The following is a 57,671-nucleotide window of genomic DNA, read 5'->3' on the forward strand; positions in this document are numbered from 1 at the left end:
CGGCGTGCTGCGCGCCCACCAGAAAGTCATTACCCCCGCCGGTGACGGTGAAATCACCAGCGGCACCTTCAGCCCCTCGCTGTCGCAATCGATTGCGTTCGCGCGCCTGCCGCTGGGCGTGAACGTGGGCGACACCGTGCAGGTGGAGATCCGCGACCGCAAACTCAACGCGACTGTGGTTAAACTGCCGTTTGTGCGTCATGGCAAGGCACTCGTGAGCTAAGGGAAAGCCCCGCTCACCCAACGGTCGCCCTCGCCTGCCGGCGCGTCATGCAATTCGCGCCGGGCAGGCATCACCCAACAAGAAACAGATCTGAATCCGGAGAACCTTCATGAATTTCCCCGCTGACCTCAAGTACACCGAGTCGCATGAGTGGGTGCGCGTCGAAGCTGACGGCACGCTCACCATCGGCATCACCGACCACGCCCAGGATGCGCTGGGCGACATCGTCTTCCTGGAACTGCCTGAAGTGGGCAAGTCGGTCGGTGCCGGCGACGCGCTGGCCGTGGTGGAATCGGTGAAGGCGGCGTCCGACATCTACGCCCCGGTGGCCGGTGAAGTGATCGCCGTCAACGAGGCCGCCACGGCCGCGCCGGAAAGCGTCAACGCCAACGCCTTCGACGCGTGGCTGTTCAAGCTCAAGCCGGCCAATGGCGACGACGTCAACGGCCTGATGTCTGCCGACGCCTACAAGGCCAGCGTCGGCGCCTGATCGCCCGCCGGTCCCGCGCCAGGGATCGGCACACCGCATTCGCGGCGCCGCGGCACGGCTGACCACCTGCCGCTGCGCCCACCACGAGGTTCTTGCCCATGAACGCCCCGCTGCCCATGAACGCCGCCCAAGCAACCCGGCCCACGCTGGCCGAACTGGAGGCGCGCGACGCCTTCGCCGCCCGCCATATCGGCCCCGATACCCCCGAGCAGCAGCACATGCTGAAGGCGCTCGGCTATGACAGCCGCGCCGCGCTGATCGACGCCGTGATCCCCGCCGCCATCCGCCGCCGCGACGGCATGCCGATGGGCGAGTTCACCGAGCCGCTGAGCGAAGAGGCGGCGCTGGCAAAGCTGCGCACCCTCGCCGGCAAGAACAAGGTACTGAAGAGCTTTATTGGCCAGGGCTACTTCAACACCATCACGCCCGGCGTCATCCTGCGCAATATCTTCGAGAACCCGGCCTGGTACACCGCCTACACGCCCTACCAGCCCGAGATCTCGCAGGGTCGCCTGGAGGCGATGCTGAACTTCCAGCAGATGGTCACCGACCTGACCGGCCTGGACATCGCCAATGCGTCGATGCTGGACGAAGGCACCGCAGCGGCCGAGGCCATGACGCTGCTGCAGCGCGTGAACAAGCACGACTCGAACACCTTCTTCGTCGCCGACGACGTGCTGCCGCAGACGCTGGAAGTGGTGCGCACGCGCGCGCTGCCGCTGGGCATCGAAGTCAAGGTCGGGCCCGCCGCCGATGCCGCCGCCGCGGGCGCCTTTGGCGTGCTGCTGCAATACCCGGGCGTGAACGGTGACATCAACGACTACCGCGCCATTGCCGAGGCCGTGCACGCCGCCGGCGGCCTGGTGGTGGCCGCCGCCGACCTGCTGGCGCTGACCCTGATTGCCGCCCCCGGCGAATGGGGTGCCGACGTGGCCGTGGGCAATTCGCAGCGCTTCGGCGTGCCGCTGGGCTTTGGCGGCCCGCACGCCGGCTACATGGCGGTGAAGGACGCGTTCAAGCGCTCGATGCCGGGCCGGCTGGTGGGCGTGACCATCGATGCGCAAGGCAACAAGGCCTACCGCCTGGCACTGCAGACGCGCGAGCAGCATATCCGCCGCGAGAAAGCGACCTCCAACATCTGTACCGCGCAGGTGCTGCTGGCGGTGATGGCGTCGATGTACGCCGTCTACCATGGCCCGCAGGGCCTGAAGCGCATCGCGCAACGCGTGCATCGCCTGACCGCGACCCTGGCCGCGGGCCTGGAAGCGCTCGGCTTCGCGCGCACCAACGCCAGCTTCTTCGACACGCTGACGCTGGAAACCGGCTTCAACACCGATGCGATCCATGCCGCCGCCACCGCGCGCGGCATCAACCTGCGCCATGCCGGCGCCACGCGCGTCGGCATCTCGCTGGACGAGACCGCCACCCGCGCCGACGTGATCGCATTGTGGGAGATCTTTACGCAAGGCAAGCCGCTGCCGGCCGAGGTGGACTTCGACAAGCTCGAGGCCGCCGCGGACGATGCCTTCCCGCCCGCGCTGGCGCGCACCAGTGCCTACCTGACGCACCCGGTCTTCAACACGCACCACGCCGAGCATGAAATGCTGCGCTACCTGCGCATGCTGGCCGACAAGGACCTGGCGCTGGACCGCACCATGATCCCGCTGGGCTCGTGCACGATGAAGCTGAACGCCACCAGCGAGATGATCCCGGTGACCTGGCCCGAGTTCAGCCAGATCCACCCGTTCGCGCCGCTGGACCAGACCGTGGGCTACCGCGAGATGATCGACCAGCTCGAGGCCATGCTGTGCGCCGCCACCGGCTATGCCGCGGTCAGCCTGCAGCCCAACGCCGGCTCGCAGGGCGAGTACGCGGGGCTGCTGATCATCCATGCGTATCACGCCAGCCGCGGCGAAAGCCATCGCGACATCTGCCTGATCCCGTCGTCGGCGCACGGCACCAACCCGGCGTCGGCGCAGATGGCCGGCATGAAGGTGGTGGTGGTGGCCTGCGACGAGAACGGCAACGTCGACCTGGACGACCTGGCGAAGAAGGCCGGGCAGCACAGCCAGAACCTGGCGGCGATCATGATCACCTACCCGTCCACGCACGGCGTGTTCGAGCCGGGCGTGCAGCAGATCTGCGAGATCGTGCATCAGCACGGCGGCCAGGTGTACGTCGACGGCGCCAACATGAACGCGATGGTCGGCACCGCCGCGCCGGGGCAGTTCGGCGGCGACGTGTCGCACCTGAACCTGCACAAGACCTTCTGCATCCCGCACGGCGGCGGCGGCCCGGGCGTGGGCCCGGTCGCGGTCGGGGCGCACCTGGCGGACTTCCTGCCCAACCAGGACAGCGTCGGCTACCGCCGCGACGAGCGCGGCATCGGCGGCGTGTCGGCGGCGCCGTTCGGCTCGGCCAGCATCCTGCCGATCTCGTGGATGTATATCGCGATGATGGGCTCGGCCGGCCTGACCGCCGCCACCGAGAACGCGATCCTCGCGGCCAACTACGTCGCCAAGCGCCTGGCGCCGTACTACCCGGTGCTGTACACCGGCCAGCATGACCTGGTCGCGCACGAGTGCATCCTGGACCTGCGTCCGCTGCAGAAGGAAACCGGCATCAGCAATGAAGACGTGGCCAAGCGCCTGATGGACTACGGCTTCCACGCGCCCACCATGAGCTTCCCGGTGCCGGGCACACTGATGATCGAGCCGACAGAGTCCGAAGCGCTGCACGAGCTGGACCGCTTCATCGACGCCATGATCGCGATTCGCCAGGAGATCGGCCGCGTCGCCGACGGCACCTTCGACCGCGACGACAACCCGCTCAAGCACGCGCCCCACACCGCAGCGGTGGTGACCACCAACGAGTGGACCCACCAGTACACGCGCGAGGAAGCCGCCTACCCGGTGGCGTCGCTGCGCACGCAGAAGTACTGGCCGCCGGTCGGCCGTGCCGACAACGTGTATGGCGACCGCAATCTGTTCTGCGCCTGCGTGCCGGTCAGCGACTACGTGGTGGACTGAGCCGGCACCCCGGCCAGAAGCTAAGCTGTACTCAGGGCGCCGCGCAAGGCGGCGCCCGCCGGTTTGCCGGCGTTAACCTGGAGCCGTCCGTGGCAGTCAGCGTTTTCGATCTGTTCAAGGTGGGCATCGGCCCGTCGAGCTCGCACACCGTGGGGCCGATGCGCGCGGCCCTGATGTTCGCGCAAGGGCTGGAGCGCGACGGGCTGCTGCCGCAAGTTGGCAGCGTGCGGGTGGAGCTGTACGGCTCGCTCGGCGCCACCGGCAAGGGCCACGGCACCGACAAGGGTGTGATCCTGGGCCTGATGGGCGAGGCGCCCGACACCATCGATCCGGATGCCATCGACACGCGCCTGGCGGCCTTGCGCAAGACGCGCGAGCTGTCTTTGCTGGGCCGCCACGTGGTCCCCTTCATCGAGAAGGAGCACATCGCCTTCTACCGGCGCGAGGCCATGGCCGAGCATCCCAACGGCATGAAGTTCCACGCCTTCGATGGCGGCGGCGCCACGCTGCGCGAGGCGCGCTACCTGTCGGTCGGCGGCGGCTTCGTGGTCACCGCCGGCGCGCCCAATACGCAGGTGCTCAATGCCGCGCAGCAGTTGCCGCACCCGTTCCGCAGCGGCAAGGAACTGCTGGAGATGACCCGCGCCAGCGGCAAGAGCATCGCCCGGCTGATGCTGGAAAACGAGCTGACCTGGCGCAGCGAGGAAGCGGTCGTCAGCGGCCTGCTGCATATCTGGGACGTGATGCAGGCATGCGTCGCGCGCGGCTGCCGCACCGACGGCGAACTGCCGGGGCCGTTCAAGGTGAAGCGGCGCGCGCCCGAGCTCTACCGCAGCCTGACCGAGCGTGCCGAGCGCACGCTGTCGGATCCGCTCTCGGTGATGGACTGGGTCAACCTGTACGCGATCGCCGTCAATGAAGAGAACGCCGCCGGCGGGCGCGTGGTGACGGCGCCGACCAATGGCGCGGCCGGCATCATCCCGGCGGTGCTGCACTACTATGACCGCTTCGTGCCCGGCGCAAACCGCGAGGGGGTGGTCGACTTCCTGCTGACCGCCGGCGCGATCGGGCTGCTGTACAAGCTCAACGCGTCGATCTCCGGCGCCGAGGTCGGCTGCCAGGGCGAAGTCGGCGTGGCCTGCTCGATGGCTGCCGGCGCACTCGCCGCAGTCACGGGCGGCAGCCCGGAACAAGTGGAAAACGCCGCCGAGATCGGCATGGAGCACAACCTGGGCCTGACCTGCGATCCGGTCGGCGGGCTGGTGCAGATCCCGTGCATCGAGCGCAACGCGATGGCCTCGGTCAAGGCGGTCAACGCGGCGCGCATGGCGCTGCGCGGCGACGGTACGCATTACGTCTCGCTCGATTCGGTGATCAAGACCATGCGCGAGACCGGCGCCGACATGAAGACCAAGTACAAGGAAACGGCACGCGGCGGGCTGGCGGTAAATATCGTGGAATGCTAGGCAAGGTGCGGCGTATCATGGCGGCGTTCCCGGGGCAAACAACAAGAGCACGGCCATGCAGACCTTCCACCAGTTGTTCGACGAGACCTCGTCCACCTTCACCTACCTGCTGATCGACGCCGCTACCGGGGATGCGCTGCTGATCGATCCGGTCGACCATCAGCTCGAGCGCGACCTGGCGCTGCTGCAACAGACCGGAGCGCGCCTGGCATGGGTGATCGAAACCCACGCCCATGCCGACCACATCACCTCGGCCGGCCACCTGGCCTTGCAGACCGGCGCGCATACCGCGGCGCCATCGGGCTGCGACATCAAGCCGGCGCAGAAGCAGCTGATCGACGGCGACACGGTTGCCTTCGGCAAGCAGGTGCTGCGCGCCATCCATACCCCGGGGCACACCGCCGGCAGCATGAGCTACCTGTGGGAAGAAGCCACCGCCGATGGCATCGTGCGCCGCGTCTTCACCGGCGATGCGCTGCTGATCGATGGCTGCGGCCGCACCGATTTCCAGTCCGGCGACGCCGGCACGCTTTACGACAGCCTGACCCGCAAGCTGTTCGCGCTGCCCGACGATACGCTGGTCTATCCGGCGCACGACTACAAGGGCCGCACCGTCTCCAGCATCGGCCATGAACGCGCGCACAACAGCCGCGTCGCCGGCCGCACGCGCGAGCAGTTCGTCGAGATGATGCGCAACCTGAACCTGCCGCGCCCGAAACTGATCGATGTCGCCGTGCCGGCCAACCAGCGTCTGGGCCTGCGCGACGGCGAAAGCGTGCCGCACGGCGCCTGAAGTCTTTTCCGGCCTCGGGCCTTTCCCCATCTCAGGAGTCCCTGCATGTCCACCTATACCGCTGAAGTCCTGTGGCAACGCGACGGACAGGATTTCGCCGGCAACCGCTACAGCCGCCGGCATGTGCTGCGCTTCGACGGCGGCGCCGAAGTCCCGGGCTCGTCGTCGCCCCACGTGGTGCCGCTGCCGATGTCCGATGCCAGCGCGGTCGATCCCGAAGAAATGTTCATCGCGTCGCTGTCCAGCTGCCACATGCTGTGGTTCCTGTCGCTGGCGGCAAAGCAGCGCTTCGTCGTCGACCGCTACCTGGACGCCGCCACCGGTGTGATGGAAAAGAACGCCGACGGGCGCATGGCGATGACGGTGGTGACGCTGCGCCCGCAGGTCACGTTTGGCGGCGAGCGCGAGCCCGCGCGCGAACAGCTCGACGCCCTGCACCACGCCGCGCACGAGGCCTGCTTTATCGCCAACTCGGTCCGGACCGAGGTGCGCTGCGAACCGGTGTACGCCGGCGCCTAGCCGCGCTCGGGCACACGGCCATGCCTGCCGGCGCGCTGGCTGCCGCAACGCCATCGACGGCGCGGCCACGGACGGCGTGGACGCGTTGGCCGGGCTGGCTGGCCGCGGCTTTGCTGGGGATTGCCGTGATGGCCATGCTGCAGGACCACTTTCTCTATTTCCCCGAACGCGCCCCGGTCGACGACATGGTCTCGGCCGGTTTGCGCGCCTGGCCGGGTCCGGATGATTTCCGCGGCCTGGTGGCCGAGCCGCCCGGGCCAGTGCGGGCCACCGCGATGGTGTTTCACGGCAACGCCGGGCATGCGGGGCATCGCCACTACTACGCCAGGGCCCTGGCGCCGCTTGGCATCCGCGTGATCCTGGCCGAGTATCCGGCGTACGGGCCGCGCGCGGGCACGCTGGGCGAGCGCAGCTTCGTCGCCGATGCGGAGCAATCGATCGCGCTGGCGCGACGCCAGTTCGACGGCCCGCTGCTGCTGATCGGCGAATCGCTGGGGGCGGGCGTGGCGGCGGCCGCCGCGGCGCGCCAGCGCGACAACGTAGCCGGTGTCCTGCTGATCACACCCTGGGACACGCTGGCACATCTGGCCGCGCACCACTATCCCTGGCTGCCGGCCGGCTGGTTGCTGCGCGACCGCTACGACAGCGTGGCCAACCTGGCAGGCTTCGGCCGCCCGGTGATGGTGGCCGTGGCCGAACGCGACACCATCGTGCCGGCACGCTTCGGCGAGGCGCTGCATGCGTCGCTGGGCGAACCGCGGCGGCTGGCGGTGATCCCCGGCGCCGGCCACAACGACTGGACCGGGCATGTCGACGCCGGCTGGTGGCGCGACGCGCTGGCCTTCCTGCTGCCGCGGCCAGACTGACTACTGGCTCAGGCGGCCCAGCGGTCGCACGCCTTGCGCACGGTCTCGCGCTGGCTGCGCGCCTCAGCGTCGACCTGGCGCAGCCAGCGGGCATCGCCATCGCGGCGCCCGGCCAGCGCGCGGATATTGGCCAGCGCCTCCAGCGAGCCGAGCGCCTCGGCATGCGGCACCAGCGCGTCGCAGATCGACAGGATATGGTCCGCGATCGGCATGCGGGTCAGCTCGTTCGGGTGCACGTACTCGCCCTCGAGCCCGAAGCGGCAGGCCTGGAAGCGGTTGAAGGTGTACACCAGGTAGTCGTCTTCCTGCGGCATGAACGGCCGCGACAGCAGCAGGTAGCGCGCCAGCATCTGGATATACGCGGCGATATCGCAGGCGCGCTGCACCGTCAGCGGCGTGTCCATCACGCGGACCTCGATGGTGCCGAACTCCGGCTTGGGCCGGATATCCCAGTAGAAGTCCTTCATGCTTTCGATCACGCCGGTATTGCGCATCTTCTCGAAGTACGCGGTGAAGGTGTCCCACGTCAGCAGGAACGGCGCGCGCCCGCTCATCGGGAAGGCCGCGACCGAATTCAGCCGCGCCGAGGCAAAGCCGGTATCGACGCCCTGCACATAGGGTGAGGACGCTGCCAGCGCGACGAAGTGCGGCACATAGCGGCCGATCGCATGCAGCAGGAACAGCGATTCGTCGGCGCTGGGGCAGCCGATATGCACATGCTGGCCGAACACGGTGAACTGCTTGGCCAGGTAGCCGTACAGCTCGGAGATGTACTGGTAGCGCGGCGAATCGGAGATGGTGCGATCGGCCCATTGCTGGAACGGATGCGTGCCGCCGCCGGCGATGCCCAGGTTCAGCGAGTGCGACGCCGCCACCATCAGGTCGCGCATCACTGTCAACTCCTGCAGCGCCTGCTGGTAGCTGTGGCAGATGCCGGTGCTGATCTCGATCATCGACGGGCTGATCTCGGGCTTGATGTCGCCGGCATGCTCGGCGCCCTTGAGGGCGCGCAGCAGGTCGGGGGCGAACGGCGCCAGGTCATAGTCATGCCGGTTGACCAGCTGCAGCTCCAGTTCGACGCCGAAGGTCAGCGCCTCGGATTGCTTGAACGGTTCGAGCGACATCAGCGCCCTCCTCCATTGGCCCGGATATCGACGCGGACTTCGCCTGCATAGCGCAGCGCCCAGGCCGCGATCACAGGGCCGAAAAGTTGTTCGATGGCCAGCGCGCACAGGATGATGGCGGCCAGCGGCTGACCGGTGCCCGGGTAGAGGCGCGCCACATCGTGCATCAGCAGGTAGGCCAGGCCCGACATCGGCGCCAGCGCCAGCCCCAGCGCCATGCACTGGCGCAGGCTCAGGCCCGAGAACGATCCCAGCGAGACTACGCCGGCCAGCTTGGCGACGTGGCGCAGCACCACCAGCGCAATGGCGTAGACGCCGCCCACCGCCCAGTCCTGCGCCGTCAGCGGCAGGCCCAGCGACACCACCATCACGATGATCAGCAGGCTGCCGGCGCTGCCGAAATGCGGCGGCCACACGTGCGGGTGGTTGTCCTGGTGCTTGAACACCACCCCGGCCAGCATCAGCGTCAGCGGCATCGACAATTTTAGTACCCGGGTCAGCGCCAGCGTGAACAGCACCAGGCCCACCAGCACCAGGAAGCTGTAGTGGTCGTCGGCCGACATGCGGTCGTAGATGGCATGGCCGAGCTTGCCCACCACCCAGGCCAGCAGGCACGAGCCCACCAGCAGGTACAGCGGATGCAGCAGCGCGGCACCCAGGTTGCCATATTCCGAATGCAGCCAGCCGGTGGCGACCTGCACGATGGCGGCGGCATAGATGCTGTTGAGCGCGGCCATGGCCATCAGCCGCTCGGTGACCTGCCCGTCCGCGCGCAGTTCGTTCTTGAGCTGCAGCACGATGGTGGGCGAAGTGCTGACGGCGATCCCTCCGGCCAGGATCGCCACGCCGGGCGAGGCGCCGATCCACTGCAGCACCGCCGCCACCAGCCCCCAGGTCAGCAGGCTTTCAAAGGCGCTGGTGAGCAGCAGCCAGCGGTTGGCGCGCAGCCAGGTCAGCGAAAGGCGGTGGCCGAGTTCGAACAAGGCCAGGGCCAGCGCCATATCGATCAGGATACGGGTCTGGTTGATCATGTTCTCGTCGACGATGCTGCGGCCCAGCATGCCGGCGCACAGCCCCGCCGCGGCGTATCCGACGATGCGCGGACAGCGCAGCCAGCGCCGGCTCACTTCGCCGGCCAGGCCGGCACCCACCAGGGCCAGTCCGACCCAGAACAGGCCGCCGGGCGCGAGCGGGAGGCTTGGAAAAAGTTGGCTCAGTCCATTCATGGCGACATGGTAATGTAAGCACTTCACAATCCATGTCAGTGATTGTCCGACACCGCACCAAACGCGCGCCTTATTTCGGTCATCTGCACGTAAAAAACGCCATCTGCAGATGGCGTTTTTTACACTCCTTACATCGTCAGCCGATTCCCTAGCCGCGAGAGACGTTTCAGACGCCCCACATCTTCCACACCGGACGGGTCGCCTTCAATGCCGCCTCGACCTGCCCATACAGCGTGCGCGTGGCGCCCTGCGCCGCGCCACGCGCACGCGCCTTGTCGAAGTAGCCAAGCGCGGCTTCGCGCTGCCCCTGCCCGAGTGCGGACTGCACCGCGCGCAGGTACACCTCGGCGTCCCAGTCGTCACGCGCGGCGAAGGCGGCGACGAAGTCCGCCAGCGCGGCATCGTGGCGGCGCGCGGCGTTGTGCACCAGGCCCCGCTGCACGCGCGGGCCGGCCTGGTCCAGCGGATCGCCCTCGGTCAGCGCCACGGCCTGCTCGAACAGCGGCAGCCCGCGCTCGGGCTCGCCCAGGTCGCGCCAGACCTGGCCAAAGCGGTTGTACAGCCACGCATCTTCCACCAGCAGCGCGCGACGCTGCTGGGCCTCGATTTCGGCCAGCGCATCGGTGCGGTCGTGCTCGTCCATGCCGGCCATCTGTGCCTGCAGCAGTGCGGCGTAGTGCGCGCGCGCATGCGCCATCGGGTGCGCGGCCTCGCTGCGGGCTTCCACCGGCAGCGCGTCCAGGCGCGCATCCATGTGCGCCATCGCGGCCCGCGCCGCCTCGCGCGGCTCGGCGCCGCCGATGGACTTCCAGGCGGCGATCATGCGGCTGAAGGCCCACGTCACGTCGGCCGGGTTGCGCTCGAGCGGGTAGCGATTGAGCACCTCTCCGGCCAGCTCGGCCACCTGCTGGTGCTGGCCGGCATCGGCGTGGCAATCCAGCAGGTCGATCCAGTGTTCGATGAACTCGCTGGCGGCCATGCCCTGGCGGTGCAGCGCAATGCGCTCGTCCGCATGCGCGGCGTCGGCCGGCAGGCTGCGCGCCAGCAGCCGGCACAGCAGCGAATAGACATGGGGGTCGGCATTGCCGCCATGGCCGGCGGCATCGCCCTGGCCGGTGGCAAAGTACTGGTCGAAGCGCGCCACGCCCGCGCGCCCGGCCTGCACCAGCAGCGGGCGCAGCGCGGCCTCGGCGGCCGGCACGTCGTCGATAAATTCGCCCAGCGCCATCGCGGCGCGGTAGTAGCGGGCGCCGTCGTCGGACTGGTCGGTCAGCGTAAAGCGCAGCCACGGTTCGCGATCGACGGCGGCGGTGGCGTCACCGCGCTGCGCCAGCTGGTGGCGCCAGGCCAGTTCGCGTACCTGGCTCTGCGGGTCGGGGACCTGGCGCAGGTAGACGCCGAGATCGTCGAGCGCGCCCTGCACGTCACCGACGCCATGGCGCAGCGGCGCCCGCAGCCGGCGCGCCTCGGGGTGGTCGGGATGCTCGGCCAGCACGCGCGCGGCCTGGTCGGCAGCGACGGCATCGCCAGCTTCGGCATCGAGCTGGAGCAGATGCGGGTTGTCCAGCGCGACGCGGCCCAGGCAGACGCGCAGCAGCGGCTCCGCCGGCACGCCGGCGGCCTCGGTGCGGGCGATGTAGTCCGTCACCAGTGGCGCGATGTCGTCGGCGCCCAGGTCGGGGTTGCGCACCATCAGGTCGTACCAGTAGCGCGCCGCTGCGGCCATGTCGCCCAGCCGCAGCGCGGCCAGGCCGGCGTGGAAATGCGCAGCCCATTCGCCGGTCAGCAGCCCGCTGCGCTGCGCGGCCTCATGCAGCCACGGGCGGGCTTCGGCATCGCGGCCCAGGCTCATCAGCATGGCGCCGTAGCGGTGCGCGATCACCCCGCGCGAGACCCAACGGTGCGGCGGCTGCAGCGGCAGCGTGTCGAGCCGCGCCAGCGCCTCGTCCAGCACCGCGAGCGCGGCGTTGGCGTCGCCGTTGTCAAAGTGCAGCCGCGCCCGCAGCATGACGAAATCCACCACTTCGGGGCGCGCCAGCGACAACTGGTCGGCAATCTGCAGCGCTTCGGCGAAGCGCCCCTGGTTGGCTAGCCCGATGGCGTGGTCGTAGCTGGCTTCCTGCTCGGACACGTACTGCTCCTATGGATTAAAAAAAGTGCGAGTGCGGGATTATGCGCCAATGGCACGCATGGGCGTCAGCATCGATGGCGATGCGTCAGGTCTCACCCAATCTCCAACGTGGCGTCGTGCCTACCTCTGGGCTCGGAAGACGCGCCACTACGCTCGGAATACTCAGCCGGAATTCAGGAATTCGGCCACGGAAACCCGGTATTGCCGCAACTACGGTCAAAGGCAAGTGCTGACGCACTGTCGTTCGCGAGCCGCCATGCACGGGTGCTCGCGTTCCGTATTGTTCCAATGACCAAGACCGCAATGAAATCTTACCTCTGCCTGCGACCGTCGCATTTTGCTTTCGCGGCCGCTCTGCTACTGGAGACGCCCGCACATGCCCAATGGCAACGCCCACCGACGGTACCCATGCAAGTGGGAGCCAATCCTGTCAGTGTTGCCGATATTGTGGGACGAGACCCGGATAGGAGCGGCCTCGGAGGGAGCGGTCATATGGGAATCTGGACCGGAAACCCCGGTATCGAAGCACCGAACACCAGTGGCGATGACACCGACCTGAATGCGGACGAGAAATCAGATCAATTATGGAAAATCTTTGACAGCCATGTTCGAGAGCCGGAGATCGCACGCTATCTGCTGGATTCGATGCAATTCATCAAGCCAGCGAACAAGGCGCGTGTCATCGAACGCATTGAAGCAGCATTGCCTCATGCCGCCCATGACGATGGCGTGAAGCGTGCGCTGATCAATCTTCTTTCCGCGCAATTCGAACACGATGCATCGGTTACCGCGGCTGCAGAATGCCACCTGCCCGGCAACGCCATGGTGCTCGCATCGCTTCGTAAAGCGGCAAACTCCAGTGACCAGGCAATCGCCCACCAAGCGGTTTTGCAGTACTCACGACTTGGTGAAGTGCAGGATAGCCTCGCTCGGTTGGGCACAGCGAGGTCAAATGGCACAATTAGTACCAATGAATATGTGAGGGAAATCAGCTTCCACCTTCCTCTCATTGCCGATCCCGTCCAACAGCAACAATTGCTGGAGGTCATGGAGGATGCCGGCCTTTCTGGCCAGGAACTGGCAGAACTGCTGGCGACGACGACCCAGCTACCTTATGCGCTTTCGGGCCTGGCACCGTCTTCACTGCACACCATCCACCGTATTCTCGCCGCCAACCCGCCGACCTTTGCCGGCGATTTGCTGGACATAGACGTCCTCGCGCTGGCCCGGTACAACCGATGGGCCGGCGCAAGCAGCGCAATTACGCATGCCCTGTCCGGTGAACCGGTACCAAGCCTTCTTGCCGCGATGGTCATGCTTCCGGATGCGGATCCTCGCGCCCTCGTAGCCGTAGCGGCTTCACCGATGGCAGAACCCGTGATGCAAGTCCTGACTGAACGCGGCTTGGCGAGCGACGCGCTTCAGCGATTAGACCGGTTTGCATCCGCGACCGGGGATACTGCCGTGGCGAGCGGCATCGTTGCGGATATCCGCGCAAAACTGACCAAGCGCTCACTTACGCCAGCCCCATGACCCCCGGTCAGGTGCTTCCCATCAGCCGTGTCTGCCAAAAAAAACGCCATCCCAGCAGGATGGCGTTTTTTCTTGCAGGCAGAACGGCCAGACCGATGGCTTACTTCCCGCCCACCGTCTCAAGCACCGTCCACTTGCCGCCCACCACCTTGTAGACGGTGATGCCGCCATCCTTCAGGTCGCCGCGCGCATCATACGCCAGCGTCTTGGTGGTCACGCCCTGCATATTGGTCGCGGCCAGCACCGGCAGGTAGCGTGCCGGATCGGTCGAGCCGGCCTTGACCATGGCCGTCATCATCGCGGTGGCGCCGTCGTAGGCGTACGGCGAGTAGGTCTGCACCTTCGAGCCGAAGCGCTTCTCGTACTTTTTCTCGTAGTTGGCGCCGCCGGGCATCTGGTCCAGCGGCAGGCCGGCCAGCGACACCACGGTGCCTTCGGCGGCCGGGCCGGCGAGCTTCAGGAAGTTGTCGGTCTTGGACATTTCGCCCGATACCAGCGGGGCCTTCATGCCCAGTTCCTTGACCTGCTTGGCCATCGGCGCGGACTGGGTCTCGGCGCCGCCGTAGAAGATGATGTCCGGGTTGCTGCGCTTGATGTTGGTCAGCACGGCCTTGAAGTCCACCGCCTTGTCGTTGGTGAACTCGCGGCGCACGATCTTGCCGCCGGCGGCCTTGGCGGCCTTTTCGAACTCGTCGGCCAGGCCCTGGCCGTAGGCGGTGCGGTCATCGACGATGGCGATGTTCTTCGCGCCCAGCTTCTTCACCACGAAGGCGCCGATCACCGAACCCTGCTGGGTGTCGGAAGTCATCATGCGGAAGGTGGTCTTGAAACCCTGCTTGGTGTATTCCGGCGCGGTCGCCATGGCGATCTGCGGGATGCCGGCGCGGTTGTAGACCATCGACGCCGGGATCGTGGTGCCGGAATTGAAATGGCCCAGCATGCCCTGGATGCCGTTATCCACCAGCTTCTGCGCCACCACCGAGCCGGTCTTGGGATCGGCCTGGTCGTCTTCGGAAACCAGCACGAACTTGACTTCCTTGCCGCCGATCTTGGGCTTGGTGGCGTTCATGTCCTCGATCGCGAGGACGATGCCGTTCTGCATGTCCTTGCCGTACTGCGCCTGGCCGCCGGTCATCGGGCCGGCAAAGCCCAGCTTGATTTCCTGGGCCTGCGCGAACGCGGCGGAGGCGGCGGTCAGGCCGGCCAGGGTCAGGGCAACGGTCATTGCCGTCTTGTGGAATGTCGAGCTCATCAGATCTCCTTGGGTCCCAAATGGTGCCGATGTGGTGCCGTTGCCGGCAGTGGTATCGCGGCGCGGCCTGGCAGTGCCGCGCCATGCTTTATCTGCGCAGCGGGGCGGGATCGCCGCCGCCGCCGCGCGCTTCGACATGACGCCGTCCGAGGGTTGCCTCAGCCGATCGTCATCAAACTGGCATTGCCGCCCGCGGCCGCGGTGTTGACCGAGAGCGAGCGCTCGATCAGCAGGCGGTCGAGCGCGATATTGCGCTCCCCCTGCGCCAGGCCCTGCACGCCGATGATCGGACCGGGGCGCGCCGCGACCTGTTCGCAAACCGTGCGCAGCTGGTCCGAATCGCCGTGGTGCAGCACCGCATCGATGGCCGTGTCCGCCGCGGTCCAGTCGGCCACCATGCGGACGCGCGATTGTACGCCCTGAGGCAGGCGCGCAAACAGCCCCCGCGCGACAGGGTTTTCCAGCCATACCGCCTCGGCGCCGACGGTCAGCACGGCGCCCAGCTGCAGGGCCAGGTCCGACTCCTGCGCGGCCAGGCACAGCACCCGTTCGCGCGGCAGCAGGGTGTAGGTGTTGCGCTCGCCGGTCGGGCCAGCCAGCGTCACCGCCAGGCCCGAGGCCGAGGCCTCGGCGAAGCGCTCGCATGCGGCCGCGACTTCCGGCAACTCGGTGCGGGCCCAGTCCCTGAACGCTTCCGTGGCCCGCATGGCTTCGTCGTCCGGCCCCACGGTCTGGGCCCCGCCCGCGCCGGCATTGACGTCGGCCGCGCGCACGCTGCGCGCCACGGCATCCTGCGGGCAGACCGACAGCAGCCGGTGCAGGTACAGCGGGCCGCCCGCCTTGGGGCCGGTGCCCGACAGCGCCTCGCCGCCGAACGGCTGCACGCCCACCACCGCGCCGACGATATTGCGATTCACATACAGGTTACCCACCCGGGCCCGGCTGACGATGAACGAGATGGTCTCGTCGATGCGGGTATGGATGCCCAGCGTCAGGCCGTAGCCGGTGCCATTGATCTGGCTCACCATGGTGTCGAGCGCGGTGCGCGGGAAGCGCACCACATGCAGCACCGGGCCGAACACCTCGCGCTTGAGTTCCTCGATGCTGTCCAGCTCGATCAGCGTCGGCGGCACGAAGGTGCCATGGCGGCAGCTGGCACCCTGCGCGGCGTTGGGGTCGGCCTGATAAACCCGGCGGCCCTTGGCGCGCATCGCATCGATATGGCGCACGATGCCGGCGCGCGCCTCTTCGTCGATCACCGGCCCGACGTCGGTCGACAGGCGGTCCGGGTTGCCCATGTTCAGTTCCTGCATCGCGCCCTTGAGCATTTCCAGCACGCGCTCGGCCACGTCTTCCTGCAGGCACAGCACGCGCAGCGCCGAGCAGCGCTGGCCGGCGGAGTCGAAGGCGGAGTTGACCACGTCGCCGACCACCTGCTCGGCCAGCGCCGACGAGTCGACGATCATCGCGTTCTGGCCGCCGGTTTCGGCGATCAGCGGGATCGGGCGGCCGGCGGCGTCAAGGCGCCCGGCCACGTTGCGCTGCAGGATGCGCGCGACCTCGGTCGAGCCGGTGAACATCACGCCCTTGACCCGGGCGTCGCCCACCAGCGCGGCGCCGACGGTCTCGCCACGGCCCGGCAGCAATTGCACCGCGCCGGCCGGCACGCCGGCCTCGCGCAGCAGCTTCACCGCGGCGGCGGCGATCAGCGGGGTCTGCTCGGCGGGCTTGGCCAGCACCGGATTGCCGGCCGCCAGCGCGGCCGCCACCTGGCCGGTGAAGATCGCCAGCGGGAAGTTCCACGGGCTGATGCAGACCACCGGCCCCAGCGGCCGATGGGTCTCATTGTCGAAGCCGCGGCGAATCTCGGCGGCGTAATAGCGCAGGAAGTCGACGGCCTCGCGTACTTCGGCGATGGCGTTGGAGAAGGTCTTGCCGGCCTCGCGCATGATGATGCCCATCAGCGACTGCATCTGGGCTTCCATCAGGTCGGCGGCGCGCTCCAGCGCGGCCGCGCGCACGTCCGGCGGCGTCGCCTGCCAGATCGGCGCGGCATTGACCGCGGCCTGCAGCGCGGCGTCGACGTCGGCCTGGCTGGCTTCGGTGACTTGTCCCACCACGTCGCGGTGGTCCGCGGGGTTCAGCACGGGCGTGGTGATGGCGTCGGCCGCGCGCGGCGCATCGACGACCAGCGCGGCACCCAGCATCGGCTCGGCGACCTGGCGCTCGCTGGTGCCTGCCAGCAGGGCCGACGACAGCGACGCCAGGCGATGCTCGTTGGCCAGGTCGATGCCGGCGGAGTTGGGCCGGCTCTTGCCATACAGCGTACGCGGCAACGGGATGCGCGGATGCGGCAGGCCGAGCGCGCCTTCGTCGCGGTGCATCGTCTCGACCACGGCCACCGGGTCGGCGACCAGCTCGTCCAGCGAGATGGTGTCGTCGGCAATGCGGTTGACGAAGGAGGTGTTGGCGCCGTTCTCCAGCAGCCGGCGCACCAGGTAGGCCAGCAGCGTTTCGTGCGTGCCCACCGGCGCGTAGATGCGGCACGGGCGGTTGAACTTGCCATCGGCGGTGGGGCCCACCACCTGGTCGTACAGCGGCTCGCCCATGCCGTGCAGGCACTGGAACTCATACTGGCCGGGGTAGTAGCTGTGCCCGGCGATCTGGTAGATGGCCGACAGCGTGTGCGCGTTGTGCGTGGCGAACTGCGGGTAGATCGCGTCCGGCACCGACAGCAGCTTGCGCGCGCAGGCGATGTACGACACATCGGTGTAGACCTTGCGCGTATAGACCGGATAGCCTTCCAGCCCTTCCACCTGGGCGCGCTTGATCTCGCTGTCCCAGTAGGCGCCCTTGACCAGGCGGATCATCAGGCGATGGCGGCTGCGGCGAGCCAGGTCGATCAGGTAGTCGATCACGAACGGGCAGCGCTTCTGGTAGCCCTGCACCACGAAGCCGATGCCGTTCCAGCCGGCCAGCTCGGGCTCGAAGCACAGGCGCTCGAGCAGGTCCAGCGAGATCTCGAGGCGGTCGGCCTCCTCGGCGTCGATATTGATGCCGATGTCGTACTGGCGTGCCAGCAGCGTCAGCGACTTCAGGCGCTCGTACAGTTCGGCCACCACGCGCTCATGCTGCGCACGGCTGTAGCGCGGGTGCAGCGCCGACAGCTTGATCGAGATGCCCGGGCCCTCGTAGATGCCGCGCCCGCGCGAGGCCTGGCCGATGGCATGGATGGCCTGTTCGTACGACGCCAGGTAGCGCGCGGCATCGGCCTCGGTCATGGCCGCCTCGCCCAGCATGTCGTAGGAGTAGCGGAAGCCTTCGGCCTCGTAGCGGCGCGCGTTGGCCAGCGCCTCGGAAATGGTCTCACCGGTGACGAACTGCTCGCCCATCAGGCGCATCGCCATGTCCACGCCCTTGCGGATCAGCGGCTCGCCGCCCTTGCCGATGATGCGCGTGAGCGCGCGGGTCAGGCCCGATTCGGTATGGGTGGCGACCAGCTTGCCGGTCAGCAGCAGGCCCCAGGTGGCGGCGTTGACGAACAGCGACGGGCTCTGGCCCAGGTGCGACTGCCAGTTGGCGCCGCTGATCTTGTCGCGGATCAGCGCGTCGCGCGTGGCCTTGTCGGGAATGCGCAGCAGCGCCTCGGCCAGGCACATCAGCGCCACGCCTTCCTGCGACGACAGCGAGAATTCCTGGATCAACCCTTGCACCAGCCCTTCCCGCCCGGTGCCGACCTTCTGCTCACGCAGCCGCGTGGCCAGCGTCTTGGCCATCTTGAGGGCCGCCTCGGCCTGCTGCTGCGGCAGGCGCGCCTGTTCCAGCAGCACCGGCACGCAATCCGTTTCCGGACGACGATAGGCCGAGGTGATGGCGGCGCGCAGCACCGACTGCGGCTGGATGCTCTGCGCGAATTCCAGGAAGGGTTGCGGCGCGCCGTCGCCATGGACCGCCTCGGCACCGTCGGCGCCCTCCGCCTCGGCGCTGCCCGCGCCGGTGTCGTACGGCAAGTGGCCGCGCTCGATCTGCTCGAGATAGCTGAAGATCGCCTGCTTGATCAGCCAGTGCGGGGTGCGGTCGATGGATTGGGCAACGCGCTTGAGGCGGTCGCGCGAGGCGTCGTCGAGCTTGACGCCGAGAGTGGTGGTGGCCATTGCGGGCAATTCTCCGAAAGACTGGAGCCGCCGCCGGTGCTACCTCGTCCGTGCCGACCGGCAGGGGCGCGCGACCGGCCGCAGCCTGTGAGCTGGCGCGATCTTACTCCCGAAAATCACCAAGGTGCAACCTGGCGCAACCCTATCGAAAACCCTAACCATCGGGTTGCACCGTTTTCCCGCACATCGAGCCGCTAGATCCGCAGCGGATCGATTTCCAACTGCCAGCGCACGCCCTTCACTTGCGTACCTACCTCTGCGAAAGTCTGTACCCACTCGGCCACAAACCTTTGCAGTACCGGGCGCGCGCTGGCTTCCACCAGCATCTGCGCACGCTCCCGGTTGAACACGCGCACCATCGACATGGGCACCGGGTCGTGCAGTTGCACCTCCTGCGCCAAGGTGCAGCATTCAGCATGCCGACGCGCGGCTTCGAGGAATTGCAGCGCCCGTTCCAGCTGCCCGTGTTCGGCCGTCACCAGCACCTGGAAGCAGAACGGGGGCAACCCGGCCTGGCGCCGCTCGCGCAACTGGCTGGCCGCGAATCCATCATAGTCATGGCGCGTCAGCGCCTGCAATGCCGGGGTATCCGGGTAGCGGGTCTGGATCAGTACCTCGCCCGGCAGGCCGGCCCGGCCTGCCCGCCCCGCCACCTGCATCAGGGACGCAAACAGGTGCTCGGCGGCGCGGAAGTCGTGGCTGAACATGGCCGCGTCCGGATGGACGATGCCAACCAGGGTCACGCGCTGGAAGTCATGCCCCTTCGCCACCATCTGGGTGCCCACCAGGATGTCGACCTCGCCCGCGTGGACCTCGTCGAACATGGCCTGGGCGCTGCCCTTGCGGCGCGTGGAGTCGGCGTCGATGCGGGCAATGCGGGCCTGGGGGAAGCGCGCCGCCAGCGCTTCTTCGATGCGTTGCGTGCCGCGGCCCAGCGGCGCGATGTCGACATTGCCGCAATCCGGACAGTGATGCGGCACCGGGGCCTCGAGGCCGCAGTGGTGGCAGCGCAGGCGCCGCTCGGGCCGGTGCAGCACTAGGTACGCCGAGCAGCGCGGGCAGCCCGACAGCCAGCCGCAGCTGTCGCAGGCGATCACCGGCGCGTAGCCGCGGCGATTCAGGAACAGCAGGCTCTGCTCGCCGCGCGCCAGCCGCGCGTCGATGGCCTCCAGCAGCGGCACGGACAGGCCCTCGAACAGCGCGCGCTGGCGCTGGCGTTCATGGTTCAGGTCGACCAGCCGCACCGCCGGCAGCGCCGCATCGGCCTGGGCGCGCTCGCGCAGCACCAGCTTGCGGTACGTGCCCTGCGCGGCCCGCCACCAGGTTTCCATCGAGGGCGTCGCCGAGCCCAGCACCACCGCGATGCCGCGCTGCTTGGCGCGCCACACGGCCAGGTCGCGCGCGGAGTAGCGCAGGCCTTCCTGCTGCTTGTAGGAGGTGTCGTGCTCCTCGTCGACCACGATCAGCGCCAGCGCCGGCAGCGATGCCATCACCGCCATGCGCGTGCCCAGCACGATGCGGGCCTCGCCACGATGCGCCGCCAGCCACTGCAGGCTGCGCTCCTGGTCGGCCAGGCCGCTGTGCAGCACCGCCAGCGGCAGCTGCGGGAAGCGCGCGGCAATGCGCGCCTGCAACTGCGGGGTCAGGTTGATTTCGGGCACCAGCATCAGCACCTGGGCCAGCGGGTTGCGCGCCAGCACCGCCTGCATCGCATGCAGGTAGACCTCGGTCTTGCCGCTGCCGGTCACGCCGTGCAGCAGGAACGGGGCATAGCCTTCGGCCTCGGCAATGGCCTGCACCGCGGCGCGCTGCTCGTCATGCAACGGCGGCGCGGCCGATGGCAGCTGGGCGGGATCGACCGGCAACAGTGTGCGCGCGGTGCGCGTTGCCTCGACCCAGCCGGCGGCCTGCCATTCGGCCAGCCGCGACGGCGCCGCCGCACAGAGGGCGCGGGCCTGCGCCATTGACAGCGGCTCGCCGGCGGGAGCGCGCTCGGCCAGCGCCTGGGCCAAGGCGCGCACGCTGCGGGCGCGGGGCGGCACGGCCGCCAGCAAGTTGTCAGCCTGTCCCGGCAGCACGCGGTATTCATCGGTGCGGGCACGCTGCGCCAGGTTCGGCCAGCTTTCCGCCTCGCGCAAGGCGGGCGGCAAGGCCGGCAGCATCACTTCACCAAGCCGGCGCTGGTAATAGCGCGCGGCAAAGGCTGCCAGCTCGATCCAGTCCGGCTGCAGCGGCGCCAGCCAGTCAAGCCGTTGGGCCACCGGACGCAGCTTGTCCGCGGGCACTTGCGAGCCTTGCGCGAATTCCACCGCCACGCCCACCATGCTGCGGCGTCCGAACGGCACCACCACGAGGTCGCCTGGCGCGACGTCGGCAATGGCGAGGTAGTCAAAGCAGTCGTCGGCGGGCGTGTCGAGTGCAACCCGGATCACGGGCGGCGCAGACGGCACCGCCGCGCCGGACGATAGCGCCACGGGCTCGGGGGGATGCGTGCCGCTATCGGGCTGCATGCCCAACTTGCGGTTGCATCGCCGTGGGGCAGGCGTTGGTCCACAGACGTCCTGCCAGGCAAGGGGAGAAAGTTAGTGTGCAGCGCAACACCAACTTAAAGTAAAACTTCAAATGTGGCCCTAAGTCGATGATAGATGACTGGTTTTCCACTAATTCCCACACCCCTGTGGATAACTTTGTTGAAAAGTCGCTTTGCCTGGCCGGGAAGGCCCGAAAAACAAGGGATCCACTGGCATCGACCCCTTCTTTGCAAATCTTCCAAAGCCTTAAAAATCAAGGGCTTGCAAACATCCCCCAGATAGGTTAGGGAATAACCCTGTCATGCAGTGCGGCAAACCTATCGGTGTGCATAAGTCAAGTGCCGCCCGTCAATTGCGCGCACCTTTTTGGCGAGTCGTGGCGAAAAAGTTAACTTGACAGGGTACGGCCGCGCGGCTCGCGCAGCACTGGGTACGGGCGGGACCGGAACGTTGCAGCGCGAGGCACCGCCGCACTGGCGTGGTTGCGGGCATACCGCGGCCGTCACTTCCCTGCCGCGCGCAGTTGGCGGCTGTGCCGGTGTACTTCGTCGACCAGCACGGATACGGCCTCGGGCGGCGTGAACTGCGAAATCCCGTGGCCGAGGTTGAACACGTGGCCGTCGCTGCCGCCGCCGGCCGCATAGCTGTCCAGTACGCCACGCACCTGCTCGCGGATGGCGGCCTCGGGCGCAAACAGGACGGTCGGATCGATATTGCCCTGCAGCGCCACGCGGCCGCCGGTACGCCGGCGCGCCTCGGCCAGGTTGACGGTCCAGTCCAGCCCGATGGCATCGGCGCCGGTGTCGGCCAGCGCTTCCAGCCACAGGCCACCGCCCTTGGTGAAGACGATCGCCGGCACTTGCTGCCCGGCGTGCTCGCGTTTCAGACCGGCCAGCACGCGGCGCATATACGCCAGCGAGAACGCCTGGTACATGCCGTCGGCCAGCGCGCCACCCCAGGTGTCGAAAATCATCACCGCCTGCGCTCCCGCCTCGATCTGCGCGTTCAGGTACGCCGTGACCGCCTGCGCATTGATGTCGAGGATGCGGTGCATCAGGTCGGGGCGGCCGTACATCATCGCCTTGACCGTGCGGAAATCGTCCGAGCCGCCGCCCTCGACCATGTAGCAGGCCAGGGTCCACGGGCTGCCCGAGAAGCCGATCAGCGGCACGCGCTGGCGGCCGTCCTGCACCAGCGCGCGGCGGATCTCGCGCACGGCGTCGAACACGTACTGCAGCGACGCCATGTCGGGCACGGCCAGCTTCTGCACGTCGGCCTCGGTGCGCAGCGGATGCGCGAAGCGCGGGCCTTCGCCCTGCGCGAACGACAGGCCCAGGCCCATTGCATCCGGCACCGTGAGGATGTCCGAGAACAGAATCGCCGCGTCCAGCGGATAGCGGTCCAGCGGCTGCAGTGTCACTTCGGTGGCGTAGGCCGGGTTCTTGGCCAGCCCGAGGAAGCTGCCGGCGCGCGCGCGCGTGGCGTTGTACTCGGGCAGGTAGCGGCCGGCCTGGCGCATCAGCCACAGCGGCGTGTATTCGGTCGGCTGGCGGCGCAGCGCGCGCAGGAAGGTATCGTTCTGCAGTGCGGTCATGGTCATCCTCGTAAGACCGCCATTCTAAGGGATGGCCACGCGCGGATGCCGCTCAGACGTCGTCGATCATCCCGGCGAACGCCGACGCCGCGCGGCGCATCCATTCCCGCGCCCGTTCGGCCTCGGGCTGCAGCCGCGCGAAGCCGTGGGTCATGCCGCCGGCCTCGATGGTGATGACCGGGGCGTCGTGGCGCACCAGGAAGTCGGCGTAGGCCAGGCCGTCGTCGCGCAGCACATCGTGCGCGGCCACCATCAGCACGGTGGCCGGCGGACGCACCGGCGGTGCAGCCATCAGGTGCACGCGCGGATCGCGGTGGGCAGCGCCCAGCGCCAGCGCCTCGGCGCCGATGTACTGGGTCCAGAACCAGGCCATCTCGTCACGCGTGAGGCCGGGGCCGTCGGCGAAGGCGCGATAGCTTTCGGTGCTGAGCACCGGCGCCGCGACCGGATAGATCAGCAGCTGGGCATCGACCCGCACCGCATGGCCGGCATTGAGTTGCTGCGCGGCCTGCGCGGCGAGGTGGCCCCCGGCGCTGTCGCCGGCCACCGCCAGGAAATCCGGCGCCAGTCCCAGCGCCTGGCGCTGTCCGGCCAGCCAGAGCACGGCTTCGGCGGCATCGTCGCAAGGCGCCGGGAAGGCATGTTCCGGCGCCAGGCGGTAATCGACGCTCGCCACGGCGCAGCCGGTATCCGCCGCAAGCAAGGCCGCGACGGTATGGTGCGTCCTGGTCGAGCCGACCACCCAGCCGCCGCCGTGGAAGTACACCATCAGCCGCGGCGTGGCCACGCCGGGCGGGCGGAACAGCTGCGCCACGAGCGTGCGGCCGTCCAGCGCCACAGCGAGCTGCTGCACGACCACGCCGTCCGGATCGGGCCGCAGCGAGGCGGCGGTAATAGGCAAGCAGTTGGGGATCGATGGCCATGGTCGGCGGCAGTTTGGGTAAATCGGGAGGGCAGAGGAAACGGAAACGCCGGGGATCAGCCCGCGCCAAGCTGGCGCGTCAGTTCGACCTTGCTGCAACAGTCCTGCACCGCGAGCAGCCCCGCACGGATGGCGTGGCGCACGGCCTGGTCGTTGACGATGCCAAGCTGGAGCCAGACCCCGCGTGCGCCAATGGCGATGGCCTCGTCGACCACTCCCGGGGTTTCCTCGGCACGGCGGAAGATATCGACCCACTCGATCGGGGCACCGGCCGCCGCCGCAGCATCGGCGGCCTGGCGCAGCGTAGCGTGGCAGGTCTCGCCGAGGATGCGTTCGCCGGCATGGCGTGGATTGACCGGCACAATGCGGAAGCCGTGGCCTTGCAGGAATTCAGCCACCTCATGGCTGGGCCGCTCAGGACGGTCGGACAGGCCGACCACGGCGACGGTCTTCATGCCCAGCATGGCTGGTATGGCTTGCTGCATCTCAGGCGCCATGACATCTCCGAGTTGTGGACGTGTGAGGATAGGTGGCGGCGGGGCGCCACGACCCAACCAGGCAAGCCAGCGCCTGGTGAATCGTAACCGCAATTGTCACGCAGGATTTGGTGCGGAAACGAACACGAAATCCATCGATAAAAAGATAATCCCGCTACACCTGGGCACGCAAGATGTGATGCGAACGCGCGAAAATATGCCGTTCACGCCGGATTTGAAGCGCTCCGGCTTTCAACTTCTTTCAAAACGATACATTTTGTTACTGCCATGCCAGGGAGTTTCCCCCACAATGCATTGACACACCCGCTGTGCGGGCGTGGCGCCCCGATGAAAATGGCAGTGCAGACTAAGGGGGCGTGCTGAAGAAAGCCTTTTTGTAGCGTTTTCCGGCAGTAACCCGATTTTCCGATCCAGCCTGAAGCTTGCTGGACCGGAGCACCAGGCAGACCGTTGCAGCGCGTGGCCTTTGCGGCCTGTGGGCGGATATTTGAATATCCGTTGCGCCTTGCTTGTCGACCTGGACCGAACCCGTTCCTTCGAATTGACCCCTCGAAGGGATTTTCCCGTCCGCGCGGAGCCTCCCCGGCCCGCGCGCTTTTTTTTGTCCAGGCGCGACAAAAGCATATCGCCCCGCCCACAAAAAAGGCAGCCTCGCGGCTGCCTTTTTTAAATGTCGCATCGAAAAAACAACAATGCGACAGCCCTGCCTGATCCTTACTTCTTCCGACGCAGACGGGCAATGGCTGCCAGCTGTGCGGCGGCCACGGCCAGTTCGCTCTGGGCACGGGCCAGGTCGAGGTCGCTGCTCTGGTTCTGCATCAGCTCCTCGGCGGCGCGCTTGGCTTCCTGGGCCTTGGCTTCGTCCAGGTCGCCACCGCGGATTGCGGTGTCGGCCAGCACGGTGACGTGCTTGGGCTGCACTTCGAGAATGCCGCCGGCAACGAACACGAACTCTTCGCTGCCGTCTTCTTTCTCGATGCGCACCGCACCCGGCTGGATGCGCGTGATCAGCGGCGTGTGGCCGGGCAGGATGCCCAGCTCACCCGACTCGCCCGGCAGCGCCACGAACTTCGCCTGGCCGGAGAAGATCGACGCTTCCGCGCTGACGACGTCTACAAGAATGGTTGCCATATCTGATCCTTTCTCCAATCGCTTCGCTCACACGGCGGACCCGGACCAAACCGGATCCGCCTTCGCTCCCGCTCGCGCGGGAACGGCAAGCAAGGCTTACTGGAGCTTCTTGGCCTTCTCGAAGGCTTCGTCGATCGAGCCGACCATGTAGAACGCCTGCTCGGGCAGGTGATCGCACTCGCCGTCGACCAGCATCTTGAAGCCGCGGATGGTTTCCTTCAGCGGCACGTACTTGCCCGGCGAACCCGTGAACACTTCGGCCACGTGGAACGGCTGCGACAGGAAACGCTGGATCTTGCGAGCGCGGTTCACGGCCAGCTTGTCTTCCGGCGACAGTTCGTCCATGCCCAGAATCGCGATGATGTCGCGCAGTTCCTTGTAGCGCTGCAGGGTCTGCTGCACGCGGCGGGCCACTTCGTAGTGTTCCGTGCCGACGACTTGCGGATCCAGCTGGCGCGAGGTCGAGTCGAGCGGATCGACGGCGGGGTAGATACCCAGCGCGGCGATGTCACGCGACAGCACCACGGTCGAGTCCAGGTGCAGGAAGGTCGTAGCCGGCGACGGGTCGGTCAAGTCATCGGCAGGCACGTACACGGCCTGGATCGACGTAATCGAGCCGGTCTTGGTCGACGTGATGCGCTCCTGCAGCTTGCCCATTTCTTCAGCCAGCGTCGGCTGGTAGCCCACGGCGGAAGGCATACGGCCCAGCAGTGCCGACACTTCGGTACCGGCCAGCGTGTAGCGGTAGATGTTGTCGACGAAGAACAGGATGTCACGGCCTTCGTCACGGAAGCGCTCGGCCATGGTCAGGCCGGTCAGCGCCACGCGCAGACGGTTGCCCGGCGGCTCGTTCATCTGGCCGAACACCATGGCCACCTTGTCGAGCACGTTCGAGTCCTTCATTTCGTGGTAGAAGTCGTTCCCTTCACGGGTACGCTCGCCCACGCCGGCAAACACCGACAGACCGCTGTGCTGCTTGGCGATGTTGTTGATGAGCTCCATCATGTTGACGGTCTTGCCCACGCCAGCACCACCGAACAGGCCAACCTTGCCGCCCTTGGCGAACGGGCAGACCAGGTCGATCACCTTGATGCCGGTTTCGAGCAGGTCAACCGAAGGCGACAGTTCGTCGAACTTCGGTGCCTTCTGGTGAATCGCGCGCAACTCGTCCGAGGCGATCGGGCCGGCTTCGTCGATCGGGCGACCCAGCACGTCCATGATGCGGCCCAGGGTGCCGTGGCCGACCGGCACCGAAATCGGGGCGCCGGTGCCCTTCACTGCCATGCCGCGGCGCAGACCGTCCGACGAGCCCAGGGCAATGGTACGCACCACGCCGTCACCGAGCTGTTGCTGGACTTCAAAAGTCAGGCCCTTCTCGGCGAACGAGCCTTCGTCGCTGTCTTGCAGCACGAGCGCGTCGTACACCTTCGGCATTGCGTCGCGGGGGAACTCGATGTCCACCACGGCGCCAATACACTGCACAATATTTCCGATACTCATTTCGTATCTCCGATAGCTTGAATTCGTGACGCCTTAGACCGCAGCTGCACCGCTGACGATTTCCGACAGTTCCTTGGTAATCGCGGCCTGACGGGTCTTGTTGTAGACCAGTTGCAGTTCGCCGATCACGTTCTTGGCGTTGTCGGACGCAGCCTTCATGGCCACCATGCGCGCCGATTGCTCGGACGCCATGTTTTCGGCCACGGCCTGGTACACCAGCGCCTCGACGTAGCGGACCAGCAGCTCTTCCACGACGGTCTGGGCGTCAGGCTCGTAGATGTAGTCCCACGAGTAGGCGCGCTTCTCTTCGTCGGTCTGCGACAGCTTGTCGGCGGCGAGCGGCAGCAGCTGCTCAACCATCGGTTCCTGCTTCATCGTGTTGATGAACTTGGTGTACGCCACGTACACCGCGTCGACCTCACCATTGGTGAAGGCGTCGAGCTGGACCTTGATCGCGCCGATCAGCTTTTCCAGATGCGGGGTGTCACCGAGGTGCACCACGTGCGAAACCACCTTGGCGCCGATACGGCCCAGGAACTGCATGCCCTTGGTACCGATGGCGGTGGCTTGCACTTCCACGCCACGGCCTTGCAGGGCCTTCAGCTCATTGGTCACCGAGCGCAACACGTTCGTGTTCAGGCCGCCGCACAGCCCCTTGTCGGTCGTGACCACGATCATGCCCACGCGCTTGACGTCGCGCTCCTGCATGAACGGGTGCTTGAACTCGGGGTTGGCCGTAGCCAGGTGCGCCGCAATGTTGCGCACCTTCTCGGCGTAAGGACGGGCGCTGCGCATCCGCTCCTGCGCCTTGCGCATCTTGGATGCGGCGACCATCTCCATCGCCTTGGTGATCTTGCGCGTGTTCTGCACGCTCTTGATCTTGGTTCGAATTTCTTTCGTTCCGGCCATATCTTCCTCTCCATCCGAACCATCGCCGCGCCGGCGTGAGCCAGGCGCGGCGGCGGTGTCGTGGAATTACGCGGTTAGAACGCGGCGGACTTCTTGAAATCCTCGACAGCAGCACGCAGGGCGGGCTCATCTTCCTTCGAGAGCTGCTTGGTCTCTTCGATGCGGTTGATGAGGTCGGCGTACTTGGTCTTCAGATGGTCGTGCAGGCCCTTCTCGAACGGCAGAATGTCCTTCACTTCCACGTTGTCGAGGAAGCCGTTGTTGGCGGCGAACAGCGACGCGGCCAGCTGCCACACTTGCAGCGGCTGGTATTGCGGCTGCTTGAGCAGTTCGGTCACGCGGCGGCCGCGCTCCAGCTGCTTGCGGGTGGCATCGTCCAGGTCCGAGGCGAACTGCGCGAACGCAGCCAGTTCACGGTACTGGGCCAGGTCGGTACGGATACCGCCGGACAGGTTCTTCACCACCTTGGTCTGCGCAGCACCACCGACGCGCGACACCGAGATACCGGCGTTGATGGCGGGGCGGATACCGGCGTTGAACAGGTCGGTTTCCAGGAAGATCTGGCCGTCCGTGATCGAGATCACGTTGGTCGGCACGAACGCGGACACGTCGCCGGCCTGCGTTTCGATCACCGGCAGCGCGGTCAGCGAACCGGTCTTGCCCTTGACGGCGCCGTTGGTGAACTTCTCGACGTAGTCGGCGTTCACGCGGGCAGCACGCTCGAGCAGGCGCGAGTGCAGATAGAACACGTCGCCCGGGTAGGCTTCGCGGCCCGGCGGGCGGCGCAGCAGCAGCGACACCTGGCGATAGGCCCAGGCTTGCTTGGTCAGGTCGTCATAGACGATCAGCGCGTCTTCGCCGCGATCGCGGAAGTACTCGCCCATGGTGCAGCCGGCGTAGGCGGCCAGGTACTGCATGGCGGCCGAATCCGAAGCGGCGGCGGCCACGACGACGGTGTATTCCATCGCGCCGTGTTCTTCCAGCTTGCGCACCACGTTGGCGATGGTCGAAGCCTTCTGGCCGATTGCCACGTAAACGCAGAAGACGCCCTTGCCCTTCTGGTTGATGATGGCATCGACGGCGACGGCGGTCTTGCCGGTCTGGCGGTCGCCGATGATCAGCTCGCGCTGGCCACGGCCGATCGGCACCATCGCGTCGATCGACTTCAGGCCGGTCTGCACCGGCTGGCTCACCGACTGACGCGCGATCACGCCCGGGGCCACCTTCTCGATCACGTCCGTTTCCTTGGCGTTGATCGGGCCCTTGCCGTCGATCGGCTGGCCCAGCGTGTTGACCACGCGGCCCAGCAGTTCCTTGCCCACCGGCACTTCCAGAATGCGGCCGGTGCACTTGACCGTGTCGCCTTCGGAAATGTGTTCGTAATCACCCAGCACCACGGCGCCGACCGAGTCGCGCTCGAGGTTCAGCGCGAGGCCGAAGGTGTTGCCGGGGAATTCCAGCATCTCGCCCTGCATCACGCCAGACAGGCCATGCACGCGGCAGATACCGTCGGTCACGGAAATCACCGTGCCGGTGTTGCGCACTTCAGCTTCGGCGCCAAGACCCGAGATGCGGGTCTTGATCAGCTCGCTGATTTCTGAGGGGTTCAGTTGCATCACAATGCTCCTAATTCTTCAATCCGCCGGACGGCCGCTCAGGCGGCGGTCAGCGCGGTTTGCATGGCTGCCAGGCGCGCACGCACGGAGGTGTCGAGCACTTCGTCGCCAACCTTGACGCTGACGCCGCCGATCAGGGACGGGTCCACCGCCACCTGCGCGTACAGCTTGCGGCCGAACTTGCGTTCGAGTGCGGCGACGAGGTCGTTCAGCTGGCCATCTTCCAGCGGGAAAGCGCTGGTGATTTCCACGTCGGACGACCCTTCGCGGGCGTTCTTGAGCGCATGGAACTGTTCGGCGATGTCGGGCATCACCGTCAGGCGGCCGTTGTCCACCAGCAGCTGCACGAAGCGGCGCGCCTCGTCGTTGACCGGGGACTTCAGCACCGACAGGAACAGTTCAGCCAGCTTGTCGCCGGGAACGTTCGGATCGTCGGCGACCGCCTTCATGTCGGGATTGGCGGCAACCTGCCCCATTTCCGACACCAGCTCGGACCATGCACCCAGGTTGCCTGCGCTCGATTCACTGGCGACGCGGAACAGCGCCTCAGCGTAGGGACGGGCAATGGTTGCGGTTTCAGCCATGATTAGAGCTCAGCCTTGAGTTGATTGAGCAGGTCGTTGTGGACCTGCGCGTTCACTTCACGCTTGAGGATCTGCTCGGCACCCTTGACGGCCAGCACGGCAACCTGGTCGCGCAGTGCTTCGCGCGCGCGGGTAACCTGCTGTTCGGCTTCGGCCTTGGCCTGGGCAATGATGCGTGCGGCTTCTGCCTGGGCGTTCTGCTTGATCTCGTCGGCCGTCAGCTGGGCGCGCTTTTCGGCGTCAGCGACACGTTGAGCGCCTTCGGTGCGGGCTTCGGCCATGGCCTGGTCCACACGCTTGTTGGCGAGTTCGAGCTCGGCCTTGCCCTTCTCGGCAGCGGCGAGGCCATCGGCGATCTTCTTTGCGCGTTCGTCGAGCGCCTTCACCAGCGGCGGCCAAATGAATTTGGCAACAACCCACCACAGGATGAAGAACACGACCATCTGCGCAAAAAACGTTGCGTTCAGATTCATGGTGTGTTCCTTTCGGTAATCAAACTACAGATAAATGCGCAAGGGCGGCCAGGCTAAGTGGCCCGCGCCGCCCGTCAGCATCATGCAGACCGAAAAGAATTACTTGATGACAGCCAGCAGCGGGTTGGCGAAGGCGAACAGCATTGCAACACCCACGCCGATCAGGAATGCCGCGTCGATCAGGCCAGCCAGCAAGAACATCTTGGTTTGCAGCGGGTTCATCAGCTCGGGCTGACGTGCGCAGGCTTCGATGTACTTGCCGCCCATCAGAGCGATACCCAGGCAGGCGCCGATAGCGCCCAGGCCGATGATGATGCCGATACCGATGGCGGTCAGACCCTGGATGTTGGCGAGAAATGCTTGCATGATGACTCCTTTAATTTAGAGAGACTTAGAACCAAAAAACCAAAAAACCAAAAACCTAAAATCTGCAGTGATCAGTGGTGATCGTGAGCCTGGCCGATGTACACCAGCGTCAGCATCATGAAAATGAAAGCCTGGAGCAGCACGATCAGGATGTGGAAGATCGCCCATACGGTACCGGCCACCACGTGACCGACAAAACCCAGCGCGGACAGGTCGGCGCTGAACGTCCAGATCGAACCGAGCAGCGCGATCAGCAGGAACACCAGTTCGCCGGCGTACATGTTGCCGAACAACCGCATGCCCAGCGACACGGCCTTGGCCAGGAATTCAATGATGTTCAGGACCAGGTTGAACGGGGCCAGATACCACTTCGGGCCGAACGGTGCGGAGAACAGCTCGTGCATGAAGCCGCCCGCGCCCTTGATCTTGAAGCTGTAGTAGATCATCAGCACCAGCACCGAGCACGACATGCCCAGCGTGCCGTTCAGGTCAGCCGTGGCCACTGCGCGGTGGTGCGGCAGATGGATGTGGAAGATGCCCAGCAGGTTGTTCAGGCCGGTGACCCAGTCCACGGGAATCAAGTCGATCGCGTTCATCATGGTGATCCAGCAGAACACCATCAGCGCCAGCGGGGCGATCCACGAGCGGTCGCCGTGGATGATGCCCTTGGCCTGGTCGTCGACCATCTCGACGATCATCTCGACGAAAGCCTGGAACCGGCCCGGCACGCCGGCGGTGACGCGGCGCGCGGCAGCGTACAGGAACAGCACGGCGATGGCGCCGCACAGCACGGACCAGAACACCGTGTCGTAGTTGAGCACGGAGAAATCGACCACCGACGCTTGCGTGCCGCCGACCGAGTTCAAGTTCTGCAAGTGTTCGGCGATATAGCCGGAGGGTGTCAGCGCGTGTTCGGCGCTTTGGGTAGCATCAGACATGTCGATACGAACGGTATATTGCGAAATCTTCGGGCCGCGCGCCGCCACGGTCTGGCAAGCGCCCGGTACGCGTCTTGCATTGCCTTCGGCGGATTCGCCGGTCACCGCAATGCAAGCGGGGTTCAACCTTGACCGTGTCCGGAGTCAGCGCCATGAAACCCGCTGCATCCGCCACGGAAAACTCTTGATATTCCGTTTCGGTGCCACCACCTGCGGCGGAAGCACCATTTTCGAGCAGCCGCCCTAGCGCAGCGCCAGGGCCACTACCCAGTATGTCTTCAGCGCCAGCAGGAACGTGACCAGCATCGGCACCCAGCGCAGATCCCGGTACAGCACCACCACCAGCACCAGCAGCGCCACCGTGGCAAAGACCTTGATCGCCTCGCCCAGCACCAGCCCGCCTACCGAGGCCCGGTCGCGCGCCAGCCACAGGCGCAAGGCGAAGAGCCCGCTCGGCACGAAGCACACCATGCCACCGAACAGCGCCGACCATCCATATGGCGCCGGCTCTTGCGCAAACAGCGCCCAGCACAATGCCGACAGCAGGGAAACCGCCACCTGCGCCAGGACAACCTTGCCCGGGGTCATGCGCGAAGGACGCAGCGCGCGCTCGCCAAACAGCGTCACCGCTTCGGCATGCGACAGCGGATCGACAGCTTCTTCCTCACGGTCTGCGCCTTCTTTCCAGTCGTCCCAGTCATCTTCCTGACGGGACCCGGCGCCTCGTTGCTGACGGTCTCGAACCACCACCTGCCTGCCTTATCTGGGCCGGAACTTTTCGGCCCGACCAGAATTCAAACCGCACGATTTTAAGGGGAACTACTGATTCGCGTCAATCTGCTTACATTTACCTTGCAGCGCGTTGCGCACAACGGTTGCCATCACGATTGCAGGATGGCTGAGCAAAAATTGCGCGGCAATGATGTAGGACGTAATTGGATTGCGCGGTGAACCCTGCACATGATGGGGGATTACTGGCTGGGCGCACCGTATACCGGCGATCCGCATGGCCAGTGCTGCATGCGCGCAACAGTCGCGCAGCAATGGCCGTTAATCGCGCAGTAAATCAGGCGGCCTGCTGGCCTTCGCGCGATTCGCGCAGCCGCGTCAGCACGCCTTCGAGCGCATCGTTGTTGCTGAAGTGAATCGTAAGCTGGCCCTTGCCGCGCGCACCCAGCTTGATTTGCACCGCCAGCCCCAGTGCGTCCGACAACTCCTCTTCCAGCCGCGCCACGTCGCGCACATTGTTGCCGCCCTTCTGCTTGAGCGACTTCAGGTCGAACGGCTTGAGCGTCGACGCCACCAGCTTCTCGGTCTCGCGCACGGAAAGCCGCTTGTTGACGATCTGGTTGGCCAGCGTGATCTGGTTGGCGCCGTCCACGGCGAGCAGCGCGCGCGCGTGGCCCATGTCGAGGTCTCCGGCCATCAGCATGGTTTGCACCGGCGCGGCCAGGTTCAGCAGGCGCAGCAGGTTCGACACCGCGCTGCGCGAGCGGCCCACCGACTCGGCCGCCTGCTCATGCGTGAAGTTGAACTCGCGGATCAGCCGCATGATGCCCTGCGCTTCTTCCAGCGGATTCAGGTCTTCGCGCTGGATGTTCTCGATCAGCGCCATCGCGGCCGCGGCTTCGTCGGCCACCTCCTTGACCAGCACCGGCACCTTGTCCAGCCCGGCCAGCCTGGAAGCGCGGAAGCGCCGCTCGCCGGCAATGATCTCGTAGCGGTCGGGCTCGGCCACGCGCCGCACCAGGATCGGCTGCATCAGGCCCTGGGCCCGGATGCTGGCGGCCAGCTCCTGCAGCGCGCCCTCATCCATGCGGGTGCGCGGCTGGTACTTGCCCGGCTGCAGCTGGTTCAGGTTCAGCACGGTGGGCGCCCCCTCCTGCCTCGCCGATTCGACGATTTCCGCGGGGCCGCCCAACAGCGCTTCCAGGCCGCGGCCCAGGCCCTTCTTCTTTGCAGTGCTCATGCTCTTGCCCTCTCCTTCAGCCCAGCTGCCGGACCCGCGCGATCATCTCGGCGCCGAAGTCCAGGTACGCCTTGGCGCCCTTCGATGACGGATCGAACGCCACGCCCGGCATGCCATAGGACGGTGCCTCGGCCAACCGCACATTGCGCGGGATCAGGGTCTTGAAGACCTTTTCACCAAAGTGCGATTCCAGTTGCGCCGAGACCTGCTGCTGCAGCGTCACGCGCGGATCGAACATCACGCGCAGCAGCCCGATCACCTGCAGGTCGCGGTTCAGGTTGGCGTGCACCTGCTTGATGGTGTTGACCAGGTCCGACAGCCCTTCCAGCGCAAAGTACTCGCATTGCATCGGCACGATCACGCCGTGCGCCGCGCACAACCCGTTCAGCGTCAGCAGCGACAGCGACGGCGGGCAGTCGATCAGCACGAAGTCATAGTCGCCTTCGACCTCCGCGATGGCCTGGCGCAGCCGGCGTTCGCGCTGGTCCAGCTCGACCAGTTCCACTTCGGCACCGGCCAGTTCGCGATTGGCCGGCAGCACGTCGTACTTTCCGGTTTCGGAGCGCTGGCGCGCTTGGGGGATGCCGGCCAAGCCAACCAGCACCTGGTACACGCTGGTTTCCAGCGCCTGCTTGTCGATGCCGGAGCCCATCGAGGCATTGCCCTGCGGGTCCAGGTCGACCAGCAGCACGCGCTGGCCCTGCGCCGCCAGGCCAGCGGCAAGGTTCACCGTGGTGGTGGTCTTGCCTACCCCGCCCTTCTGGTTTGCGATCACAAATACCTTGGCCATAAGCTCCTGCGGCTCCTGCTTCAATTCATCCGGCCAGCACGTGGCTGGCAGTTCGCGGCGCGCTGGCGCGGCGCCGCGGCGTAGGTCATGCGGGGGCGCCCGCGCGGCGCGACAGCACCACCAGGTGGCGCTCCGCCTCCAGGCCGGGCACGGTCAGCCGCGGCACGGCGTCGACCTGCCATTGCGCCATCAGCCCGGCGGCTTCCATGCGGTCCAGCTCGGCCCGCGGATACACGCCCTTCATCGCGATCAGCTTGCCGCGCGGCGCGAGCAACTGGCCCGACAGGTTCACGAAATCCGTCAATTCGGCAAATGCGCGCGAGGTAATCACGGCAAAGCCGCTGGCATCGTCCAGCTTCTCCACCGGCCCCCAATGCGCGGCGGCATTCGACAACCCCAGCTGCGCGCGGCACTGCGTGAGGAAGGCCGTCTTCTTCTGCACAATGTCGACCATCAGGACCGACACATCCGGACAGGCGATGGCCAGCGGCAGGCCTGGCATGCCGCCGCCGGAGCCCACGTCGAGGACCCTGCCCCGCGCCGGCAGCTCAACTTCGGCAGCACGGGCGGCTTCCGCCAACGCCGGCACCGCAGTAAGCGAATCCAACATGTGATGCGTGAGCATCTCGTCTGGATGCCGGATCGCAGTCAGGTTGTAGACGCCATTCCATTTGCGCAGCAGGGCCAGGTATGCGAACAGCGTGTCGACCTGGGCCGGTGCCAACGCCAGCCTGATCTCGGCCAGACCCGCTTCGAGGCGACGACGCTGCGTGGCGTCGTCGGTCGTGGTATGTCGCGGACCGGGCACTCAGGCAGCCTCTTCAGCGTTGCCGGACGATGCCCCGGACTCTGCGCGGCCACGACCCAGCCCCTTCTTCTTCAGGTGCACCAGCAGCAGCGAGACCGCGGCCGGTGTCACGCCCGAGATGCGCGATGCCTGGCCCAGCGTTTCCGGACGATGCTGGTTCAGCTTCTGGCTGACCTCGAAACCGAGCCCGCGCACTTCGGTGTAATCCAGCCCTTCCGGCAGGCGTGTCGACTCGTTGGCTTCCAGCTTGTCGACTTCGGCCGCCTGGCGGGCGATATAGCCGTGGTACTTGATGCCGATCTCGATCTGTTCGCGGATCTGCGCTGCCAGCATCGGCTCAGCATCCAACGGTGCGTCAGGCGCATGGCGACCGCCCTGCAGTGCCATCAGCGCTTCGTAGCGGACTTCCGGGCGACGCAGCAGGTCGGCCAGGCTGTACTCGCGCTCGATTGGTTTGCCCAGCAGCGGCACCGCTTCTTCGGCCGGCAGCATCCCCGGGTTCACCCATGTGCTTTTCAGGCGTTCTGTTTCACGTGAAACAGCGTCACGCTTGCGGTTGAAGGCGTTCCAGCGCGCGTCATCGACCACGCCCAGTTCACGGCCGACCTCGGTCAGCCGCATGTCGGCGTTGTCTTCCCGCAAGCTCAGGCGGAATTCCGCGCGGCTGGTGAACATGCGGTACGGCTCGGTCACGCCACGTGTGATCAGGTCGTCGACCAGCACTCCCAGGTATGCCTGGTCACGACGCGGCGTCCACGGATCGCGCTCACGGACATGGCAACCGGCGTTGATGCCGGCCAGCAGGCCCTGCGCCGCGGCTTCTTCGTAACCGGTCGTGCCGTTGATCTGGCCGGCAAAGAACAGGCCCCGGATCGCCTTGCTTTCCAGCGACGCCTTCAGTCCGCGGGGATCGAAGTAGTCGTACTCGATTGCGTATCCGGGACGCAGGATATGTGCGTTCTCCAGGCCACGGATCGAATGCACCAGCTCCAGTTGCACATCGAACGGCAGGCTGGTCGAGATCCCGTTGGGATAGAACTCGTTGGTGGTCAGGCCTTCCGGCTCCAGGAAGATCTGATGGCTCTCCTTGCTGGCAAAGCGATGGATCTTGTCCTCGATACTGGGGCAGTAACGCGGCCCTACCCCTTCGATCACGCCGGTGTACATCGGCGAGCGGTCCAGCCCGCCGCGGATGATGTCGTGGGTACGGCTGTTGGTGTGGGTGATCCAGCACGGTAGTTGCTGCGGATGCTGTTCGGGCCGCCCCAGGAACGAGAAGACCGGCACGGGATCGAGGTCGCCAGGCTGCTCTTCCATCACCGAAAAATCGATGGTGCGCCCGTCGATACGCGGCGGCGTGCCCGTCTTCAGGCGGCCTTGCGGCAACTGCAGGTCCTTCAGGCGCGCCGACAGCGATACCGCGGCGGGATCGCCGGCGCGGCCGCCGGTGTAGTTGTCCAGCCCGACGTGGATCTTGCCGTCCAGGAAGGTACCGGCAGTCAGCACGACGGCACGCGCGCGGAAGGCGATGCCCACCTGGGTCATGGCGCCGACAACGCGGTCGCCCTCCACCATCAGGTCGTCCACGGCTTGCTGGAACAACATCAGGTTCGGCTGGTTTTCCAGCCGGGTGCGGATCGCCTTGCGGTACAACACCCGGTCCGCCTGTGCGCGCGTGGCACGCACCGCCGGACCCTTGCTGGAATTCAGGATGCGGAACTGGATGCCGGCCTCGTCAGTGGCCGCGGCCATGGCGCCGCCCATGGCGTCCACCTCCTTGACCAGATGCCCCTTGCCGATGCCGCCGATTGACGGATTGCAGCTCATCTGCCCAAGCGTCTCGATGTTGTGGGTCAGCAGCAGCGTCTGGCAGCCCATGCGGGCCGCAGCAAGGGCGGCTTCAGTGCCGGCATGGCCACCGCCGACGACGATGACATCGAATTCTTTCGGGTAAAGCATGGGACACCTCCTCCGGGAGGCTGGCGGGAAAATACGGGAATGCGAAATTATAGCGGCATTCGAGTTGTCGCTTTCCGGCCGACACCATGTTTCACGTGAAACATGGCTTTTACGCTACGCCGTCAGTCGCCTGGAAGCGACGTTGTGTTTCACGTGAAACAAAAAGGCCGGGCGCAAGGGCCCGGCCAGTGTTTCACGTGGAACAAGCGGCTCAGACTTGTGAACGGATATAAGCCGCCAGTCGCTCTGTCAGCTTGCCGAGGTCACGCTGCAGTGAAGCAAAACCCAGATTGCGCTCGCGAGAAATCTCATCCATATACAGCGGGCGCCGGATCTCGATCTGCAGACTGTTGCGCCGCTCGGCCGGCCGCCCGATCTGCGCGATCAACTGCACGCCTTTGTAAGGGTCGTTGCGCGCAACGGTGTAACCCATGCCGCGCAATTCCCGCTCGACCAGGTCCACTAGCCCTGGCTCACAGGTAGTGCCATCGCGATCGCCCAGCACAAAGTCCGCCAGCGGGTGCGCGCTGGCGATCTTCAGGCGCTCGTAGGCGTTGTTGGGCATGGAGTGCAGGTTGAGGTGCCAGACCGCGCCAAAGCGGGCGTAAGCGCCCTCCACGGCCTCGGCCAGCGCCGCATGGTACGGCCGATAGTAGCGGTCGATACGGGCCTGTACTTCCGCGACCGACAGCCGGCGGTCGTAGATTGGCGTGGCCGCATCGATCCGGCTCCAGATCAGACCGTAGCCCAGCTGCGTCTTCGGCCCCGGTGCCAGCGCGGTCGGCCAGGCACCGTCGAGCTGGGCCGGGTCGATGTCGTCTGCCATCCGGTTCGGGTCGATATAGACGCGGGGGAAGGTCGCCGCCAGCAGTGTGCCGCCAGCCGCGGGCACGGCCTGCCACAGCGCGTCCACATGCGTATCCTCGCCTCCGCGCAGCCGCGCGGCGGGAACCGCGGCGCCAAAATCCGCCGGGTAGGCGGTACCGCTGTGCGGCGAATCGCACACCAGCGGCAGGGCCTCCCCTTCCGGCAAGCGCACGATCACCGGCGCCAGCGCCGCGGCCTGGTTGGTTGTTTCCGCCATGCCTCAGTCCAGCTTGATTTCGGCAGCCTTGGCCACGCGAGCGTAACGGGCCATGGCCTGCTGGATCTGGGCCTTGAACTGTTCCGGCGTGGTCGGCACCAGGGTGCCACCGGACTCTTCCACCTTGCGCTTGAACTCGGGGTTCTGCATGGCCTTGTGGATGGCCTGGTTCAGCCTGCTGACGATGGCGGGCGGCGTATTGGCGGGCGCGACGATACCGAACCAGCCGCCCTCCCCCATATCCTTGAAGCCCAGTTCGGCGTAGGTCGGCACGTTGGGGAGCTGCGCGGAGCGGGCCGCGCCCAACACCGCCAGCGCACGCAGCCGCCCGGCCTTCACGTGCGGCAGCGTCGAGGACAGGTTGTCGGTAATCGCGTTCACCTGCCCTGCCACGGCGTCGTTCAGCGCCAGCCCGGCACCCTTGTAGGGCACGTGCAGCAGGTCGATCTTGGCCAGCATCATGAAGTTCTCGATGTTGACGTGGCCGAGAGAGCCCGCACCCGGCGAGGCGAAGCTGTACTTGCCGGGGTTGGCCTTGGCGAGCGCGATGAACTCTTGCATGGTCTTGGCCGGCACGCTCGGATGGACCGCGAACACGCTGGGGATCGCCACTACGTTGGTGACCGGGGCAAAGTCCTTGATCGGGTCGTACTTGAGCTTGGGGTACACGGCCGGATTGGAGCCATGCGTGCTGACCGTGGCCATGCCGATGGTGTAACCATCCGGCGCGGCATTGGCGACTTGCTCCATGCCCAGCGAGCCGCCGGCGCCGCCCTTGTTTTCCACGACGATCGACTGGCCCAGCTCGCGGCCGGCAAACTCGGCCACCAGGCGCGCCGACAAGTCGGTGGACCCGCCCGCGGCAAATGGCACGATCAGCCGGATTGGGCGGGTCGGATAGTTGGCCTGCGCCAGCGCGCTGCCGGCAAAGACCAGCGTGGCGGTCGCGGCGGTGCCAGTCAGCAGCAGCTGGCGGCGGGACATCCGGGCTCGGATCATGGGGCTTCTCCTGTTGGTGTTGTGCATGAACCGGGCGAGTGTCAGCCGTTTACCGGCTGTGCGCAAACGACTATATTGCACCTTTGCATTACCAAAGATCATCCTTGCGCCGGGCTTGCGGGAGATGACCTTCCTTGCGCCCTCCCCTGCGTCCTCCATGCGGCTGCATTCCCCTTCGATGTCCGAGTTGCATGCCTTTGCCACCGCGGCACGGCTGGGCAGCTTTACCCGCGCGGCGGAAGAACTGTGCGTGACGCAGGGCGCGATCAGCCGCGCCATCGCCCGGCTTGAAGCGCATTTCGGCCAGCCGCTGCTGCAGCGCAACGCCCACCGGCTGGGGCTCACCGACGCCGGCCGCAAATTGCTCGATGCCGTGGCCGAACCGCTCGCCGCCATCGAACACGCCAGCGCCACCTTGCGCGCCGGCGACCGCCGGCACCATCTGACCCTGTCCGTGGTGCCCACGCTCGCCAGCGTCTGGCTGGTGCCGCGCCTGCCGGATTTCCACCGCCGCCATCCGGAAATCCGGCTCGACTTCGTCCCCTACCAGCGCGACGAAGACTTGTCCGGTCCCTCTCCTGATGCCGCCATCCTGGCTGGCGAAGCCGGCAAATGGCCCGGCCTGCAAGTGGACTACGTGGTCGGCCGCGAAATGGTGCCGGTCTGCCACCCCGACCGCGCCCGCGCCCGGCGCGAGGCCGGCCGCTGGCAGTCTCCCGCAGAGCTGCTGGACGAGCCCCTGCTCTACCACACCACCGCCCCGGCGAACTGGCAAAACTGGCTGCAGGCAGCCGGCGTACCCAACGCTGCGCCCCGGTTATCCACAGCGTTCGACCAGGTCTCGATCCTGATCCAGGCTGTGCGCGCGGACATGGGCGTGGCCGTGCTGCAGCGCTGCCTGGTGCGCGAGGAAATTGCGGCCGGACGCGTGGCGGCGCCGTTTGACCTGCCGATTACGCTGCAACGCGGCTATTTTCTCTGTGCGCCGAAGGAGCGGCGCGAGCATGGCGCGCTGAATTGCTTCCGCGCGTGGCTACTGGAAACGGCGGCCGAGGATACTGCCAGAGAAAATGCCACCTTATTCATTGGATGAAATTTCGCAATGGCAGCGCGTTCGATTTAATTCATCCTGCGAATTAACGTGACTCGCATCATCCATATGGTAGATGATGTTTGCCACCGCCACCCAAGTCAAATTCATAGAACGAATAAATAGACTTGCCTAGAGTAGCTGCGCGTACCGCCAGGGGTTAAAGGCCCCGAAAATCAGGTTATCCCCAAAGTTATTCACACCACCAATAACAAAGGGCCCGTCTGCACGGGCCCTCATTCCTCTAGCGAAAGCTGGGTTATCTACGCCGCCTTTTTTGCCAAGCCAAGATAGGTTTCGATCACCTTCGGGTTTGCCGCCAACTCATCGGCCGGCCCTTCCATGGCCATGTCGCCAGTCTCGATCACATAGCCGTAATCCGCTACCTGCAGCGCGGCGCGTGCGTTCTGCTCGATCAGCAGGGTGGCCACGCCAGTCTGGCGCAGATTGCTGATGATGTGGAAGATCTCCTTGACGATCAGCGGGGCCAGGCCAAGGCTGGGCTCGTCCAGCATCAGCAACTGCGGCTTGGCCATCAGCGCGCGGCCCACCGCCAGCATCTGGCGCTCGCCGCCGGAGAGCGTGCCGGCGTCCTGGCGCGCACGCTCGCGCAAGCGCGGGAACAGGTCGTAGACCACATCCATCTGGTCCAGGTAGTTCTTCTCGCCGGCGCGCTTGCGGCGGAAGGCGCCCAGCTGCAGGTTGTCCTCGACCGTCATCGACGCGAACAGCTCGCGCTTTTCCGGCACCAGGCACATGCCGCGCGCGACCCGCCCTTCGACCGGGATGCCGGCCATGTCGTGGCCCAGGTAGCTGACCGCGCCGCTGGACGACCCGGTTACCGGCAGCGCACCCATGATCGCATTGAGCATGGTCGACTTGCCGGCGCCGTTCGGGCCGATCACGGTGACGATGCGGCCGGCCTCCACCTTCAGGTTGGCGCCGTGCACCGCTTCCACTTTGCCGTAGCGCACGTGGAGGTCCTTCACTTCCAGAATCAGGCTCATGTCAGGTCCTTACTCCACGCCGCCGAGGTAGGCTTCCAGCACCGCCGGGTTCTTCTGCACCTCCTCGGGCACGCCCTCGGCGATGCGCGACCCGAATTCCATCACCACCAGCCGGTCGGTCAGGTTCATCACGAAATCCATGTCGTGCTCGACCAGCAGCACGCTCATGCCTTCGCCGCGCAGCTTGCGCAGCAGTTCGGCCAGCGCCTGCTTTTCCTTGTAGCGCAGGCCAGCGGCCGGCTCGTCGAGCAGCAGCAGCGCCGGGTCGCAGCACAGCGCGCGCGCAATTTCCAGGATGCGCTGCTGCCCCAGCGCGAGGCTGCCGGCTTCCATGTACATGCAGTCGGCCAGGCCGACGCGCTCCAGCTGCCGCTTCGCTTCGAACAGCAGCTTCTCTTCCTCGACCTTGTTCATGCGCAGGATCGCGGCGCAGACGCCGCCCTGCGCGCGGAAGTCGCCGCGCAGGTGCGCGCCGATGGCCACGTTCTCCAGCACCGTCATGGTCGGCAGCAGGTGCACGTGCTGGAAGGTGCGGCCGATGCCGCGCTTGACGATCTCGCGCGACGGCAGGCCCGAGATCACTTCCCCGCGGTAGCGCACTTCGCCGCCCGAAACCGGCAGCACGCCGGTCACCAGGTTGAACGTCGTGGACTTGCCCGCGCCATTGGGGCCGATCAGGCCGATGATTTCTCCGGCCCGCACCTGGAAGCTGACATCGTTTACCGCGACCAGCCCGCCGAACTGCTTGCGAGCGGCGCGCACGTCCAGGATCAGCTCGCCCGCTTCGGGCTTCTGGCGCACCGCCAGCCCAGCGGCCTGCCGCGGCGCCAGCACCGGCGGCCCGGACGGCACCAGGCGGCGCAGGAACGGCCAGATGCCATCGCGCGCATACTGCAGCAGCAGCACCAGCAGCACGCCGAAGACGATGATCTCGAAGTTGCCGTTGGCGCCGAGCAGCCTGGGCAGCACGCCCTGCAGCACGTCCTTCAGGATGGTCAGGATGCCCGCACCCAAGACTGCGCCCCACACGTGCCCGACCCCGCCGACCACCGCCATGAACAGGTATTCGATGCCGTAGTTCAGGCCGAACGGCGTCGGGTTCACCGCGCGCTGCAGGTGCGCGTACAGGAAGCCCGACACGCACGCCAGGATCGCCGCGACCACGAAGATCACCACCTTCATCCACGCCGTGTTCACGCCCATGGCCTCGGCCATCACGCCGCCGCCCTTGAGCGCGCGGATGGCACGCCCCGGGCGCGAGTTCAGCAGGTTCTGCATCGCCAGCACCGCCAGCAGCACTACCGCCCAGATCAGGTAGAACATCGCGCGACCGGACTGCAGCTCGATGCCGAAGAACGACAGCACCGGGATGCCGTTCAGCCCGTCATACTTGCCCAGGAACTCCAGGTTGCCGAACAGGAAGAACAGCGACAGGCCCCACGCGATGGTCGCCAGCGGCAGGTAGTGCCCCGACATGCGCATCGTGATCAGCCCGATCACATAGGCCGACGCCATCGTGATCACCAGCCCCACCAGCAGCCCGAACCACGGCGACAGCCCGAACTGCGTGGTCAGGTAGGCGGTGCTGTACGCCCCCAGCCCCACGAACGCCGCCTGCCCGAAGGACGTCATGCCGCCCACGCCGGTAAGCAGCACCAGCCCGATCGCGACGATGCTGTACAGCCCGATGTAGTTGCCCAGCGTGATCCAGAACTCCGGCGTCGGCAGCACTGGCAGCAGCGCCAGCACCACCATGAAGGCCAGCACCAGCAGCCGGTTGCGGTTCAGCCGTGCGCGGCCGCCGGCCTCGGCGCCGGCCACGCGCGCCTGCTTGTCGGTCAGCATGGTCATGGCTTATTCCTCCTCCTCGACATGCTTGCTCGTCAGCGAGCGCCACAGCAGCACCGGAATGATCAGTGTGAAGACGATGACCTCCTTGAACGCGCTGGCCCAGAAGGACGAATACGATTCCAGCAGCCCCACCAGCAGCGCACCCAGCGCCGCCACCGGGTAGCTCACCAGCCCGCCGACGATGGCGCCGACAAAGCCCTTCAGGCCTACCAGGAAGCCCGACTCGTAGTACACCGTGGTCAGCGGCGCGATCAGGATGCCGCACAGCGCCCCCATCGCCGCCGCCAGCGTGAACGACAGGCGCCCCGCCTGGGTGGTGCCGATGCCGACCAGGCGCGCGCCCAGCCGGTTCACCGCGGTCGCGCGCAGTGCCTTGCCCTGCAGCGTGCGTTCAAAATAAAAGTACAGCGCACCGATCAGCAGGGCCGACACCGCCACCACCCACAGGCTCTGTCCCGAGATGCTGAGCGCGCCGACCTCGAAGCGCGCATCCGAAAAGGCATTGGTGCGCGAGCCCTCGGCGCCGAACATCACCAGACCCAGCCCCACCAGCGCAAAGTGCACGCCCACCGAGACAATCAGCAGCACCAGCGTGCTGGCTTCGGCCAGCGGCTGGTAGGCCAGCCGGTACAGCATCGGCCCCAGCGGAATGATGATCAGCAGCGTCAATGCGACTTGCGCCAGCATCGGCAGCGGCTGCGCGCCGTATTGCTGTGTCACCCAGTGCACCGCGAGCGGAAACACCAGGTACTTGCCGGCCAGCACCGCCAGCCGCTGGCCCAGCGTGCGCCGCAGTTCCGCGCTGCGCAGCACGGTCACCGTCTCATAGAGAAAGGTCAGCACGCCCATCGCCAGCAGCAGCCAGCTGGTCTGCGGTGCATGGCCGGCCTGCATCGCCGCCAGCGTCAACGCGCCATAGGCAACAAACTCCCCTTGCGGGATGAAGATGACGCGGGTCACCGAGAACACCAGTACCAGCGCCAGTGCCAGCAACGCGTAGATCGCGCCCGAGGTGATGCCGTCCTGCGCCAGGATGGCGGCGATAGATAGGTCCATTGTCTCCCCGTATCGTTGGAAAGCCTGCCTGCATCGAACGGGGTCGGCGGGGGCGCCGACGGCCGACAGGGTGGTGCGCTTCGGGTTACGAAATAGTAAACGGGTTGCGCATTGCGGAAATACAGAGCAACCCTAGGTTGGCGCGGGCCGCTCCGCCCGCGCGGCAGCAAAAAGGGCGCATGGTCAGCCATGCGCCCTGCTTCACTGCGAGTCCGGCATGCCTTGCCGGCCGGCTCCAGACGCGCGGTTCAGCCGCTTATTTCAGCAGCTTCCACTTGCCGTCGGCGATCTGCACCATCACGCGCGCGCGCTGGTCGAAGCCAAGGTGGTCGGTGGCGCTCATGTTCATGATGCCATGCGATACCGGCAGGTTCCTGGTCTGCTCCATCGCATCGCGCAGTGCCTTGCGGAATTCCTTGGTGCCCGGCTGGCCCTTCTTCAGCGCCTCGGGAATGGCATGCTGCAGGATCAGCCCCGCATCCCAGGCATGACCGCCAAAGGTCGACACCTGCCCGCCGAAGGCCTTCTCATAGGCGGTCTTGTAGGTCAGCGCCGGCTTTTTCACCGGATTGCTGTCGGGCAGCTGCTCGGCCACGAGCAACGGGCCGGCGGGCAGGAACGTGCCTTCGCAATCCTTGCCGCACACGCGCAGGAAGTCGGCATTGGCCACGCCGTGGGTCTGGTAGATCTTGCCCTTGTAGCCGCGCTCCTTGAGCGTCTTGGCCGGCAGCGCCGCGGGCGTGCCCGAGCCGGCGATCAGCACGGCGTCGGCGTTGGCGCCCATCATCTTCAGCACCTGCCCGGTGACCGAGGTATCGGTACGGGCAAAGCGCTCGTTGGCGACGACCTTGATCTTGCGCAGCTCGGCCACCTTGGCAAATTCCTGCGCCCAGCTATCGCCGTAGGCATCCGCAAAGCCGATGAACGCCACCGTCTTCACGTTGTTGTTGCCCATGTGCTCGGCAATGGCGGTGGCCATGTGCGAGTCGTTCTGCGGGGTCTTGAAGACCCATGCGCGCTTCGCGTCCATGGGCTCGATGATGCGGGCCGAGGCGGCCATGGTAATCATGGGGGTCTCGCTCTCGGACACTACGTCGACCATCGCCAGCGAGTTCGGCGTGACGGTCGAACCCACCATCACGTCGACCTTGTCCTCGCTGATCAGCTTGCGCGTGTTCTTGACCGCCGTGGTCGTGTCCGAGGCATCGTCCAGCACGATGTACTCGATCTTCTTGCCCGCGATCTCCTTGGGCATCAGCGTGAAGGTGTTCTTTTCCGGAATGCCCAGCGATGCCGCCGGACCCGTGGCCGACACCGTCACCCCGACCTTGACCTGCGCCTGGGCGGCACCGGCAGCCAGGCTGGCCGCAGCGATTGCCAGCAGGCTGGCGCGCTTGAAATCCATCTTGTCTCCTTCGGTTCCTGAAACGGAAAGGCATCCGTCCGGCGTCCGCCGGCGGATGCCCATTTTTTGGACCCCTCGGGTCAACGCAGGCACATCGCCGGCACCTGCGCTACAACCAGGAACAGCACCAGGCCGTTCCCCTATTTCCCGTCCACGCCACTCCCCCGGAAAGGCGCTTCGGCGATTCACCGACCGCTCGGTCGGGAATGCGGATCGAGTCTATCACAGCACCCTGGCGCGAACAGCGAGGACTAACCCGCATCGCCCGCCCAGCCTGGCTTCGCCGTCAGCGCACGAAGGCATCCCAGGCGGTCTTCACGATCAGCGCGCTGACCACCACGATAAATACCTTGCGCACAAAGGCGCTGCCGTGGCGCAGCGCCAGCTTGCTCCCCACCTGGCTGCCGGCGACGTTGGCCACGGCCATCACCAGGCCCAGCTGCCACCAGATATGGCCCTTGCTGGCCAGCAGCAACAGCGCTGCCAGGTTGGTGGCCAGGTTGACCAGCTTGGTCGACGCCGCCGCGTGCAGGAAGTCATAGCCGAACACGCGCACGAACACGATCATCAGGAAGCTGCCGGTGCCGGGTCCGAACACGCCGTCATAGAAGCCAAGCACAGCGCCGGCAAACAGCGCCGCCCCGCGTTCGCGCCAGCCTGCCAGCGTAGGCGCGTGCTCGGTGCCGAGGTCTTTCTTGGCGAGGGTATAGACCAGCAGCACCACCAGCACGAAGGGCAGCGCCTTGCGCAGCGGCTCGGCCGGGATCATGGTCAGCGCCCACGCGCCGGCCATCGAGAACGCAAAAGCCGCCACTACCGCCGGCGCCGTCGCGCCCCAGTAGATGCGCACGCTGCGGCCGTAGCGCAGCGCCGCGCTGGCGGTGCCAGCGATCGAACCGACCTTGTTGGTGCCCAGCAGCGTGGCCGGCGCAAGGTTGGGATAGGCCGAGAACAGCGCCGGGATCTGGACCAGGCCGCCGCCGCCGGCGACCGCGTCGATCAGGCCGGCAAGAAAGGCGGCAGCCGCCAGGAATGCGAATTCCGTCATTGCAGGAAAGCGAAAAAGGGAAAAAGGGAAAAGGGGAAAATCAGGAAAGACCGGGATCGCGGTTCCGGCATACCGACGAACAGGGGGAATCAGCCCAGTACCTTGGCCGCCGGCACCAGGCTGCGGTGCCACATGCCGTTGCCATGGAGGCGGAAGCCGGGCGGCGCGCCGCCGTGGCCTGCCACCAGCCCCGGCGCCAGCAGCGCGTGGCGGACGCCGTGCGCGCGGCCCCAGTCGGCCAGCGTGGCGCAGCAGACTTCGAGGCAGGCGTGGCGGGTGGCCGCTTCCAGCCCCGGCAGCACCCACCACTCATTGGCGCAGGCGGCAAGGCCCGCAAGCTCGAGGCTGGGCAGCAAGGCCACCGGCAAGCAGGCAAGCAGGCGGTCCCGGTCCGGCGCGCAGGCCAGCAGGCAGATACCGCGCCCCGACTGGGCCAGCAGGTCGCCCAGCATCAGCTGCCGGGCGCGCGCGGCGGGTACGGGCAAGGGCTGGAGCTGGTCCAGCCAGTCCGCTACCAGGGCAGCGTCGGCGCCCTGCCCCAGGCGTACCTGGACCGGCGGCGCGGCGGCGCTGCTTGGGTGCGCAACGGTCGGGGAAGGATCGGGGGGAACGGTGGCGGACATGGGCGGGCAGCAAAGAGCGCCCGCATTGTCGCATGCGTGAGGCCGCGAGGTGATGCCGATGCGGCATACGTGCCCCAAAATGGGGCGAAGGCATCACAACGAGTGTGCGAAGCCCAAATGAAAAAAGCGTTGCCGAGGATCACCCGGCAACGCCCTTTATTTTATAACGCTGCTACCCGACACCGGGTGCGCGCCTGTCGTCTCCTCGCTTCCGCCTCCATTTAACCTGCGAAAACCGTATATGGAATGTAACGAAGCGGTGCATCGAGGACAAGCTAGAAAAAACCCTAGCCCCAGATTCGGGCATGTCGACCAGCGGTCACTCCCGGCGCCCGCTGTGGCCCCCGAAGCGCGCCAGCAGCTCGCCCATGATGCCCCGGCGGAAGGTCAGCACGCAAATCACGAAGATCACGCCGGTCACCATCGTCACCGACTCGCCCAGCGTGCCGAACCACGATAGGCCGGTCACCGATGCCAGGAAGTTGCCGATGTCGCCCAGCTTGTTCTCGAGCGCCACGATCACGAACGCGCCGACAATCGGGCCCGACAATGTACCGAGGCCGCCGACCAGCGTCATCAGGATCACCGAGCCCGACATCGACCAGTGCACGTCAGTCAGCGTCTCGAAGCCCAGCACCAGCGCCTTGATCGAGCCGGCCAGCCCCGACAGCGCTGCCGACAGCACGAACGCGGTCAGCTTGAAGCGGTCGACGTCATAGCCCAGCGACACCGCGCGCGGCTCGTTCTCCTTGATCGCCTTCAGGATCTGCCCGAACGGCGAATGCACCGTGCGCACGATCAGCGCGAAGGCCGCCACGATGATCACCAGCGCCACGTAGTACAGCGTCAGGTCATCCGACAATGACAGCACGCCGAACAGCTTGCCGCGCGGAATGCCCTGCAATCCGTCCTCGCCGCCGGTGAACGGCGCCTGCAGGCAGATGAAGAACAGCATCTGCGCCAGCGCCAGCGTGATCATCGAGAAGTAGATGCCCTGGCGCCGGATCGCCAGCGAGCCCACCACGTAGCCGATCAGCGCGCCCGTGGCGGTGCCCAGGATCAGGCCGATCTCGGGCGTCACGCCCCACACCTTCATGGCATGGCCGGCCGCGTAACCGGCGCCGCCGAAGAACGCCGCATGGCCAAACGACAGCAGCCCGGTGTAGCCGATCAGCAGGTTGAAGGCGCACGCAAACAGCGCGAAGCACAGCACCTTGAGCACGAACACCGGGTACGCCCCGGCCAGCGGCGCGGCCAGCAGTGCCAGCAGCAGCAATCCGTACAACAGTTTCTTCTGCACGCCTTGTCCCTTTCCTGCCTTGCCCGAGTTGGCCGCCACGCCCGATGGCGTCGATGATGTCGAGGGTGCGCTCATCACTTCTCCTTGCCGAACAGCCCGGCCGGGCGCAGCAGCAGCACGATCACCATGATGAAGAACACCACGGTCGCCGATGCTTCCGGATAGAACACCTTGGTCAAGCCTTCGACCACGCCCAGCCCGAGGCCGGTCAGGATCGAGCCCATGATCGAGCCCATGCCGCCGATCACCACCACCGCAAACACGACGATGATCAGGTTCTGCCCCATCAGCGGCGAGATCTGGATCACCGGCGCGGCGAGCACGCCGGCAAACGCGGCCAGCGCCACGCCGAAGCCGTAGGTCAGCGTCACCATCAGCGGCACGTTGACGCCGAAGGCCTCGACCATCTTGGGGTTCTCGGTGCCGGCGCGCAGGTACGCGCCCAGCTTGGTCTTTTCGATCACGTACCAGGTGGCGAAGCAAACCGCCAGCGAAGCCACCACCACCCAGGCGCGGTAATTGGGCAGGATCATGAAGCCCAGGTCAGTGGCGCCCTGAAGCGCGTCCGGGGTCTGGTAGGGCAGGCCCGAGACGCCGTAGATCGAGCGGAAGATGCCTTCGATCACCAGCGTGATGCCCAGCGTCAGCAGCAGGCCGTAGATATGGTCGAGCTTGTAGATCCAGCGCAGCATGGTCTTCTCGATCACCACGCCCAGCGCGGCGACCACCAGCGGCGACAGCAGCAGCATGACCCAGTAGTTCAGCCCGGCGTACTCCATGCCCATCCAGGCCAGCACCGCGCCCAGCATGAAGAGCGCGCCGTGCGCAAAGTTGATGACGTTGAGCAGGCCGAAGATCACCGCCAGGCCCAGGCTCAGCATCGCGTAAAAGGCGCCGTTGACCAGCCCCAGCAAGAGCTGGGAAAGCATGGCAGGCAGGGGGATTCCGAAGATGTCCATCGCGGTGGTTACTTGTTGCTGTGGTGAGCTCCCCTCTCCCGCCGTGCGGGAGAGGGGTTGGGGGTGAGGGTGGGCGCTGGCCAGACATGAGACCCCTGGCCTGACCGCGGTCCGGACTTTGCGCTGGCACGGCGCGTTCCTGCCGCCACACCATTGCGAACGCCTGCCCTCACCCCCGGCCCCTCTCCCGCTCGCGGGAGAGGGGAGCAAACCGGCCGGCTTGCTAACCGCCCAAGCCGGCTTTTCTATTTACTTCTTCAACATCGCGCACTTCGACTCGGCCACCGTGGTGAAGGCCTGGTCGCCCGGGATGGTCGCGACCACCTTCAGGTAATCCCACGGCTTCTTCGATTCCGCCGCGGTCTTCACCTGCATCAGATACATGTCGTGGATGCCACGGCCGTCCTGGCGGATATAGCCCTTGGTGTAGAAGTCGTTGATCTTCATCTTCTTCAACTCGGCCATGACCTTGTCCGGATCGTCGGTCTTGGCGGCTTCCACCGCCTTCAGGTAGGTGCTAGCCGCCGAATAGTCCGCCGCCTGCAGGCTGCTCGGCATCTTCTTCATCTTGCCGAAGAAGCGGTTGGCGAACTTGCGGGTGTCGTCGTTCATGTCCCAGTACCAGCTGTCGGTCATCAGCAGGCCTTCGGTGTTCTTCAGCCCGAGGCTGTGCACATCGTTGATGAACATCAGCAGGCCGGCGATCTTCATCGTCTTGGTGATGCCGAATTCCTTGGCCGCCTTGATCGAATTGATGGTGTCGCCGCCGGCGTTGGCCAGGCCCAGGATCTGCGCCTTGGACGACTGCGCCTGCAGCAGGAACGACGAGAAGTCAGAAGCCGACAGCGGATGGCGCACCTGCCCCGCCACCGTGCCGCCGTTGGCCTTGACCACGGCGGCGGTGTCGCTTTCCAGCGAATGGCCGAAGGCATAGTCGGCGGTCAGGAAGAACCACGACTTGCCGCCCTGCTTGACCACCGCGCTGCCGGTGCCCTTGGCCAGCGCCACCGTGTCATAGGCGTAGTGCACCGTGTACGGCGAGCACTCTTCGTTGGTCAGGCGCGCGGTGCCGGCGCCGATGTTGATGTAGACGCGCTTCTTCTCCGAGGCCACCTTGTTCATGGCCAGCGCGGTGCCGGAGTTGGTGCCGCCCAGCAGCATGTCCAGGCCCTGCTGGTCCATCCATTCGCGCGCCTTCGAGGCGGCGATGTCGGCCTTGTTCTGGTGGTCGGCCGAGACGATCTCGATGGGCTTGCCCAGCACCTTGCCGCCGCGGTCCTCGATCGCCATCTTGATGGCTTCCAGGCCGCCGGGGCCGTCGATGTCGGCATACAGGCCCGACATGTCGGTGATATAGCCGATCTTGACGGTGTCGCCCGATACCTGTGCGGCAGCGCCAAACGACACTGCACCCATGGCAATGGCCGCCATCGCGGCCGCGAGCCGAGTCTTTTTCATTTCCGTGTCTCCTGATTTGCGGCGGCGTGCGCGCCACCCGTTCCTGCCAACAAGCAACCATCGATCCGCGTTGCGCGGATCAGACCCCGAGCAATTCATGCAGCACCGGCATCTTGGCCTGCAGCTCGCTGGCCGCGAAGCGTTCGACGATGGTGCCGTGCTCCATCACATAGAAGCGGTCCGCCAGCGGCGCGGCGAAGCGGAAGTTCTGCTCCACCATCACCACCGTGTAGCCCTTCTGCTTGAGCATCCGGATCATGCGCGCCAGCGCCTGCACGATCACCGGTGCCAGCCCTTCCGAGATCTCGTCGAGCAGCAGCAGGTTGGCGCCGGTGCGCAGGATGCGCCCGACCGCCAGCATCTGCTGCTCGCCGCCCGACAGGCGCGTGCCCTGGCTGTGGCGGCGCTCCTTCAGGTTCGGGAACATCTCGTAGATGTCGGCCTCGCTCATGCCCTGGCTGGCGTCGGCGCCCTTGAGCACCGGCGGCAGCAGCAGGTTCTCTTCGCATGAGAGGCTGGAAAAGATGGCGCGCTCTTCCGGGCAATAGCCGATGCCGTAGTGCGCGATCTTGTGCGTCGGCAGGCCGATGGTCTCGTGGCCGTCGACCCGGATCGAGCCCTTGCGCGCGCCGGTCAGCCCCATGATCGCGCGCAGCGTGGTGGTGCGTCCGGCGCCGTTGCGGCCCAGCAGCGTGACCACCTCGCCGCGGTTCACGGTCAGGTCCACGCCGTGCAGGATGTGCGATTCGCCGTACCAGGCGTGCAGGCCCTTGATGTCCAGGGCGGGAGTATTGGCTGTGCTCATGGTGTCGTCCCCCGGCCTCAGTGCGCGCCCTGCAGTTCCGCGTCGGCGGTGCCCATGTAGGCCTCCATCACGCGCGGGTCCTTGGACACTTCCGCATACGGGCCTTCGGCCAGGATCGCGCCGCGCTGCAGCACCGTGATCTTGTCGGCGATCGACGAGACCACGCTCATGTTGTGCTCCACCATCAGGATGGTGCGGCCCGCCGAAACCTGCTTGATCAGTTGCGTGACGCGGTCCACGTCCTCGTGGCCCATGCCCTGCGTGGGCTCGTCGAGCAGCATGAGCTCGGGCTCCATCGCCAGCGTGGTGGCGATCTCCAGCGCGCGCTTGCGCCCGTACGGCAGGTTCACCGTGAGCGTATGCGCGAATTCGGTCAGGCCGACCTGGTCAAGCAGCGCCATGGCGCGGTCGTTGAGCACGTCCAGCGAGCGCTCGCTGCGCCAGAACTGGTACGCAGTGCCCAGTTGCCGCTGCAGGCCGATGCGGACGTTTTCCATCACCGTCAGGTGTGGGAACACGGCCGAGATCTGGAACGAGCGGATCACGCCGCGCCGCGCGATCTGCGCCGGCTTTTCGCGAGTGATGTCGATGCCGTTGAAAAGAATGGTTCCGGTGGTCGGCTCCAGGAACTTGGTGAGGAGGTTGAAGCAGGTCGTCTTGCCGGCGCCGTTGGGGCCGATCAATGCATGGATCGACCCGCGGCGCACCCGCAGGTTGACGTCGCTCACCGCCGTGAACCCCTTGAACTCCTTGGTGAGGTTCCGCGTCTCCAGGATGGTTTCCTGCTGGTTCATGTCTCCTGCCCGCCCTCTTGCTGAACTGCCGGGGTGATGCCCGGCACTGACAATGGTCCGAACCGGCCTTGTAGGCCCTTTGCTGCCGCTTGTTCCGTCAGGGGTGCCGTGGTGGCGGCCATGCCTGCGGATTTTTATCGGTGCGGGGCGGCTCCCGCGAGGGCTGCGACGGCGACATGGGATGTGCGGCCGAAGCACCCTGTGAGGCGTCTATTGTGTGCGCCTGTTGCATCGCAAAACATCGGGGTTTGCACTATGAAACATGAACCAAGTGTCAGTTTTTTTGCGGCCGCACAAGCGGCGCAACCGGCGCATGGCATCCACCCCGTTGGCGGCCATGCGCCGTGCCGTTTCAAGCGCTTGCAACAGCCGTCGCCGGCGCGGGCGAAGCGTGGTCCGGCGCCTCCACCGGGCCTGCCCCTTGCGCGGCCCAGTCGCGATGCCTGCGGTCTTCGCGGATCATGTCGCTGGCGCGCTCCGCGATCATGATGGTCGGAGAATTCGTGTTGCCCGACGTGATCCGTGGCATCACCGACGCATCGACCACCCGCAGGCCGTCGATGCCCAGCACGCGCAGCCGATGGTCGACCACCGCCATCGCATCGTCGGCACGGCCCATCTTGCAGGTGCCGACCGGATGGAAGATGGTGGTGCCGATATTGCCGGCGGCTTCGGCGAGTTGCTCGTCGGTCTGGAAGGCCGGTCCCGGCAGCCATTCCTCGGGGCGGTACGGCGCCAGCGCCGGCGACGCCACGATGCGGCGCGTAAGCCGGATCGAATCGGCGGCGACCTTGCGGTCCTCGTCGGTCGACAGGTAGTTGGGCGCAATCACCGGCGCCTGGCGGAAGTCCGCGCTGCCGGCATGCACGCTGCCGCGCGAAGTCGGGCGCAGGTTGCAGGCGCTGGCGGTAAAGGCATTGAAGGCATGGAGCGGATCGCCAAACTTGTCCAGCGACAGCGGCTGCACGTGGTACTCGATATTCGGCCGCGCCTGCGACGGGTCCGAGCGCGCAAACGCACCCAGCTGCGATGGCGCCATGCTCATCGGGCCGCTCTGGTTGAACGCGTATTGCACGCCGATGCAGAACTTGCCCCACAGGCTGGCGGCGCGCGTGTTCAGCGTGCGCACGCCGTTGACCTTGACCACGCTGCGCAGCTGCAGGTGGTCCTGCAGGTTCTCGCCCACGCCGGGCAGCGCGTGGCGTACCGGAATGCCCAGCGCCTGCAGCCGCTCGGCCTGGCCGATGCCCGACAGCTCCAGCAGCTGCGGCGTGTTGACCGCGCCGGCGGCGAGGATCACCTCGTGCGTGGCCGCGGCCGTATGCGGGCGAGTGCCGCCGATATAGTTGACGCCGGTGCAGCGGCGCCCGTCAAAGGTCAGCCCGCTCACCTGCGCGCCGGTGACGATGGTCAGGTTGGGCCGCTCCGAGGCTCGCCGCAGGAACGCCTTGGCGGTGTTCCAGCGGATGCCGCGGCGCTGGTTCACCTCGAAATAGCCCACGCCGAAATTATCGCCGCGGTTGAAGTCGTCGGTGCGCGGGATCCCCGCTTCCTCGGCGGCATCGGCAAAGCGCTCCAGGATGTCCCAGCGCAGCCGCTGCCCCTCCACGCGCCATTCGCCGCCGGCGCCGTGGAATTCGCTGGGGCCCCGGTGATGATCCTCGCTGCGCTTGAACAGCGGCAGCACGTTGTCCCAGCGCCAGCCATCGTCGCCGGTCAGCCGCGCCCACTCGTCATAGTCTTCGCGCTGGCCGCGCATGTAGATCATGCCGTTGATCGACGAACAGCCGCCCAGCACGCGCCCGCGCGGATAGCCCAGCGAGCGCCCGTTCAACCCTGCTTCGGCTTCGGTGCGATAGAGCCAGTCGGTGCGCGGGTTGCCGATGCAGTAGAGATAACCCACCGGGATATGGATCCAGTGGTAATCGTCCTTGCCGCCGGCTTCCAGCAGCAGCACGTTGATGTCCGGGTCCTGCGTCAGCCGGTTCGCCAGGACACAGCCGGCCGAACCGGCCCCCACGATGATGTAGTCGAATGTCTCCATGGCGCTTGTTGTCGTGATCGTCGGTTTTACTTCGCCACCGGCATGGTGAACTCGGCGCCCTTGGCGATCGAGTCCGGCCAGCGCTGCATCACGCTCTTGTAGCGCGTGTAGAAGCGCACGCCCTCTTCGCCATAGGCATGGTGGTCGCCGAACAGCGAACGCTTCCAGCCGCCGAACGAATGCCACGCCATCGGCACCGGGATCGGCACGTTGATGCCGACCATGCCCACCTGGATCTGCCGCGCGAATGCGCGCGCGATGCCGCCGTCGCTGGTGTAGCACGACACGCCGTTGCCGTACTCGTGCGCATTGATCAGCGCCACCGCCTCGGCAAAGTCATGCACGCGCACCACCGACAGCACCGGGCCGAAGATCTCTTCCTTGTAGATGGTCATGTCGGGCTTCACATGGTCGAACAGCGTGCCGCCGACATAGAAGCCGTTCTCGTGCCCGTCGACCTGGTGGCCGCGGCCATCGGTCACCAGCGTCGCACCCTCTGCCACGCCTTTGGCGATATAGCCTTCGACCTTGGCCTTGTGCGCACCGGTCACCAGCGGGCCCATCTCGGCATCGGCCTCCATGCCGTTGCGGATCTTCAAGGCACGCGCGCGCTCGGCCAGGCGCGGCACCAGCTGGTCGGCGACCTCGCCCACAGCCACCGCCACCGAGATCGCCATGCAGCGCTCGCCAGCCGATCCATATGCGGCGCCGATCAGCGCATCGACCGCCTGGTCGAGGTCCGCATCGGGCATCACCACCAGGTGGTTCTTGGCGCCGCCCAGCGCCTGCACGCGCTTGCCGTGCTTCGTGCCTTCCGTATAGATGTACTCGGCGATCGGGGTCGAGCCGACGAACGACAGCGCCTGCACGTCCGGATGCGCCAGCAGCGCGTCGACCGCTTCCTTGTCGCCCTGCACCACGTTGAACACGCCGTCCGGCAAACCGGCCTGGCGCAGCAAATCGGCAATCAGCAGGCTCGGCGACGGGTCGCGCTCCGACGGCTTGAGCACGAAGGTATTGCCGCACGCCAGCGCCACCGGGAACATCCACATCGGCACCATCACCGGGAAGTTGAACGGCGTGATGCCGGCCACCACGCCCAGCGGCTGGCGCAGGTTCCAGTTGTCGATGCCGCCGCCGATGTTGTCGGTGAAATCGGTCTTGAGCAGGTTGGGAATGCCGCAGGCAAACTCCACCACCTCGATGCCGCGCGTGACCTCGCCCCTGGCATCGGAGAACACCTTGCCATGCTCGCGCGTGATCAGTGCGGCAAGGTCGTCGTGGTGCTGGTCCAGCAGTTCCTTGAACTTGAACAGGATGCGCGCGCGGCGCAGCGGCGGGGTGTCGGCCCACGCGGGGAAAGCGGCCTTGGCGGCGGCGACGGCCTCGGCCACGTCTTGCGTGGTGCCGAGCGCCACGCGCGCGGACACTTCGCCGGTGGCGGGGTTGTAGATATCGGCCAGGCGCTGCGAGGCGCCGCGTGTCTGCCGGCCTGCGATGCTATGGCCGATGATGGCCTGCACTGCGCTGGCCTCTGCAAGGATGTCTTCCACTTCCGCTCCTGAATGCTGGTGCCCAGGGCGCTTCGCCCCCGGATTTGCCCCGTCGATCTTTGCGTCTGGTGAAGACGCTGCCACGGCGCGCCGCGCCCCGGCCCCGCCACGTATGCCGTGCGGCACAAGACTTCGTGCCATGGTTGAGCGCAAGCTTGGTGCAGTTGCGCGGCCCCGTCCAATGATTTATCGTCAATCGCAATATAAGCCGCGCAAAATATTGCGACGCAACACAGCCACTGCGCCCCGCCCTTGGATCTCCATCACCTGCGCGCCTTTGTCGCCGTCGCGCGCGAAGGCAACCTCACCCGTGCCGCACAGCGCCTGCACCTGACCCAGCCTGCGGTCAGCCTGCAACTGAAGGCGCTGCAGTCGGCGTGGCGCATCAAGCTGTTCGAGCGCACGGCGGCGGGCCTGACGCTGACCGCCGACGGCGCCGCGCTGCTGCCGCTGGCCGAGCGCATTCTCGATGGCGTGGGCGACCTGCAGCACACCGTTAACGCCATGCATCACACCGTGCGCGGACGGCTGGCGATCGGCACCATCCTCGATCCAGAATTCACGCGGCTGGGCCCGATGCTGCGCACACTGGTCGAGCGCCACCCGCAGATCGGCACCGAACTGCGCCACGGCATGTCGGGCTGGGTGCTGCAGCAGGTACGCAGCGGTGCGCTGGACGTGGGCTTCTACCTGGGACAGCCGGCCGAGGCGGGCTTCCACGCGCTGACGCTGACGCCGTTTTCGTATTACGTGGTGGCGCCCAAAGGCTGGAAGGAACGCACCGCGCTGCGCTCGTGGGCGCAGCTGGCCACGCTGCCCTGGATCTGGACGCCGCCGGAATCGGCGCACAACCGGCTGTTGACAGCGCGCTTCGCGCAGGCCGGCGTGGATCCCGCCACCGTGCCCAAGGTGGCGCATGTCGACCAGGAAGCGTCGATGCTGGACCTGGTGCGCTCCGGCGTGGGGCTGTCGCTGGTGCGCGACGCGATTGCGCTGCGCGAGTCGCATGCGCACGGGCTGGTGATTGTCGAAGGGGTCTCGGTGCAGACCGAGCTGACCCTGGTCTGCCTGGCCGCGCGCCGCGACGATCCGGTGGTCGCGGCCGTGTTCGGCGTGGCCGAGTCCGTGTTCCGGACCTAGCCCTGCGGGCTGGCCAGCCGGCGCTGCAGCCAGTTGGTCAGCGCCGCGAACACTTCGCCGCG

48 protein-coding genes (2 of these 48 only partly in view) are annotated in these 57,671 nt (G+C 66.5%); 10 read left to right on the forward strand and 38 right to left on the reverse strand.

Going from position 1 to position 57,671, the window contains the following annotated elements:
* The 7 genes from gcvT to ACOCMH_RS16060 form a co-directional block, all read left to right on the forward strand.
* Positions 1-223, forward strand: partial view of a glycine cleavage system aminomethyltransferase GcvT gene (gene gcvT, locus ACOCMH_RS16030; protein ID WP_427311859.1) — the final stretch only. 917 nt of this gene lie to the left of the window's left edge; 223 of the gene's 1,140 nt are visible here — the last part of the coding sequence; the start codon falls outside the window, past its left edge; its stop codon occupies positions 221-223.
* A 109-nt stretch (positions 224-332) separates the two neighbouring features.
* Positions 333-713 carry a glycine cleavage system protein GcvH gene (gene gcvH / locus ACOCMH_RS16035; RefSeq protein ID WP_018006183.1) on the forward strand — a complete coding sequence of 127 codons (381 nt, stop codon included), beginning with the start codon at positions 333-335 and terminating at the stop codon, positions 711-713.
* Between the two features lie 98 nt (positions 714-811).
* Positions 812-3,742, forward strand: coding sequence for an aminomethyl-transferring glycine dehydrogenase (gene gcvP, locus ACOCMH_RS16040; RefSeq protein ID WP_427311861.1), 2,931 nt, complete (start codon positions 812-814; stop codon positions 3,740-3,742).
* Between the two features lie 89 nt (positions 3,743-3,831).
* The gene (locus ACOCMH_RS16045; RefSeq protein WP_427311862.1) at positions 3,832-5,208 is read left to right on the forward strand and encodes an L-serine ammonia-lyase; all 1,377 of its coding nucleotides are present in this window, start codon (positions 3,832-3,834) and stop codon (positions 5,206-5,208) included.
* 55 nt (positions 5,209-5,263) lie between these two features.
* Positions 5,264-6,001, forward strand: a complete 738-nt coding sequence (locus ACOCMH_RS16050) for an MBL fold metallo-hydrolase (RefSeq protein ID WP_427311864.1) — start codon at positions 5,264-5,266, stop codon at positions 5,999-6,001.
* Positions 6,002-6,046: 45 nt separating this feature from the next.
* Complete coding sequence (locus ACOCMH_RS16055; protein ID WP_427311866.1) at positions 6,047-6,520, forward strand: OsmC family protein; 474 nt, start codon at positions 6,047-6,049, stop codon at positions 6,518-6,520.
* 20 nt (positions 6,521-6,540) lie between these two features.
* Positions 6,541-7,386, forward strand: coding sequence for an alpha/beta hydrolase (locus ACOCMH_RS16060; RefSeq protein WP_427311868.1), 846 nt, complete (start codon positions 6,541-6,543; stop codon positions 7,384-7,386).
* An 8-nt stretch (positions 7,387-7,394) separates the two neighbouring features.
* Here the strand turns inward: ACOCMH_RS16060 and ACOCMH_RS16065 are convergent, their stop codons facing one another.
* From ACOCMH_RS16065 to ACOCMH_RS16075, 3 genes are all read right to left on the reverse strand, one after another.
* Positions 7,395-8,510 carry a YbdK family carboxylate-amine ligase gene (locus tag ACOCMH_RS16065; protein ID WP_427311870.1) on the reverse strand — a complete coding sequence of 372 codons (1,116 nt, stop codon included), beginning with the start codon at positions 8,508-8,510 and terminating at the stop codon, positions 7,395-7,397.
* Positions 8,510-9,736: a cation:proton antiporter gene (locus tag ACOCMH_RS16070; protein ID WP_427311872.1), complete on the reverse strand. Its 1,227-nt coding sequence runs from the start codon at positions 9,734-9,736 to the stop codon at positions 8,510-8,512. The genes ACOCMH_RS16065 and ACOCMH_RS16070 overlap by 1 nt, the downstream gene beginning before the upstream one ends.
* A gap of 166 nt (positions 9,737-9,902) precedes the next feature.
* Complete coding sequence (locus tag ACOCMH_RS16075) at positions 9,903-11,867, reverse strand: hypothetical protein (protein ID WP_427311874.1); 1,965 nt, start codon at positions 11,865-11,867, stop codon at positions 9,903-9,905.
* 492 nt (positions 11,868-12,359) lie between these two features.
* Between ACOCMH_RS16075 and ACOCMH_RS16080 the strand changes: the two genes are divergently transcribed.
* Positions 12,360-13,400, forward strand: a complete 1,041-nt coding sequence (locus tag ACOCMH_RS16080; RefSeq protein ID WP_427311876.1) for a hypothetical protein — start codon at positions 12,360-12,362, stop codon at positions 13,398-13,400.
* A gap of 100 nt (positions 13,401-13,500) precedes the next feature.
* On the opposite strand, the gene ACOCMH_RS16085 is transcribed toward ACOCMH_RS16080, so the two are convergent.
* From ACOCMH_RS16085 to ACOCMH_RS16185, 21 genes are all read right to left on the reverse strand, one after another.
* Positions 13,501-14,652, reverse strand: coding sequence for a branched-chain amino acid ABC transporter substrate-binding protein (locus ACOCMH_RS16085; protein ID WP_427311878.1), 1,152 nt, complete (start codon positions 14,650-14,652; stop codon positions 13,501-13,503).
* A gap of 158 nt (positions 14,653-14,810) precedes the next feature.
* Complete coding sequence (gene putA / locus ACOCMH_RS16090) at positions 14,811-18,806, reverse strand: trifunctional transcriptional regulator/proline dehydrogenase/L-glutamate gamma-semialdehyde dehydrogenase (protein ID WP_427311880.1); 3,996 nt, start codon at positions 18,804-18,806, stop codon at positions 14,811-14,813.
* Positions 18,807-19,000: 194 nt separating this feature from the next.
* The gene (locus tag ACOCMH_RS16095; RefSeq protein ID WP_427311882.1) at positions 19,001-21,316 is read right to left on the reverse strand and encodes a primosomal protein N'; all 2,316 of its coding nucleotides are present in this window, start codon (positions 21,314-21,316) and stop codon (positions 19,001-19,003) included.
* Between the two features lie 523 nt (positions 21,317-21,839).
* The gene (hemE, locus tag ACOCMH_RS16100; protein ID WP_427311884.1) at positions 21,840-22,931 is read right to left on the reverse strand and encodes a uroporphyrinogen decarboxylase; all 1,092 of its coding nucleotides are present in this window, start codon (positions 22,929-22,931) and stop codon (positions 21,840-21,842) included.
* Between the two features lie 52 nt (positions 22,932-22,983).
* On the reverse strand, positions 22,984-23,832 hold the full coding sequence (locus ACOCMH_RS16105; RefSeq protein ID WP_427311886.1) for an alpha/beta hydrolase: 849 nt from the start codon (positions 23,830-23,832) through the stop codon (positions 22,984-22,986).
* A 77-nt stretch (positions 23,833-23,909) separates the two neighbouring features.
* A complete protein-coding gene (locus ACOCMH_RS16110; protein WP_427311887.1) occupies positions 23,910-24,350 on the reverse strand; it encodes a CoA-binding protein in 441 nt (146 codons plus the stop codon).
* 714 nt (positions 24,351-25,064) lie between these two features.
* Positions 25,065-25,481 carry a F0F1 ATP synthase subunit epsilon gene (locus tag ACOCMH_RS16115; protein WP_010811262.1) on the reverse strand — a complete coding sequence of 139 codons (417 nt, stop codon included), beginning with the start codon at positions 25,479-25,481 and terminating at the stop codon, positions 25,065-25,067.
* A gap of 96 nt (positions 25,482-25,577) precedes the next feature.
* Complete coding sequence (atpD, locus tag ACOCMH_RS16120; RefSeq protein WP_171516231.1) at positions 25,578-26,981, reverse strand: F0F1 ATP synthase subunit beta; 1,404 nt, start codon at positions 26,979-26,981, stop codon at positions 25,578-25,580.
* A 33-nt stretch (positions 26,982-27,014) separates the two neighbouring features.
* Positions 27,015-27,890, reverse strand: a complete 876-nt coding sequence (atpG, locus tag ACOCMH_RS16125) for a F0F1 ATP synthase subunit gamma (protein WP_427311889.1) — start codon at positions 27,888-27,890, stop codon at positions 27,015-27,017.
* A gap of 74 nt (positions 27,891-27,964) precedes the next feature.
* Positions 27,965-29,506 (reverse strand): F0F1 ATP synthase subunit alpha, encoded by a 1,542-nt coding sequence (gene atpA / locus ACOCMH_RS16130; RefSeq protein WP_427311891.1) that lies wholly within the window; start codon positions 29,504-29,506, stop codon positions 27,965-27,967.
* Between the two features lie 38 nt (positions 29,507-29,544).
* Positions 29,545-30,090, reverse strand: coding sequence for a F0F1 ATP synthase subunit delta (locus tag ACOCMH_RS16135; RefSeq protein ID WP_427311892.1), 546 nt, complete (start codon positions 30,088-30,090; stop codon positions 29,545-29,547).
* Between the two features lie 2 nt (positions 30,091-30,092).
* Positions 30,093-30,563 (reverse strand): F0F1 ATP synthase subunit B, encoded by a 471-nt coding sequence (locus tag ACOCMH_RS16140; protein WP_427311894.1) that lies wholly within the window; start codon positions 30,561-30,563, stop codon positions 30,093-30,095.
* 99 nt (positions 30,564-30,662) lie between these two features.
* Positions 30,663-30,929 (reverse strand): F0F1 ATP synthase subunit C, encoded by a 267-nt coding sequence (gene atpE / locus ACOCMH_RS16145; RefSeq protein WP_013958389.1) that lies wholly within the window; start codon positions 30,927-30,929, stop codon positions 30,663-30,665.
* Between the two features lie 71 nt (positions 30,930-31,000).
* Complete coding sequence (gene atpB / locus ACOCMH_RS16150) at positions 31,001-31,867, reverse strand: F0F1 ATP synthase subunit A (protein WP_427311896.1); 867 nt, start codon at positions 31,865-31,867, stop codon at positions 31,001-31,003.
* 243 nt (positions 31,868-32,110) lie between these two features.
* On the reverse strand, positions 32,111-32,617 hold the full coding sequence (locus ACOCMH_RS16155) for an ATP synthase subunit I (protein ID WP_427311898.1): 507 nt from the start codon (positions 32,615-32,617) through the stop codon (positions 32,111-32,113).
* Between the two features lie 316 nt (positions 32,618-32,933).
* Entirely contained in the window at positions 32,934-33,836 is a 903-nt protein-coding gene (locus ACOCMH_RS16160; protein ID WP_427311900.1) for a ParB/RepB/Spo0J family partition protein, read from the reverse strand.
* Positions 33,837-33,852: 16 nt separating this feature from the next.
* Positions 33,853-34,626 (reverse strand): ParA family protein, encoded by a 774-nt coding sequence (locus ACOCMH_RS16165; protein WP_171516238.1) that lies wholly within the window; start codon positions 34,624-34,626, stop codon positions 33,853-33,855.
* An 85-nt stretch (positions 34,627-34,711) separates the two neighbouring features.
* Positions 34,712-35,434 carry a 16S rRNA (guanine(527)-N(7))-methyltransferase RsmG gene (rsmG, locus tag ACOCMH_RS16170; RefSeq protein ID WP_427311902.1) on the reverse strand — a complete coding sequence of 241 codons (723 nt, stop codon included), beginning with the start codon at positions 35,432-35,434 and terminating at the stop codon, positions 34,712-34,714.
* Positions 35,435-37,393 (reverse strand): tRNA uridine-5-carboxymethylaminomethyl(34) synthesis enzyme MnmG, encoded by a 1,959-nt coding sequence (gene mnmG / locus ACOCMH_RS16175; RefSeq protein WP_427311904.1) that lies wholly within the window; start codon positions 37,391-37,393, stop codon positions 35,435-35,437.
* 211 nt (positions 37,394-37,604) lie between these two features.
* Complete coding sequence (locus tag ACOCMH_RS16180) at positions 37,605-38,477, reverse strand: N-formylglutamate amidohydrolase (protein ID WP_427311906.1); 873 nt, start codon at positions 38,475-38,477, stop codon at positions 37,605-37,607.
* 3 nt (positions 38,478-38,480) lie between these two features.
* A complete protein-coding gene (locus ACOCMH_RS16185) occupies positions 38,481-39,476 on the reverse strand; it encodes a Bug family tripartite tricarboxylate transporter substrate binding protein (RefSeq protein WP_427311908.1) in 996 nt (331 codons plus the stop codon).
* A gap of 157 nt (positions 39,477-39,633) precedes the next feature.
* Here ACOCMH_RS16185 and ACOCMH_RS16190 point away from each other — a divergent pair, with 157 nt between their 5' ends.
* A complete protein-coding gene (locus ACOCMH_RS16190) occupies positions 39,634-40,569 on the forward strand; it encodes a LysR substrate-binding domain-containing protein (protein ID WP_427313305.1) in 936 nt (311 codons plus the stop codon).
* A gap of 260 nt (positions 40,570-40,829) precedes the next feature.
* Here the strand turns inward: ACOCMH_RS16190 and ACOCMH_RS16195 are convergent, their stop codons facing one another.
* From ACOCMH_RS16195 to ACOCMH_RS16255, 13 genes are all read right to left on the reverse strand, one after another.
* The gene (locus ACOCMH_RS16195; protein WP_427311910.1) at positions 40,830-41,573 is read right to left on the reverse strand and encodes an ABC transporter ATP-binding protein; all 744 of its coding nucleotides are present in this window, start codon (positions 41,571-41,573) and stop codon (positions 40,830-40,832) included.
* 9 nt (positions 41,574-41,582) lie between these two features.
* Positions 41,583-43,424 (reverse strand): ABC transporter permease subunit, encoded by a 1,842-nt coding sequence (locus ACOCMH_RS16200; protein ID WP_427311912.1) that lies wholly within the window; start codon positions 43,422-43,424, stop codon positions 41,583-41,585.
* Between the two features lie 3 nt (positions 43,425-43,427).
* Positions 43,428-44,480, reverse strand: a complete 1,053-nt coding sequence (locus ACOCMH_RS16205) for a branched-chain amino acid ABC transporter permease (RefSeq protein WP_171516246.1) — start codon at positions 44,478-44,480, stop codon at positions 43,428-43,430.
* Positions 44,481-44,736: 256 nt separating this feature from the next.
* Positions 44,737-45,885 carry an ABC transporter substrate-binding protein gene (locus ACOCMH_RS16210; RefSeq protein WP_427311914.1) on the reverse strand — a complete coding sequence of 383 codons (1,149 nt, stop codon included), beginning with the start codon at positions 45,883-45,885 and terminating at the stop codon, positions 44,737-44,739.
* A gap of 286 nt (positions 45,886-46,171) precedes the next feature.
* Positions 46,172-46,933 carry a sulfite exporter TauE/SafE family protein gene (locus ACOCMH_RS16215; protein ID WP_427311916.1) on the reverse strand — a complete coding sequence of 254 codons (762 nt, stop codon included), beginning with the start codon at positions 46,931-46,933 and terminating at the stop codon, positions 46,172-46,174.
* A gap of 89 nt (positions 46,934-47,022) precedes the next feature.
* On the reverse strand, positions 47,023-47,556 hold the full coding sequence (locus ACOCMH_RS16220) for a hypothetical protein (protein ID WP_427311918.1): 534 nt from the start codon (positions 47,554-47,556) through the stop codon (positions 47,023-47,025).
* Positions 47,557-47,875: 319 nt separating this feature from the next.
* The gene (locus ACOCMH_RS16225; RefSeq protein WP_427311920.1) at positions 47,876-48,931 is read right to left on the reverse strand and encodes a branched-chain amino acid ABC transporter permease; all 1,056 of its coding nucleotides are present in this window, start codon (positions 48,929-48,931) and stop codon (positions 47,876-47,878) included.
* Positions 48,931-49,815: a branched-chain amino acid ABC transporter permease gene (locus ACOCMH_RS16230; RefSeq protein ID WP_171516251.1), complete on the reverse strand. Its 885-nt coding sequence runs from the start codon at positions 49,813-49,815 to the stop codon at positions 48,931-48,933. The genes ACOCMH_RS16225 and ACOCMH_RS16230 overlap by 1 nt, the downstream gene beginning before the upstream one ends.
* A 249-nt stretch (positions 49,816-50,064) precedes the next feature.
* A complete protein-coding gene (locus ACOCMH_RS16235) occupies positions 50,065-51,273 on the reverse strand; it encodes an ABC transporter substrate-binding protein (protein ID WP_427311922.1) in 1,209 nt (402 codons plus the stop codon).
* Positions 51,274-51,352: 79 nt separating this feature from the next.
* Positions 51,353-52,078, reverse strand: a complete 726-nt coding sequence (locus ACOCMH_RS16240) for an ABC transporter ATP-binding protein (RefSeq protein WP_427311924.1) — start codon at positions 52,076-52,078, stop codon at positions 51,353-51,355.
* Positions 52,079-52,095: 17 nt separating this feature from the next.
* Positions 52,096-52,872 (reverse strand): ABC transporter ATP-binding protein, encoded by a 777-nt coding sequence (locus tag ACOCMH_RS16245; RefSeq protein ID WP_171516254.1) that lies wholly within the window; start codon positions 52,870-52,872, stop codon positions 52,096-52,098.
* A 352-nt stretch (positions 52,873-53,224) separates the two neighbouring features.
* The gene (locus tag ACOCMH_RS16250) at positions 53,225-54,916 is read right to left on the reverse strand and encodes a GMC family oxidoreductase (protein ID WP_427311927.1); all 1,692 of its coding nucleotides are present in this window, start codon (positions 54,914-54,916) and stop codon (positions 53,225-53,227) included.
* A gap of 26 nt (positions 54,917-54,942) precedes the next feature.
* The gene (locus ACOCMH_RS16255) at positions 54,943-56,439 is read right to left on the reverse strand and encodes a CoA-acylating methylmalonate-semialdehyde dehydrogenase (protein WP_427313306.1); all 1,497 of its coding nucleotides are present in this window, start codon (positions 56,437-56,439) and stop codon (positions 54,943-54,945) included.
* 282 nt (positions 56,440-56,721) lie between these two features.
* Between ACOCMH_RS16255 and ACOCMH_RS16260 the strand changes: the two genes are divergently transcribed.
* Positions 56,722-57,609, forward strand: coding sequence for a LysR family transcriptional regulator (locus ACOCMH_RS16260; protein WP_427311929.1), 888 nt, complete (start codon positions 56,722-56,724; stop codon positions 57,607-57,609).
* Here ACOCMH_RS16260 and ACOCMH_RS16265 read toward each other — a convergent pair.
* Positions 57,606-57,671 carry the 3' end of a lysophospholipase gene (locus tag ACOCMH_RS16265; RefSeq protein ID WP_427311931.1) on the reverse strand. The gene runs 867 nt beyond the window's last position, so only the last 66 of its 933 coding nucleotides appear in the window; its start codon lies beyond the right edge, outside the window; its stop codon occupies positions 57,606-57,608. The genes ACOCMH_RS16260 and ACOCMH_RS16265 overlap by 4 nt on opposite strands.

Source organism: Cupriavidus sp. H39, assembly GCF_050271075.1.
GTDB classification, from domain to species: Bacteria; Pseudomonadota; Gammaproteobacteria; order Burkholderiales; family Burkholderiaceae; genus Cupriavidus; species Cupriavidus necator_B.

Excerpts from the sequence above, each read along its gene's own strand:
- gcvH (WP_018006183.1), top strand. The coding sequence starts at position 333 with ATGAATTTCCCCGCTGACCTCAAGTACACCGAGTCGCATGAGTGGGTG.
- gcvP (WP_427311861.1), top strand. The coding sequence starts at position 812 with ATGAACGCCCCGCTGCCCATGAACGCCGCCCAAGCAACCCGGCCCACG.
- ACOCMH_RS16050 (WP_427311864.1), top strand. The coding sequence starts at position 5,264 with ATGCAGACCTTCCACCAGTTGTTCGACGAGACCTCGTCCACCTTCACC.
- ACOCMH_RS16055 (WP_427311866.1), top strand. The coding sequence starts at position 6,047 with ATGTCCACCTATACCGCTGAAGTCCTGTGGCAACGCGACGGACAGGAT.
- ACOCMH_RS16060 (WP_427311868.1), top strand. The coding sequence starts at position 6,541 with ATGCCTGCCGGCGCGCTGGCTGCCGCAACGCCATCGACGGCGCGGCCA.
- ACOCMH_RS16065 (WP_427311870.1), bottom strand. The coding sequence starts at position 8,510 with ATGTCGCTCGAACCGTTCAAGCAATCCGAGGCGCTGACCTTCGGCGTC.
- ACOCMH_RS16070 (WP_427311872.1), bottom strand. The coding sequence starts at position 9,736 with ATGAATGGACTGAGCCAACTTTTTCCAAGCCTCCCGCTCGCGCCCGGC.
- ACOCMH_RS16080 (WP_427311876.1), top strand. The coding sequence starts at position 12,360 with ATGGGAATCTGGACCGGAAACCCCGGTATCGAAGCACCGAACACCAGT.
- ACOCMH_RS16085 (WP_427311878.1), bottom strand. The coding sequence starts at position 14,652 with ATGAGCTCGACATTCCACAAGACGGCAATGACCGTTGCCCTGACCCTG.
- putA (WP_427311880.1), bottom strand. The coding sequence starts at position 18,806 with ATGGCCACCACCACTCTCGGCGTCAAGCTCGACGACGCCTCGCGCGAC.
- ACOCMH_RS16095 (WP_427311882.1), bottom strand. The coding sequence starts at position 21,316 with ATGCAGCCCGATAGCGGCACGCATCCCCCCGAGCCCGTGGCGCTATCG.
- hemE (WP_427311884.1), bottom strand. The coding sequence starts at position 22,931 with ATGACCGCACTGCAGAACGATACCTTCCTGCGCGCGCTGCGCCGCCAG.
- ACOCMH_RS16110 (WP_427311887.1), bottom strand. The coding sequence starts at position 24,350 with ATGGCGCCTGAGATGCAGCAAGCCATACCAGCCATGCTGGGCATGAAG.
- ACOCMH_RS16115 (WP_010811262.1), bottom strand. The coding sequence starts at position 25,481 with ATGGCAACCATTCTTGTAGACGTCGTCAGCGCGGAAGCGTCGATCTTC.
- atpD (WP_171516231.1), bottom strand. The coding sequence starts at position 26,981 with ATGAGTATCGGAAATATTGTGCAGTGTATTGGCGCCGTGGTGGACATC.
- atpG (WP_427311889.1), bottom strand. The coding sequence starts at position 27,890 with ATGGCCGGAACGAAAGAAATTCGAACCAAGATCAAGAGCGTGCAGAAC.
- atpA (WP_427311891.1), bottom strand. The coding sequence starts at position 29,506 with ATGCAACTGAACCCCTCAGAAATCAGCGAGCTGATCAAGACCCGCATC.
- ACOCMH_RS16135 (WP_427311892.1), bottom strand. The coding sequence starts at position 30,090 with ATGGCTGAAACCGCAACCATTGCCCGTCCCTACGCTGAGGCGCTGTTC.
- ACOCMH_RS16140 (WP_427311894.1), bottom strand. The coding sequence starts at position 30,563 with ATGAATCTGAACGCAACGTTTTTTGCGCAGATGGTCGTGTTCTTCATC.
- atpE (WP_013958389.1), bottom strand. The coding sequence starts at position 30,929 with ATGCAAGCATTTCTCGCCAACATCCAGGGTCTGACCGCCATCGGTATC.
- atpB (WP_427311896.1), bottom strand. The coding sequence starts at position 31,867 with ATGTCTGATGCTACCCAAAGCGCCGAACACGCGCTGACACCCTCCGGC.
- ACOCMH_RS16160 (WP_427311900.1), bottom strand. The coding sequence starts at position 33,836 with ATGAGCACTGCAAAGAAGAAGGGCCTGGGCCGCGGCCTGGAAGCGCTG.
- ACOCMH_RS16165 (WP_171516238.1), bottom strand. The coding sequence starts at position 34,626 with ATGGCCAAGGTATTTGTGATCGCAAACCAGAAGGGCGGGGTAGGCAAG.
- mnmG (WP_427311904.1), bottom strand. The coding sequence starts at position 37,393 with ATGCTTTACCCGAAAGAATTCGATGTCATCGTCGTCGGCGGTGGCCAT.
- ACOCMH_RS16180 (WP_427311906.1), bottom strand. The coding sequence starts at position 38,477 with ATGGCGGAAACAACCAACCAGGCCGCGGCGCTGGCGCCGGTGATCGTG.
- ACOCMH_RS16185 (WP_427311908.1), bottom strand. The coding sequence starts at position 39,476 with ATGATCCGAGCCCGGATGTCCCGCCGCCAGCTGCTGCTGACTGGCACC.
- ACOCMH_RS16190 (WP_427313305.1), top strand. The coding sequence starts at position 39,634 with ATGCGGCTGCATTCCCCTTCGATGTCCGAGTTGCATGCCTTTGCCACC.
- ACOCMH_RS16195 (WP_427311910.1), bottom strand. The coding sequence starts at position 41,573 with ATGAGCCTGATTCTGGAAGTGAAGGACCTCCACGTGCGCTACGGCAAA.
- ACOCMH_RS16200 (WP_427311912.1), bottom strand. The coding sequence starts at position 43,424 with ATGACCATGCTGACCGACAAGCAGGCGCGCGTGGCCGGCGCCGAGGCC.
- ACOCMH_RS16205 (WP_171516246.1), bottom strand. The coding sequence starts at position 44,480 with ATGGACCTATCTATCGCCGCCATCCTGGCGCAGGACGGCATCACCTCG.
- ACOCMH_RS16210 (WP_427311914.1), bottom strand. The coding sequence starts at position 45,885 with ATGGATTTCAAGCGCGCCAGCCTGCTGGCAATCGCTGCGGCCAGCCTG.
- ACOCMH_RS16215 (WP_427311916.1), bottom strand. The coding sequence starts at position 46,933 with ATGACGGAATTCGCATTCCTGGCGGCTGCCGCCTTTCTTGCCGGCCTG.
- ACOCMH_RS16220 (WP_427311918.1), bottom strand. The coding sequence starts at position 47,556 with ATGTCCGCCACCGTTCCCCCCGATCCTTCCCCGACCGTTGCGCACCCA.
- ACOCMH_RS16225 (WP_427311920.1), bottom strand. The coding sequence starts at position 48,931 with ATGAGCGCACCCTCGACATCATCGACGCCATCGGGCGTGGCGGCCAAC.
- ACOCMH_RS16230 (WP_171516251.1), bottom strand. The coding sequence starts at position 49,815 with ATGGACATCTTCGGAATCCCCCTGCCTGCCATGCTTTCCCAGCTCTTG.
- ACOCMH_RS16235 (WP_427311922.1), bottom strand. The coding sequence starts at position 51,273 with ATGAAAAAGACTCGGCTCGCGGCCGCGATGGCGGCCATTGCCATGGGT.
- ACOCMH_RS16240 (WP_427311924.1), bottom strand. The coding sequence starts at position 52,078 with ATGAGCACAGCCAATACTCCCGCCCTGGACATCAAGGGCCTGCACGCC.
- ACOCMH_RS16245 (WP_171516254.1), bottom strand. The coding sequence starts at position 52,872 with ATGAACCAGCAGGAAACCATCCTGGAGACGCGGAACCTCACCAAGGAG.
- ACOCMH_RS16250 (WP_427311927.1), bottom strand. The coding sequence starts at position 54,916 with ATGGAGACATTCGACTACATCATCGTGGGGGCCGGTTCGGCCGGCTGT.